This is a genomic window from Streptomyces sp. GbtcB6, from assembly GCF_019091475.1.
Taxonomy (GTDB): Bacteria; Actinomycetota; Actinomycetes; order Streptomycetales; family Streptomycetaceae; genus Streptomyces; species Streptomyces hyaluromycini.
The window spans coordinates 81179-137858 of sequence record NZ_JAGXJL010000004.1; the positions used below are offsets into that span (position 1 = coordinate 81179).

Annotated in this window: 49 protein-coding genes (2 of these 49 cut by a window edge); 17 read left to right on the forward strand and 32 right to left on the reverse strand. The window is 71.3% G+C overall.

What is annotated here, in order from left to right; all coding sequences use genetic code 11:
• Nucleotides 1–617, forward strand: the final stretch of a protein-coding gene (locus tag KVT45_RS08265) for a SpoIIE family protein phosphatase (RefSeq protein WP_217545863.1). The gene continues 1495 nt to the left of window position 1, outside the view; only the last 617 of its 2112 coding nucleotides appear in the window; its start codon lies off the left edge, out of view; the stop codon is at nt 615–617.
• On the opposite strand, the gene KVT45_RS08270 is transcribed toward KVT45_RS08265, so the two are convergent.
• The 4 genes from KVT45_RS08270 to KVT45_RS08285 form a co-directional block, all read right to left on the reverse strand.
• Nucleotides 614–1672, reverse strand: coding sequence for an AI-2E family transporter (locus tag KVT45_RS08270; protein ID WP_217545864.1), 1059 nt, complete (start codon nt 1670–1672; stop codon nt 614–616). The two genes, KVT45_RS08265 and KVT45_RS08270, sit on opposite strands and share 4 nt — an antisense overlap.
• A 339-nt stretch (nt 1673–2011) precedes the next feature.
• Nucleotides 2012–2989, reverse strand: a complete 978-nt coding sequence (locus KVT45_RS08275; protein ID WP_217545865.1) for a pirin family protein — start codon at nt 2987–2989, stop codon at nt 2012–2014.
• A 113-nt stretch (nt 2990–3102) separates the two neighbouring features.
• The gene (locus tag KVT45_RS08280) at nt 3103–5049 is read right to left on the reverse strand and encodes an Ig-like domain repeat protein (RefSeq protein ID WP_217545866.1); all 1947 of its coding nucleotides are present in this window, start codon (nt 5047–5049) and stop codon (nt 3103–3105) included.
• 224 nt (nt 5050–5273) lie between these two features.
• On the reverse strand, nt 5274–5756 hold the full coding sequence (locus KVT45_RS08285) for an SseB family protein (RefSeq protein WP_217545867.1): 483 nt from the start codon (nt 5754–5756) through the stop codon (nt 5274–5276).
• A gap of 175 nt (nt 5757–5931) precedes the next feature.
• On the opposite strand from KVT45_RS08285, the gene KVT45_RS08290 reads away from it, so the two are divergent.
• The 4 genes from KVT45_RS08290 (at nt 5932) to KVT45_RS08305 (ending at nt 10671) form a co-directional block, all read left to right on the forward strand.
• The gene (locus tag KVT45_RS08290; RefSeq protein WP_217545868.1) at nt 5932–7758 is read left to right on the forward strand and encodes an acyl-CoA dehydrogenase; all 1827 of its coding nucleotides are present in this window, start codon (nt 5932–5934) and stop codon (nt 7756–7758) included.
• An 83-nt stretch (nt 7759–7841) separates the two neighbouring features.
• Entirely contained in the window at nt 7842–9140 is a 1299-nt protein-coding gene (locus KVT45_RS08295; protein ID WP_217545869.1) for a M18 family aminopeptidase, read from the forward strand.
• A 210-nt stretch (nt 9141–9350) separates the two neighbouring features.
• Nucleotides 9351–10442 (forward strand): glycosyltransferase family 2 protein, encoded by a 1092-nt coding sequence (locus KVT45_RS08300; protein WP_217545870.1) that lies wholly within the window; start codon nt 9351–9353, stop codon nt 10440–10442.
• 70 nt (nt 10443–10512) lie between these two features.
• Nucleotides 10513–10671: a hypothetical protein gene (locus KVT45_RS08305; RefSeq protein WP_167449897.1), complete on the forward strand. Its 159-nt coding sequence runs from the start codon at nt 10513–10515 to the stop codon at nt 10669–10671.
• A gap of 99 nt (nt 10672–10770) precedes the next feature.
• On the opposite strand, the gene KVT45_RS08310 is transcribed toward KVT45_RS08305, so the two are convergent.
• The 3 genes from KVT45_RS08310 to KVT45_RS08320 form a co-directional block, all read right to left on the reverse strand.
• The gene (locus KVT45_RS08310; protein ID WP_217545871.1) at nt 10771–12594 is read right to left on the reverse strand and encodes an NHL domain-containing thioredoxin family protein; all 1824 of its coding nucleotides are present in this window, start codon (nt 12592–12594) and stop codon (nt 10771–10773) included.
• A gap of 104 nt (nt 12595–12698) precedes the next feature.
• The gene (locus tag KVT45_RS08315; protein WP_217545872.1) at nt 12699–13556 is read right to left on the reverse strand and encodes a calcium-binding protein; all 858 of its coding nucleotides are present in this window, start codon (nt 13554–13556) and stop codon (nt 12699–12701) included.
• Nucleotides 13557–13701: 145 nt separating this feature from the next.
• Nucleotides 13702–14094, reverse strand: coding sequence for a cupin domain-containing protein (locus KVT45_RS08320; protein WP_217545873.1), 393 nt, complete (start codon nt 14092–14094; stop codon nt 13702–13704).
• Between the two features lie 53 nt (nt 14095–14147).
• On the opposite strand from KVT45_RS08320, the gene KVT45_RS08325 reads away from it, so the two are divergent.
• Together KVT45_RS08325 and KVT45_RS08330 are read left to right on the forward strand one after the other, a co-directional pair.
• Entirely contained in the window at nt 14148–15146 is a 999-nt protein-coding gene (locus KVT45_RS08325) for a GlxA family transcriptional regulator (RefSeq protein ID WP_217545874.1), read from the forward strand.
• A complete protein-coding gene (locus KVT45_RS08330; RefSeq protein ID WP_217545875.1) occupies nt 15143–15637 on the forward strand; it encodes an LURP-one-related/scramblase family protein in 495 nt (164 codons plus the stop codon). Before KVT45_RS08325 ends, KVT45_RS08330 begins: the two co-directional genes overlap by 4 nt.
• A gap of 10 nt (nt 15638–15647) precedes the next feature.
• Here the strand turns inward: KVT45_RS08330 and KVT45_RS08335 are convergent, their stop codons facing one another.
• Nucleotides 15648–16445 carry a carbon-nitrogen family hydrolase gene (locus KVT45_RS08335; RefSeq protein WP_217545876.1) on the reverse strand — a complete coding sequence of 266 codons (798 nt, stop codon included), beginning with the start codon at nt 16443–16445 and terminating at the stop codon, nt 15648–15650.
• Nucleotides 16446–16627: 182 nt separating this feature from the next.
• Between KVT45_RS08335 and KVT45_RS08340 the strand changes: the two genes are divergently transcribed.
• Nucleotides 16628–17452, forward strand: a complete 825-nt coding sequence (locus KVT45_RS08340; RefSeq protein WP_217545877.1) for a maleylpyruvate isomerase family mycothiol-dependent enzyme — start codon at nt 16628–16630, stop codon at nt 17450–17452.
• Between the two features lie 94 nt (nt 17453–17546).
• Complete coding sequence (locus tag KVT45_RS08345) at nt 17547–18311, forward strand: cyclopropane-fatty-acyl-phospholipid synthase family protein (RefSeq protein WP_217545878.1); 765 nt, start codon at nt 17547–17549, stop codon at nt 18309–18311.
• A gap of 252 nt (nt 18312–18563) precedes the next feature.
• On the opposite strand, the gene KVT45_RS08350 is transcribed toward KVT45_RS08345, so the two are convergent.
• The gene (locus tag KVT45_RS08350) at nt 18564–19865 is read right to left on the reverse strand and encodes a nitrate/nitrite transporter (RefSeq protein WP_217545879.1); all 1302 of its coding nucleotides are present in this window, start codon (nt 19863–19865) and stop codon (nt 18564–18566) included.
• Nucleotides 19862–20512, reverse strand: coding sequence for a GntR family transcriptional regulator (locus KVT45_RS08355; RefSeq protein ID WP_217545880.1), 651 nt, complete (start codon nt 20510–20512; stop codon nt 19862–19864). The genes KVT45_RS08350 and KVT45_RS08355 overlap by 4 nt, the downstream gene beginning before the upstream one ends.
• Before the next feature lie 197 nt (nt 20513–20709).
• On the opposite strand from KVT45_RS08355, the gene KVT45_RS08360 reads away from it, so the two are divergent.
• Together KVT45_RS08360 and KVT45_RS08365 are read left to right on the forward strand one after the other, a co-directional pair.
• Entirely contained in the window at nt 20710–21609 is a 900-nt protein-coding gene (locus tag KVT45_RS08360; RefSeq protein WP_217545881.1) for a D-alanyl-D-alanine carboxypeptidase family protein, read from the forward strand.
• 178 nt (nt 21610–21787) lie between these two features.
• Complete coding sequence (locus KVT45_RS08365; protein WP_217545882.1) at nt 21788–22741, forward strand: Bro-N domain-containing protein; 954 nt, start codon at nt 21788–21790, stop codon at nt 22739–22741.
• A 69-nt stretch (nt 22742–22810) separates the two neighbouring features.
• Here KVT45_RS08365 and KVT45_RS08370 read toward each other — a convergent pair whose 3' ends face one another.
• Genes KVT45_RS08370 through pdhA (KVT45_RS08380) form a run of 3 tightly spaced genes read right to left on the reverse strand, consistent with a single transcriptional unit; the run spans nt 22811 to nt 26518 of the window.
• Nucleotides 22811–24277 (reverse strand): dihydrolipoamide acetyltransferase family protein, encoded by a 1467-nt coding sequence (locus tag KVT45_RS08370; protein WP_217545883.1) that lies wholly within the window; start codon nt 24275–24277, stop codon nt 22811–22813.
• Between the two features lie 10 nt (nt 24278–24287).
• Nucleotides 24288–25268, reverse strand: a complete 981-nt coding sequence (locus tag KVT45_RS08375) for an alpha-ketoacid dehydrogenase subunit beta (RefSeq protein WP_217545884.1) — start codon at nt 25266–25268, stop codon at nt 24288–24290.
• 2 nt (nt 25269–25270) lie between these two features.
• Nucleotides 25271–26518 carry a pyruvate dehydrogenase (acetyl-transferring) E1 component subunit alpha gene (pdhA, locus tag KVT45_RS08380; protein ID WP_217545885.1) on the reverse strand — a complete coding sequence of 416 codons (1248 nt, stop codon included), beginning with the start codon at nt 26516–26518 and terminating at the stop codon, nt 25271–25273.
• A 545-nt stretch (nt 26519–27063) separates the two neighbouring features.
• Between pdhA (KVT45_RS08380) and KVT45_RS08385 the strand changes: the two genes are divergently transcribed.
• Nucleotides 27064–28080, forward strand: a complete 1017-nt coding sequence (locus KVT45_RS08385) for a phosphotransferase (protein WP_217545886.1) — start codon at nt 27064–27066, stop codon at nt 28078–28080.
• A 66-nt stretch (nt 28081–28146) separates the two neighbouring features.
• On the opposite strand, the gene KVT45_RS08390 is transcribed toward KVT45_RS08385, so the two are convergent.
• Nucleotides 28147–29733 carry a protein kinase gene (locus KVT45_RS08390; RefSeq protein WP_217545887.1) on the reverse strand — a complete coding sequence of 529 codons (1587 nt, stop codon included), beginning with the start codon at nt 29731–29733 and terminating at the stop codon, nt 28147–28149.
• 318 nt (nt 29734–30051) lie between these two features.
• On the opposite strand from KVT45_RS08390, the gene KVT45_RS08395 reads away from it, so the two are divergent.
• Complete coding sequence (locus tag KVT45_RS08395; protein ID WP_217545888.1) at nt 30052–31716, forward strand: protein kinase; 1665 nt, start codon at nt 30052–30054, stop codon at nt 31714–31716.
• Nucleotides 31717–31806: 90 nt separating this feature from the next.
• Here the strand turns inward: KVT45_RS08395 and KVT45_RS08400 are convergent, their stop codons facing one another.
• Nucleotides 31807–32346, reverse strand: a complete 540-nt coding sequence (locus KVT45_RS08400; RefSeq protein ID WP_181808180.1) for a bacterial proteasome activator family protein — start codon at nt 32344–32346, stop codon at nt 31807–31809.
• Nucleotides 32347–32467: 121 nt separating this feature from the next.
• Between KVT45_RS08400 and KVT45_RS08405 the strand changes: the two genes are divergently transcribed.
• Nucleotides 32468–33136 carry a hypothetical protein gene (locus tag KVT45_RS08405; protein ID WP_254646479.1) on the forward strand — a complete coding sequence of 223 codons (669 nt, stop codon included), beginning with the start codon at nt 32468–32470 and terminating at the stop codon, nt 33134–33136.
• A 15-nt stretch (nt 33137–33151) separates the two neighbouring features.
• Here KVT45_RS08405 and KVT45_RS08410 read toward each other — a convergent pair whose 3' ends face one another.
• The 7 genes from KVT45_RS08410 to pdhA (KVT45_RS08440) all read right to left on the reverse strand — a co-directional run bounded on the left by KVT45_RS08410 (nt 33152) and on the right by pdhA (KVT45_RS08440) (nt 41359).
• Nucleotides 33152–34132: an NAD(P)H-quinone oxidoreductase gene (locus tag KVT45_RS08410; protein ID WP_217545889.1), complete on the reverse strand. Its 981-nt coding sequence runs from the start codon at nt 34130–34132 to the stop codon at nt 33152–33154.
• A gap of 63 nt (nt 34133–34195) precedes the next feature.
• Nucleotides 34196–35293, reverse strand: coding sequence for a TrkA family potassium uptake protein (locus KVT45_RS08415; protein ID WP_217545890.1), 1098 nt, complete (start codon nt 35291–35293; stop codon nt 34196–34198).
• Nucleotides 35290–36681, reverse strand: a complete 1392-nt coding sequence (locus KVT45_RS08420; protein WP_217545891.1) for a molybdopterin molybdotransferase MoeA — start codon at nt 36679–36681, stop codon at nt 35290–35292. The genes KVT45_RS08415 and KVT45_RS08420 overlap by 4 nt, the downstream gene beginning before the upstream one ends.
• Nucleotides 36678–37679 carry an NTP transferase domain-containing protein gene (locus KVT45_RS08425; RefSeq protein ID WP_217545892.1) on the reverse strand — a complete coding sequence of 334 codons (1002 nt, stop codon included), beginning with the start codon at nt 37677–37679 and terminating at the stop codon, nt 36678–36680. The genes KVT45_RS08420 and KVT45_RS08425 overlap by 4 nt, the downstream gene beginning before the upstream one ends.
• 193 nt (nt 37680–37872) lie before the next feature.
• On the reverse strand, nt 37873–39213 hold the full coding sequence (locus tag KVT45_RS08430) for a dihydrolipoamide acetyltransferase family protein (RefSeq protein ID WP_217545893.1): 1341 nt from the start codon (nt 39211–39213) through the stop codon (nt 37873–37875).
• Nucleotides 39213–40217 (reverse strand): alpha-ketoacid dehydrogenase subunit beta, encoded by a 1005-nt coding sequence (locus KVT45_RS08435; RefSeq protein ID WP_217545894.1) that lies wholly within the window; start codon nt 40215–40217, stop codon nt 39213–39215. Before KVT45_RS08435 ends, KVT45_RS08430 begins: the two co-directional genes overlap by 1 nt.
• Nucleotides 40214–41359, reverse strand: a complete 1146-nt coding sequence (pdhA, locus tag KVT45_RS08440) for a pyruvate dehydrogenase (acetyl-transferring) E1 component subunit alpha (protein WP_217545895.1) — start codon at nt 41357–41359, stop codon at nt 40214–40216. Before pdhA (KVT45_RS08440) ends, KVT45_RS08435 begins: the two co-directional genes overlap by 4 nt.
• A gap of 190 nt (nt 41360–41549) precedes the next feature.
• Between pdhA (KVT45_RS08440) and KVT45_RS08445 the strand changes: the two genes are divergently transcribed.
• A complete protein-coding gene (locus tag KVT45_RS08445) occupies nt 41550–42035 on the forward strand; it encodes an Lrp/AsnC family transcriptional regulator (protein ID WP_089100396.1) in 486 nt (161 codons plus the stop codon).
• Nucleotides 42036–42037: 2 nt separating this feature from the next.
• Here KVT45_RS08445 and KVT45_RS08450 read toward each other — a convergent pair whose 3' ends face one another.
• The gene (locus tag KVT45_RS08450; protein ID WP_217545896.1) at nt 42038–42625 is read right to left on the reverse strand and encodes a TetR/AcrR family transcriptional regulator; all 588 of its coding nucleotides are present in this window, start codon (nt 42623–42625) and stop codon (nt 42038–42040) included.
• Entirely contained in the window at nt 42622–44136 is a 1515-nt protein-coding gene (locus KVT45_RS08455; RefSeq protein WP_217545897.1) for a 3-hydroxyacyl-CoA dehydrogenase, read from the reverse strand. Before KVT45_RS08455 ends, KVT45_RS08450 begins: the two co-directional genes overlap by 4 nt.
• Before the next feature lie 148 nt (nt 44137–44284).
• Here KVT45_RS08455 and paaN point away from each other — a divergent pair, with 148 nt between their 5' ends.
• Complete coding sequence (gene paaN / locus KVT45_RS08460) at nt 44285–45976, forward strand: phenylacetic acid degradation protein PaaN (RefSeq protein WP_217545898.1); 1692 nt, start codon at nt 44285–44287, stop codon at nt 45974–45976.
• A 253-nt stretch (nt 45977–46229) separates the two neighbouring features.
• On the opposite strand, the gene KVT45_RS08465 is transcribed toward paaN, so the two are convergent.
• The 4 genes from KVT45_RS08465 to pepN all read right to left on the reverse strand — a co-directional run bounded on the left by KVT45_RS08465 (nt 46230) and on the right by pepN (nt 51810).
• Nucleotides 46230–46964: an RNA methyltransferase gene (locus tag KVT45_RS08465; RefSeq protein WP_217545899.1), complete on the reverse strand. Its 735-nt coding sequence runs from the start codon at nt 46962–46964 to the stop codon at nt 46230–46232.
• Nucleotides 46961–48172: an HTTM domain-containing protein gene (locus KVT45_RS08470; RefSeq protein WP_217545900.1), complete on the reverse strand. Its 1212-nt coding sequence runs from the start codon at nt 48170–48172 to the stop codon at nt 46961–46963. Before KVT45_RS08470 ends, KVT45_RS08465 begins: the two co-directional genes overlap by 4 nt.
• Complete coding sequence (locus tag KVT45_RS08475) at nt 48169–48933, reverse strand: DUF5819 family protein (protein WP_217545901.1); 765 nt, start codon at nt 48931–48933, stop codon at nt 48169–48171. The genes KVT45_RS08470 and KVT45_RS08475 overlap by 4 nt, the downstream gene beginning before the upstream one ends.
• Before the next feature lie 441 nt (nt 48934–49374).
• Nucleotides 49375–51810, reverse strand: coding sequence for an aminopeptidase N (gene pepN, locus KVT45_RS08480; RefSeq protein WP_217545902.1), 2436 nt, complete (start codon nt 51808–51810; stop codon nt 49375–49377).
• A 161-nt stretch (nt 51811–51971) separates the two neighbouring features.
• On the opposite strand from pepN, the gene KVT45_RS08485 reads away from it, so the two are divergent.
• Nucleotides 51972–53105 carry an acyl-CoA dehydrogenase family protein gene (locus KVT45_RS08485; RefSeq protein WP_217545903.1) on the forward strand — a complete coding sequence of 378 codons (1134 nt, stop codon included), beginning with the start codon at nt 51972–51974 and terminating at the stop codon, nt 53103–53105.
• A gap of 168 nt (nt 53106–53273) precedes the next feature.
• Here the strand turns inward: KVT45_RS08485 and KVT45_RS08490 are convergent, their stop codons facing one another.
• The 4 genes from KVT45_RS08490 to KVT45_RS08505 all read right to left on the reverse strand — a co-directional run.
• Nucleotides 53274–53603 carry a rhodanese-like domain-containing protein gene (locus KVT45_RS08490; protein WP_217546178.1) on the reverse strand — a complete coding sequence of 110 codons (330 nt, stop codon included), beginning with the start codon at nt 53601–53603 and terminating at the stop codon, nt 53274–53276.
• Nucleotides 53604–53652: 49 nt separating this feature from the next.
• On the reverse strand, nt 53653–54465 hold the full coding sequence (locus tag KVT45_RS08495; protein WP_217545904.1) for a hypothetical protein: 813 nt from the start codon (nt 54463–54465) through the stop codon (nt 53653–53655).
• 111 nt (nt 54466–54576) lie between these two features.
• Nucleotides 54577–56046 carry a DUF2252 domain-containing protein gene (locus tag KVT45_RS08500; RefSeq protein ID WP_217545905.1) on the reverse strand — a complete coding sequence of 490 codons (1470 nt, stop codon included), beginning with the start codon at nt 56044–56046 and terminating at the stop codon, nt 54577–54579.
• Nucleotides 56047–56304: 258 nt separating this feature from the next.
• Nucleotides 56305–56680: the 3' portion of a response regulator transcription factor gene (locus KVT45_RS08505; RefSeq protein WP_217545906.1), read on the reverse strand. It continues 284 nt past the right edge of the window; only the last 376 of its 660 coding nucleotides appear in the window; the start codon falls outside the window, past its right edge; its stop codon occupies nt 56305–56307.

Below are 56680 nucleotides of genomic sequence, written 5' to 3' on the forward strand. Positions count from 1 at the left end.
ACATCGAGAGCGGCTGGCAGCGGATCCGGGCGATCATGGAGGAGCACGACGACGGCGACCTGGAGAAACTGGCCGACGGCCTCGTCCAGGCCGTGCACGGCCCCTCCTCCCACTACACCACCGGGCCGCTGGCCGACCGTCGTGAGGACGACATAGCGATGCTGCTGCTGTCCCGGCCGGGCGGCGGCCGCGGCGACGAGCCGCCGGCCGTACGGCCGCGGATCCGCCGCACCCTGCTGTCGGTGGCCCAGGACGAGCCCGAGCGGATCTCCGAGGCCCGCCAGCACCTGCGCGAGCTGCTGCACGACTGGGGGCCGCCCGACCAGGTCGACTCGGCGGTCCTGCTGGTCTCCGAGATGCTCACGAACGTCCTCGTCCACACCGACGCGGACGCGCTGCTGCTCGCCGAGGTCTCCGGCCAGGCCCCCGAACGCCGTCTGCGGGTCGAGGTCACGGACGCCGGCGACGACCTCCCGCACAAGCGCCGCCCCGGCGAACTGGCATCCTCCGGCCGCGGCCTGGTCCTGATCGAGGTCCTGGCGGACGCCTGGGGCGTCGATCCGCGCGGACAGGGCAAGAGCATCTGGTTCGAGCTGTACGAGAACGACAAGCCCTAGCCGGTGGCGTCAGCCGGTGGCGCCTCGCCGGTGGTGTACCGGGCGCGCAGCTCGTGTACGACCCCGAAGGCGGCCGCGGTGAGCGGTACGGCCAGCAGCATGCCCAGGATCCCGGCGACGGAGGCGCCGCCCGTGATGGCCAGCATCACCACCGCCGGGTGCATCTGCATGGTGCGGCTCTGGATCATGGGCTGCAGCACATGCCCCTCCAGCACCTGCACGGCGAGCACGACGCCCAGCGCCCACAGCGCGATGACGAAGCCGCGGTCGGCGAGGGCGACCAGGACGGCGACGGCACCGGAGAGGAAGGCGCCGAGGTAGGGGATGTACGCGCCGACGAGGACGAGCGCGCCGAGTCCGACGGCCCCCGGCACCCTCAGGACCAGCAGGCCGACGGTGATGCAGACGGCGTCGATGAACGCGATGACGGTGGTGCCGCGCATGAACCCCTCGATGCCCTCGAAGGCGCGGCGGGCCATGGCCTCGACCATGTCGGCGCTGGAGCCGGGAGCGACGGCCCGGATGGTGGAGACGACCCGGTCCGAGTCGCGCAGGAAGAAGAAGACGAGCAGTAGCGCGAGTACGGCCATGGCGATGCCCTCGCCGACGACGCTCACCCCGCTGATGACGTTGGAGGCGGCGGTCCCGCCGAACTTGGCGAGCAGCTCCTTCGCGCTGCCGGCCAGGTCGCCGACCGAGGTCCCGGCGGCCCCGAAGTGCCGGGCAAGCGACTTCGCCGCGTCCTTGAGCGAGGCGACGATCTCGTCGCCGGTGTCGACGAGCGCGGCGACGACGATGTAGACGGCACCGCCGACGACGGCGACGACGGCGACGCAGGTGAGTCCGGCGGCGAGGGAGCGGTGCACGCCGACCTGCACGAGCCGTCGGTACAGCGGGCCGAGCAGGGCGGTGCCGAGCAGGGCGAGCAGTACCGGGGTCACCGCGGTGCGGAACTCCGAGCAGAGCCGGACACCGACGTACCCCACCCCGGCGGCCAGCAGCAGCACCGCACACCACGCGGCGAAACGGCGCACGGGCTCGGGCAACAGCTGCACAGGTCCTAGCGGACCATGCGAGGCCGACGAATGCCCCGCCGTACACCTCCCACCGAGTGAACGCCCCCCGGCCGCCGTACCAGGGGGCTCCGCCCCCTGGACCCCCGAAACCTGTGCCCACCCACCACCCGACTCGGTCGATGAAGAGGCGAGGTCGAGAGAAGAGGGGAGGCGACTCGGTCGGTGAAGAGGCGAGGTCGAGAGAAGAGGGGAGGCGACTCGGTCGGTGAAGAGCCGAGGTCGAGAGAAGAGGGGAGGCGACTCGGTCGGTGAAGAGGCGAGGTGAAGGCAGGAGGCCTGGCGCTTGGTTGCGTCAGGCCTCCTGGACGGCTCCGTTGCTTACGCCTGCGGGCCGCTCTCCGTCATGCCGTGTACCGCCGGGATCGTGCCCAGGCGGCCCTTCTGGAAGTCCTCGAAGGCTTGCTGGAGCTCTGCCTGGGTGTTCATGACGAACGGGCCGTAGTGGGCCATCGGCTCACGGATCGGCTGTCCGCCGAGGAGCACGACCTCCAGGTCCGGGGTGTGCGAGTCCTGCTTCTCGTCCGCGCGGACGGTGAGGGAGGAGCCGCTGCCGAAGACGGCGGTCTGGCCCAGGTGGATCGGGCGGCGCTCGGCGCCCACCGAGCCCTTGCCGGCCAGCACGTAGGCGAGGCCGTTGAAGTCCTCGCGCCAGGGCAGCGTGACCTCGGCGCCGGGAGCGAGCGTCGCGTGGATCATGGTGATCGGGGTGTGGGTGATGCCGGGGCCGGCGTGGCCGTCCAGCTCGCCCGCGATGACGCGCAGCAGCGCACCGCCGTCGGGGGAGGCCAGCAGCTGCACCTGGCCGCCGCGGATGTCCTGGTACCGCGGCGCCATCATCTTGTCCTTGGCCGGGAGGTTCACCCACAGCTGGAGGCCGTGGAAGAGACCGCCGGACACGACGAGGGACTCCGGCGGGGCCTCGATGTGGAGGAGACCGGCACCGGCCGTCATCCACTGGGTGTCACCGTTGGTGATGGTGCCACCGCCGCCGTTGCTGTCCTGGTGGTCGAAGATGCCGTCGATGATGTAGGTGACGGTCTCGAAGCCGCGGTGCGGGTGCCAGGGGGTGCCCTTGGGCTCGCCCGGCGCGTACTCCACCTCACCCATCTGGTCCATCATGATGAACGGGTCGAGGTGGCGGTAGTTGATCCCCGCGAACGCCCGGCGCACCGGGAAACCCTCGCCCTCGAAACCGCTCGGCGCGGTCGTGACGGCGAGCACGGGGCGGGCCACGGCGTCGGCCGGTGCGGCCACCCGGGGCAGGGTCAGCGGGTTCTCGACGGTCACTGCAGGCATGTTGGCTCCTCCTTGTGCGCCCACTTTAGTTGAGCGTTGAACTTTCTGCTACCCCTAACGGAGAAGGCCCGGAGGACATTCCCTCCGGGCCCGGTCATCCCCCGATCGGTGGATCAGTTGCTGAAGTAGAGGTACTTCCACGCGCCGTACGTCGTGGAGTTCACGGAGTCGCCGGACGAGCCGTTGACGTACACCGACCGCACCCGCGCCCGGATCCCGGACTCACCCGGCGCCCCGAGCTGCACGGCCGACTTGCCGTTCGAGGAGACCGGGAAGTACTCGGAGTCCGTCGAGTACCACGTCCCCTGGTAGTAGACCTGCAGGTCGAAGCGCTGCTGGCGGCCCGGGTAGTAGGTCATCGTCGTGGTGATGACCGGGTCGGTGTTCTTGTGGAACCAGTAGTACGACGTCGAGCCGATCTTCGCCGTCTTGTAGTGCTTGGAGACGGCGGTGGAGATCTTGACCCGGGCGTACGCCGTGACCTTCGCGGTCTTGGGCGCGTAGCGGGCGTCCCCGTCGAAGACCGCGGAGACGGCCGTGTCGCGGGTCATGTCCACCCAGGCGGCGATGTTCCCGTGGGAGTCCACCTTGCCGGTCTTGATCAGCTTCTTCGGCTTGTCGCCGCCGAAGGGGTCCGCGTAGATCTTCACCGAGCGGTTCTTGTACGTCGTCCCCAGGTGCGCGGTGAACTTCACGTCGGCGCTGTAGTTGTACAGCTTGCCGTTGTTGTTCAGGCTCAGGCCGGTGGCCGCGCGGGAGACCGTGACCTTGTCGGAGGCGGTGGCCGTGGTGTGGTCGGCGTCGCCCGCGTAGTCCACCTTGTAGGTGACCGTGCCGCCGGCCGGCGGGGTGTCGGTGAAGGAGTACGTGCCGTCCGCCTTGACCGTGACGGCGGCGAGCTTCTTGCCGCTCGGGCTCTCCAGGTCGGTACGGGTGACGGCCAGCTGGGTGCCCGCCGCGAACGGCACAGTGGCCGTGATCTTTCCGGTGACCGTGAGCTTCTTGGCGCGTGGCGCGGACGCCGGCGCGTTGACGGTGAGGGCCGGGACGCTGCGCGCGGGGTCGGTGAGCACCCTGAGCTGGTAGCCGGCGGACGAGGACACCAGGGCGAAGAGCCGGGAGGAGTCCGGGGCCCACGCGGCGTCGGCCGTGTACCCGGCGTAGCTGCGCACCGGAACGGTCGTGTTCGGCCGGTAGACCGCCAGCTGCTCCTCGCCGAACTGGGCGACCAGGCCGTTCGGGGCGATGTCGGCGCCCCGCCCGGAGGGGTAGGCCCCGGCGGGGCTGAACCTGCCGTCCGCGTAGGAGTGCCGTTCGGTACCGTCCACCAGGACCTGTGCGGCACCCGGGACCAGGTCGACGTCGTTGACGTAGTTCAGGGAGTAGCTGCCGTCGTGCCACGCGGTCAGCCGCGGTGCGGCGCCGGAGACGTCGAGGACGGCCATCAGGTCCTTGGACGAGTCGTTGAAGTCGGTCGTGGCGACGGCCAGCACCCCGGGTGAGGACGGGTCGGTGTCGAGATAGGCCGCACCGCCGACCACCTGATGGTCCTGGTCCTGCGGGAAGAGGCCGAGCGTCATCGGATCGGCGCCGCTCGCCGGGTCCACCGCCGGGTCGATCGAGCCCAGGTTTCCCTTCGACTGGTCGTCCTCGTAGGTGAACCAGACCTTCCCGGCGGAGACCGCGACATACAGCGGCCCGATGCCCGTGGCGACCGGATAGCGGGCCTTGACGTCCAGAGTGGCCGCGTCGAGGGCGACGATCTCGTGGCTGACCCGTGCGGTCGCGTACAGGGTGGCACCGTCGTCGGACAGCGCCAGGTCGAAGATGCCGTCGATACCGCTCACCGAGTCGACGCGGTTGCCGTTGTAGTCGGCGGCCACGATGGTGTCGTTCGTGTCGTTGCCGACGAACACCCGCCCCAGGGCGGCGTCCACGACGATGCCCCCGGGAGAACCGACGCTGACGGGGACCGCCGACGCCGAACCGGCCGCCGCGACACTCAGCGCGACGGAGCTGAAAAGGACCGCGAGCGCCGTCGCGGCGGAAGTGCTGCGCATACGCACAGTGCTGAAACCCCCCACAGGAATCCCGGTGGCACCGGGAGGACGTGAGCGCCGCGCGACGCCCGGACAAGGCCATCGGGAGACCGATGACACCCGGGGCGCGGCTGCCGACGGTCAGCCTATGGCATGCCTGTGACAACCAGGGGGGAATTTTCGTCCCGTCAGGGGCAGCGTGAGGGAGATGTCCGGCCGGACGTCAACCGGACGTCAGCCGGACGTCAGCCGTACATCCGCCGCATCGCGAACTCCACCATCTGCTCGACCGCCTTCGCGTCGAAGACCATCCGGTGCTCGCCCTCCATGTCCAGGACGAAGCCGTAGCCGGTCGGGAGGAGGTCGATGACCTCCGCGCCGGTGATCACGAAGTACTTGGACTCCTTGCCCGCGTACCGGCGCAGCTCCTTCAGCGAGGTGAACATGGGGATCACCGGCTGCTGGGTGTTGTGCAGGGCCAGGAACCCGGGATTGTCGCCGCGCGGGCAGTACACCTTGGACGTGGCGAAGACCTGCTGGAAGTCCTCGGCGGTCACCTGGCCCGTGGTGAAGGCGCGTACCGCGTCCGCGAGCGAGGGCGGGGACGGCTCGGGGTAGAGCGGCGGCTGCTGGCCGTACCCGCCGAGCCCGCCGGCCATCTGCTGCTGCGACGAGGCGTACTGCTGCTGAGCAGCCCCACCGTCCATGGGCTGGCCGTATCCGTACATGGCGGCAAGCCTACCGAGACACGCGGCGTCTGCGAGAAGGTAGACCCTTCTCACACTTCATCGGATAGGGGTTGCGTCTTATTACCGGCGGGTAGCATCATCGGAGCTACTCGTTGGTATGTGAAAGCTTGCGCGAGGATTCAGTGCCTCGCCGATCCGGATACGGAGCGTCACCATGGGGCACTACAAGTCCAACCTCCGCGACATCGAATTCAACCTGTTCGAAGTGCTCGGGCGCGACAAGCTGTACGGCACCGGCCCGTTCGCCGAGATGGACACCGACACCGCGAAGAGCGTCCTGGAGGAGCTGACCCGGCTCGCCGAGAACGAGCTGGCGGAGTCCTTCGCCGACGCCGACCGCAACCCCCCGGTCTTCGACCCGGAGACCAACACCGCCCCGGTCCCGGCGTCCTTCAAGAAGAGCTACAAGGCCTTCATGGACTCCGAGTACTGGCGCCTGGGCCTCCCCGAGGAGATCGGCGGCACCACCGCCCCGCCGTCGCTCATCTGGTCGTACGCGGAGCTGGTCCTCGGCGCCAACCCGGCCGTGTGGATGTACTCCTCCGGCCCGGCGTTCGCCCGCATCCTCTTCGAGGAGGGCACCGAGGAGCAGAAGAAGTGGGCGCAGCTCGCCGTGGACCGGACCTGGGGTTCGACCATGGTGCTCACCGAGCCCGACGCGGGTTCGGACGTCGGCGCCGGCCGCACCAAGGCGGTCCAGCAGGAGGACGGCTCCTGGCACATCGAGGGCGTGAAGCGCTTCATCACCTCCGGTGAGCACGACATGGAGGAGAACATCCTTCACTACGTGCTGGCCCGCCCCGAGGGTGCCGGCCCGGGTACGAAGGGGCTCTCCCTCTTCCTCGTCCCGAAGTTCCTGTTCGACTTCGAGACCGGCGAGCTGGGCGAGCGCAACGGCGTCTACGCGACCAACGTCGAGCACAAGATGGGCCTGAAGGCCTCCAACACCTGCGAGATGACCTTCGGCGACCGCCACCCGGCCAAGGGCTGGCTGATCGGCGACAAGCACGAGGGCATCCGCCAGATGTTCCGGATCATCGAGTTCGCCCGGATGATGGTCGGCACGAAGGCCATCTCGACGCTGTCCACCGGCTACCTGAACGCCCTGGAGTACGCCAAGGAGCGCGTCCAGGGTCCGGACCTCGCGAACTTCATGGACAAGACCGCGCCCAAGGTCACCATCACCCACCACCCCGACGTCCGCCGCTCGCTGATCACGCAGAAGGCGTACGCCGAGGGCATGCGCGCCCTCGTCCTCTACACCGCCTCGATCCAGGACGCCATCGCCGTCAAGGAGGCGAACGGCGAGGACCCGAAGACCGAGCACGCGCTCAACGACCTGCTCCTGCCGATCGTCAAGGGCTACGGCTCCGAGAAGGGCTACGAGCAGCTCGCCCAGTCGCTGCAGACCTTCGGCGGCTCCGGCTTCCTGCAGGAGTACCCGATCGAGCAGTACATCCGCGACGCCAAGATCGACACCCTCTACGAGGGCACCACCGCCATCCAGGGCCAGGACTTCTTCTTCCGGAAGATCGTCCGCAACCAGGGCGCGGCGCTGAACTCCCTCGCCGAGGACATCAAGAAGTTCCTGGCGCTCGGCACCGGCGGCGAGGAGCTGGCGGGCGCCCGCGAGCACCTCGCGAAGGCGGCCGTCGAGCTGGAGGCGATCGTCGGCCTGATGCTGACCGACCTCGCGGCCACCGAGCAGGACGTCAAGAACATCTACAAGGTGGGCCTGAACACCTCCCGCCTGCTGCTCGCCTCCGGCGACGTGATCGTCGGCTACCTGCTGCTCAAGGGCGCCGCGATCGCCGCCGAGAAGCTGGAGACGGCGTCCAGCAAGGACAAGCCCTTCTACACCGGCAAGATCGCGGCTGCGAAGTTCTTCGCGGCCAACGTGCTGCCGGGCGTCACCCTGGCCCGCAAGATCGCGGCCGGCGTCGACCTCGACCTGATGGAGCTGGACGAGGCGGCTTTCTGATCGTCCCGGCCGACCGCTTCAACCGACGGTGGCCCACTCCCTTTCCGGGGAGCGGGCCACCATACGTCGTTAAGGTGAAGAACATGAGCGAACCCTCCCGCTTCGATCGCGGCCACACCGACGACCTGATGTCCTTCCTCGCGGCCGGCCCCACGCCGTACCACGCCGTGGCGAACGCCGGCGAACGGCTGGAGAAGGCCGGTTTCCGGCAGGTCGCCGAGACGGACGCCTGGGACGGCACCTCCGGCGGCAAGTACGTGCTGCGCGGCGGCGCGATCATCGCCTGGTACGTCCCGGAGGGCGCCGCGCCCCACACGCCGTTCCGGATCGTCGGCGCCCACACCGACTCCCCGAACCTGCGGGTCAAGCCCCGCCCGGACACCGGGGCGCACGGCTTCCGCCAGGTCGCCGTGGAGATCTACGGCGGACCGCTCATGAACTCCTGGCTCGACCGGGACCTGGGCCTGGCCGGCCGGCTCAGCCTGCGCGACGGCTCCACCCGCCTCGTCGACGTGAACCGGCCGCTGCTGCGGGTGCCCCAGCTCGCCATCCACCTGGACCGTGCGGTCAGCAGCGAGGGGCTCAAGCTGGACAAGCAGCGCCATCTGCAGCCGATCTGGGGCCTCGGCGACGACATCCGCGACGGCGACCTGATCGCCTTCCTGGAGCAGGAGGCGGGGCTGCCGGCCGGCTCGGTCACCGGCTGGGACCTGATGACGTACGCCATCGAACCGCCGGCCTACCTGGGCCGCGACCAGGAGCTGCTGGCCGGCCCCCGGATGGACAACCTGCTGTCCGTGCACGCCGGTACGGCGGCCCTCGCAGCCGTGGCGACGGGCGGCGCGGCGCTCCCCTGCATCCCGGTGCTCGCCGCCTTCGACCATGAGGAGACCGGCTCCCAGTCGGACACCGGCGCGGACGGCCCGCTGCTCGGCAGCGTGCTGGAGCGCTCGGTGCTGGCCCGCGGCGGGTCGTACGAGGACCGGGCCCGGGCCCTCGCCGCCACCATCTGTCTCTCCTCCGACATGGGCCACGCCGTCCACCCCAACTACGCCGAACGCCACGACCCGACGCACCACCCGCGCCCCAACGGCGGCCCCATCCTCAAGGTCAACGTCAACAACCGCTACGCGACGGACGGTTCGGGCCGCGCGGTCTTCGCCGCCGCCTGCGAGAAGGCGGGGGTCCCCTTCCAGACCTTCGTCTCCAACAACTCCATGCCCTGCGGCACGACCATCGGCCCGATCACCGCGGCCCGCCACGGCATCCGGACCGTCGACATCGGCGCGGCCGCCCTCTCCATGCACAGCGCCCGCGAACTGTGCGGCGCCGACGACCCGTTCCTGCTGGCGAACGCACTGGTGGCGTTCCTGGAAGGGTAGTTGCACACGGCGGCGGGTACGGCGCGTAACGGACACAGCGGCACTCACAGGGTCATCACAGGCAACCGTGAGCAATCCGTTACAGCGTTCAACTATCGGAGTTGTACGGATTTCGTGAAGACTGTGGATCACTGACGGGTCCGGAATATCGACTTCCGGATCCACCGCGGTCTTCACGACAGGGGGTACCGAGCCGTGCGCCGTCACGCCATGCGCCGTGCCCACGCCGCCCCCGAAGAACCCGGCAACAGACCCAGACTCGCCGTGCTGATCCCGGCCCACAACGAGCAGGAACGTATCTCCGACGCGATCGACGGCCTCTGGGAACAGACCCGGCGCCCCGACCTGATCGTCGTCGTCGCCGACAACTGCACCGACGACACGGCCGACGTCGCCGCCGCCCACGGCGCCCAGGTCTTCCCCACCCAGGGCAACACCCACAAGAAGGCCGGTGCCCTCAACCAGGCCATCGCCTGGGTGCTGCCGCACCTGGACGACCGCGACCTGCTCCTCGTGCAGGACGCCGACACCGTCCTCAACCCCTGGTTCGTCGAGACCGCGCTCGCCACCTTCAACCGCAAGGTCGGCGCGGTCGGCGGGGTCTTCTACGGCGAGGACGGCGGCGGCTTCCTCGGCCTGCTGCAGCGCATGGAGTTCCACCGCTACGCCTGGGAACTGGAGCGCACCGGCGGCAGGGCCCAGGTCCTCACCGGCACCGGCACCATGTTCCGCGCCCGCGTGCTGCGCGAGGTCCGCGCCGCCCGCCGCGCCGGCGAACTCGGCGGCGGCACCGGCTACTACAGCCTCGCCTCGCTCACCGAGGACGACGAGATGACCAAGGCGGTCAAGACCCTCGGCTACCGGGCCATGTCCCCGGCGGGCTGCGAGGTCACCACCGAGGTCATGCCCACCCTGCCCAAGCTGTGGCACCAACGGCTGCGGTGGCAGCGCGGCGCGCTGGAGAACCTCCGGGACTACGGCTGGACCCGGGTCACCGCCCGCTACTTCATGCAGCAGTTCCTGATGGGCTTCGGCGCGCTCTCCTTCCTGATCTACCTGACCTTCATGGCCACGTACACCTCGCTGTACGGCTGGCCGGGCCTGTCGCCGTTCTGGACGGCGATCGGCCTCGTCTTCGTCGTCGAGAAGACCGTCTCCGTACGGCGCGCGGGACCGAGGGCCGTCCTGGTCGCCGCGCTGATGATCCCGGAGATGCTCTACGACCTCTTCCAGCACGCCGTCTACTTCACCTCGCTGTGGGGGCTGGTACGCCGCAGCGAGGAGAAGTGGGTCGCGACGTGAGCCGGTGCCCGTTGCCGGGCATCCCCACCGACCCCGCCCCCCACATGGCAACCCTCATAGGAGAAGCACGATGTACGGACGAGTGATCGGCGCGGGCACGACGGGCGCGGGCGGTGCGACCCTGGCCGCCACGGGGCTCTGGCTCAACAGCATGGCGATGGTGGTGGCGGCCACGACGCTGGTGGCGGCCGGGGTGGCGCTGTTCAAGTTGGCTCCGCGGAGGCGGTAGCCGGTTGTGTTTTTACTGCCGGTGCGTGGGGGCTGAGCGCGCCCACGCGGCGGCAGCCGCAAATCGACACAGCCCCGCGCCCCTTACGGGGCGCTGTTCCTAGGCGTCTTGATCCATCCCGGCCAGGACGAGTGGAAGCCGGTTCGCCCCGCCCTCCGTGATCCGCACCGGTACGCCCCAGTCCTGCTGGTGCACATGGCAGGCCGGGTACTCGTTCGCCGCGTCGTCGTCGCAGGACGCCGCCATCGCCGAGACGTGCAGGACGCCCTCCTCGATCGCCGGGTTCAGGTCCAGCTCTCTCGACAGGTCGGTGTCGGCGCCCTCGCCCTTGAGCAGCAGCTCCGGCGGGGTCGACGACACCAGCAGGCGGGTGGACGGGCCGTACCGGGTGTCCAGCTTCTGGCCCGCCGGGGCCTGGAAGATCACGTCCAGCCGGAGCCTGCCCGGGGCCACCTCGGTCGCCGCGCGCTGGGTGCGGTGGGCGACCGACTCCACCCGGACCGCCTCCTCGGGGAGCCGCAGCCGGGTCAGCCGGTGGCGGGCCGACTCGACCACCACGATGTCCTCGCCGGCCAGCACCGCGTCGCTCGGCTCTCTCAGGTCCGTCGCCAGCGTGGTGACCTCGCCGGTCGCCGGGTCGTAGCGGCGCAGCGCGTGGTTGTAGGTGTCGGACACCGCGACCGAGCCGTCGGGCAGGGCCGTCACGCCCAGCGGGTGCTGGAGCAGGGCCTGGCCGGCCGCGCCGTCCCGGTGTCCGAAGTCGAAGAGGCCGGTGCCGACGGCCGTGTGGACGTGCCCGTCCAGGTCGACCCAGCGCAGGGCGCTCGTCTCGGAGTCGGCGAGCCAGAGCCGCTCCGCGGTGGCCGCGAGGCCGGACGGCTGCGCGAACCAGGCCTCGGCGGCGGGGCCGTCCACCAGCCCCTCGTTGGTGGTACCCGCGGCGACGGCGACCTCGCCGCTCTCCGGGTCGTACGCCCACAGCTGGTGCACGCCCGCCATGGCGATCCACACCTTGCCGCCGAAGACCGCCACGTCCCAGGGGGAGGACAGGTCGATCTCGCGGGCCGGACCGGAGGTCGGGGAGCCCTGCCACCACTGCCGTCCGGTGCCGGCGAGGGTGCTCACCTCGCCGGTGGCCGGGTCGAGGCGGCGCAGGGCGTGGTTGACGGTGTCGGCGACGGCCACCGAGCCGTCGCCGAGGAGCGCGAGGCCCTGCGGTTCGTTGAAGGAGGCGGTGTCCGCCGTACCGTCGGTGAAACCGCGCGTGCCGGAGCCGAGCCGCCGTACGACCGTCTCCGCGTCCTCGGCCAGCTCCACCAGCTGGTGCCGGGTGGTGTCGCTGACCAGGAAGTTCCCCGAGGGCAGCAGCAGGGCCTTGCCGGGGAAGCGCAGAGCGGTCGGCTCGGGCTCCGGCGGCACGTACGGGCCGTCGCCGCGCCGCAGGGTGCCCTTCGCCTCGTGCTCCGCCTCCAGCTCCTCGACCAGCCGCGCGATCGCGTGCGCGTGGCCCTCGCCGGCGTGCTGGGCGACGACGTACCCCTCGGGGTCGATGACGACCAGCGTCGGCCATGCCCGGACCGCGTACTGCTTCCAGGTGGCGATCTCCGGGTCGTCCAGCACCGGGTGCGCCACGCCGTACCGCTCCACGGCGTCCACGACCGCCTGGTGCTCCGCCTCGTGCACGAACTTCGGCGAGTGCACCCCGATGATCACCACCGTGTCCCGGTGCTGCTCCTCCAGCTCCCGCAGCTCGTCCAGGACGTGCAGGCAGTTCACGCAACAAAATGTCCAGAAATCAACAATTACGATGCGCCCGCGGAGCTCCGCGAGGCTGAGCTGCTTGTCACCTGTGTTGATCCAGCCGCCCTTGCCGATCAGCTCGGGGGCACGGACTCGTACGCGTCGGGGTGCGGAGTGGGTCATGGCTCCAAGGGTGCCATCTGTCTCCGACAGCCGTTCAGACGCCTGTGGACGAGCCCGACCAGGCGCCTGTGGACGAGCCGGCCAGGCGCCTGTGACGAGCGGTCTCAGTCCTGGTGGACGACGTCCGTGCCGGGGCCGCCGGACAGGGTGTCCTTGCCGGCACCGCCGTACAGCTTGTCGTTGCCGCTGTTGCCGTACAGCGCGTCGTTCCCGCTGTTGCCGTACAGGACGTCGTTGCCCTTGCCGCCGTACAGGGTGTCGGCGCCGGCTCCGCCGGTGATGGTGTCATTGCCGTCGTCGCCGGACAGGTACTGGGCCCCGGCGCCGCCGTGCAGCACGTCGTTGCCCTTGCCGCCCTGCACGATGTTGTCGCCGCCGCTCGCGTTGACCGTGTCGTTGCCGTCGCCGCCCCAGGCGAGACCTTCCTTGCCCACGGTGATGGTGTCGTTGCCCGTGTCGCCGGAGACGTAGGCGCCGTCGAGGCGGCCGTAGTCGGCCGCCCGGTCGTTGCCGGGGCCCAGGGAGATCTCGGCGTAGAAGTAGATCTGATCGGTGGAGTTCTTGTACGCGACCATGTCGTTGCCGTCGCCGAGGTTCACGACGAGGGCGGCGTAAGGGTCCTGGGAGTCGATCAAGGTGACCGTGCAGGAGACTCGCGTGCGGTCCGTGCTGTCGGGGTAGACGCAGCCCTGGCCCGCGTCGATCGGGACGACGTCGTCGATCACGTAGGTGATGCCTGTCTTGTCCGCGGTGAGGGTCCCCGTGACGGTGGCCTTGTTGGTCTGGCCGGGGGCGGCCTTGTAGGTGAGCTGCCAGTCGTGGTTGACCACGGCGGTGGCCGGTGTCGTCGCGGCGTCGGCGGTGCCGGCCGTGGTGAGTGCCGCGGCCATGGCCGCACCGAGAGCCAGTGTCATCGCCGGGACGGCGCGTATGACCCGGCGGCGGACGGAACGAGCGTGCATGGAGACCTCCGAGAGGACCGTGCGCAATTGCGCGAACTACGCACTGTCGGACTCGGAGCCCGCCTCATTGGTTGGGCAGCTTCCGCACACGCACGGGGAGTTCAACTCCCGGACATCCAGTGGACCGGGGGAATCCGCGGCCCGGTCAGGTGAGGACGTGTCCGGTCGTCGCGTCCACGTGCCCGGGAACCTCGTCGTGCCGATCCCCCACCGTGAGGGTTCCGGTGGGCTCGAGGAGCAGGATCTCGGTGGGCACGGGCGCGTGCGGCTTGTGTTCGGTGCCGCGGGGCACCGTGAAGACGGAGCCCTTGGGGAGAACGACCGTGCGCTCGCCGGCCTGTTCCCTCAGGGCGATGTGCAGTTCGCCCTCCAGGACCAGGAAGAACTCGTCGGTGTGGTCGTGGACGTGCCAGAGGTGCTCGCCCTCGACCTTGGCGACGCGGACGTCGTAGTCGTTGACGGCGGTGACGATACGCGGGCTCCACCGGTCCTCGAAGGAGGCGAGGGCGTGGGCGAGGGAGATGGGTTCACTGGTCATGGCGGTCATCCTGGGCCGTGGCCAGGCATCGGCGTGAGTGCTAGAAATCGCATATGGCGCAAGGATCCTCTCAGTCGACCCACCGGGTGGCCGTGATCGTCGACGCGGGCACCAATCCGTTCGAGGTCGGGGTCGCCACCGAGCTGTTCGGGCTGCCGCGGCCCGAGCTGGGGCTGCGCGTGCCGCCGTACGAGGTGACGGTGTGCGCGCCCACGCGCGAGGTGCGCATGAACCACGGCTTCTTCACCCTGAGCGGGGTGGCGGGACTGGCGGCCGTGGACGAGGCGGACACGGTCGTCGTACCGGGGCGGCCGGACAACGTCGTACCGCGCGGCGCCGACGTCATCGACGCGATCCGGCGCGCGCACGCGCGCGGGGTGCGGGTGGTGAGCTTCTGCACCGGGACCTTCGCGCTCGCCGAGGCCGGGCTGCTGGACGGCCGGCCCGCCACCACGCACTGGCGCTGGGCGGACGCGTTCCGGGAACTGCATCCCCGGGTGCTGCTCCGGCCCGACGTGCTCTTCGTCGACGACGGCGACCTGCTCACCGCCTCCGGCAGCGCGGCCGCGCTGGACCTGGGGCTGCACATCTGGCGGCAGGACCACGGTGCCGAGATCGCCAACGCGGTCTCCCGGCGGCTGGTGTTCGCCTCGCACCGGGACGGCGGGCAGCGGCAGTTCGTGGAGCGGCCGGTGCCCGAGGTGCCGGACGAGTCACTGGGACCGCTCCTGGCCTGGGCCCAGGAGCGGCTGGGCGAACCGCTGACGGTGGCGGACCTGGCCGCGCGGGCGGCCGTCTCCCCCGCCACCCTGCACCGCCGGTTCCGCGCCCAGCTGGGCACCACCCCGCTGGCCTGGCTGACCGGGGAGCGGGTGGCGCTCGCCTGCCGGCTGATCGAGCGCGGGGAGGAGCGGCTCGACGTCGTAGCGGCGCGCAGCGGGCTCGGTACGGCGGCGAACCTGCGCGCACGGCTGCGGCGCGAGACCGGGCTCAGCCCCTCGGACTACCGGCGGCGTTTCGGGCCGGTGGTGCGGGAAGGGGTACAGGCATGAGATTCCTGGTACGCGACCGGCTCCTCGGCTTCGGCGAGGACTACTGGATCGAGGACGAGCACGGCGACAAGGTGTTCCTCGTCGACGGCAAGGCCATGCGGGTGCGCGACACGTTCGAGCTGAAGGACCGGCACGGGCGGGTGCTCGTCGACATCCACCAGAAGATGTTCGCCCTGCGCGACACCATGGTGATCGAACGCGAGGGCGAGCCCCTGGCGACCATCAGACGCAAGCGGCTCTCACTCCTGCGCAACCACTACCGGGTCCACCTGGTCGACGGCACCGAACTCGACGTCAGCGGCAAGATCCTCGACCGGGAGTTCGCCGTCGAGTACGACGGCGAACTGCTGGCCGTGATCTCCCGGCGCTGGCTGCACGTGCGGGAGACCTACGGCGTCGACGTCGTACGCGACGACGCGGACCCGGCGCTGCTGATCGCGGTGGCGGTGTGCGTGATCCACCTCGCCGACAAGGAGCGGGACGGGGACTAGGGAGAAGGGTCTAGCGGTGGCGCGGGGGGTCCAGGCCCAGCAGGCGGTCCTTGAGGGCCGGGAACTGTTCGCGGGTCGCGGCGACCTTGGCCGGGTCGAGGTCGACGGTGAGGATCTCCTCGCCGGAGCCCGCCTCGGCCAGCACCTCGCCCCACGGATCGACCACGATCGAGTGACCCGCCTGCGGAACTCCGGCATGCGTCCCGGCCGTTCCACACGCGAGCACGAACGCCTGGTTCTCGACCGCCCGCGCCTGGGCCAGCAGCGTCCAGTGCGCGCGTCGCCGCTCGGGCCAGCCCGCCGAGAGCACCAGCGTCTCGGCGCCGGCGTCGACGAGTCCGCGGAAGAGTTCGGGGAAACGGAGGTCGTAGCAGGTGGCCACGCCCAGTGTGGTCTCGGGCAGCCGGACCGTCACCAGCTCCCGTCCCGCGCCCATCAGCACCGCCTCGCCCTTGTCGAAGCCGAAGCGGTGGATCTTGCGGTAGGCCGCGGCCAGCTCACCGGAGGGGGAGAAGACGAGAGCCGTGTTGTAGAGGGGCCCCTCGGGGTCCCGCTCGGGGATCGAGCCGGCGTGCAGCCAGACGCCCGCGTCGCTCGCCGCCTTCGCCATCGCCTCGTACGTCGGCCCTTCGAGCGGCTCGGCCTCCGTCGCGAACTCCTCGTAGGCGAACGCGCCGGTCGTCCACAGCTCGGGCAGTACGACGAGATCGGCATCCGCCTGCTCGCGCACCAGTGCGGTCACGCGCTGCCGACGAGATTCGACCGATTCGCCCTCGTTTACGTCGATCTGGATGAGCGAGGCGCGCACACTACCACCGTCCTGACATTCGAGCCGTCCACACGGGCCTACGATCGTCACACGAAAGCACTGCCGGGGTGCCTCACAGCAGCGTAACTTAGCGTCTCAAGACACCCGCCGACAGCAGCCACCTCCCACTGGCAGCGCCGCCACCACCTGCCCGAGTACCGACCGCCGAGGGGTCCCGTTCCGTGAGTCTGCATCCCACCCTCCAGCCCTACGCCGACGCGTGGACCCACTCCATCGAAGCGATATCCGAGCTGGTGACGCCGCTTGTCGAGGGCGAGTGGAACCGGCGGACACCGTGCCCGGGCTGGTCGGTGCGGGACGTGGTCTCCCACGTCATCGGCCTGGACTGCGAGATGCTCGGCGACCCGCGCCCCATCCACACCCTGCCGCGCGACCTCTACCACGTCACCAACGAGGCCCAGCGCTACATGGAGATGCAGGTCGACGTACGACGCCACCACACGGCGCCGGAGATGACCTCGGAGCTGGAGTACACGGTCATCCGCCGCAACCGCCAGCTGCGCAACGAGTCGCGGGAGCCGGGGCACCTCGTGCGCGGGCCGATGAGCAAGGAGATCACCCTCGAAAAGGCCATGCGCAACCACGCGTTCAACGTGTGGGTGCACGAGCAGGACCTGCGGGCGGCGCTGGGACGGCCGGGCAACCTCGACTCGCCCGGCGCGCAGATCGCCCGGGACGTGCTGCTCGGCGAGCTGCCCCGGGTGGTCGCCAAGGACGCCGACGCGCCGCGCAGTTCGGCCGTCATCTTCGACGTGCACGGGCCGATCGAGTTCCTGCGCACGATCCGCATCGACATCCAGGGCCGCGGCACCCTGGAGGCCACCCCGGCGCTCGGCCCCGCCGCCATCTTCACCCTCGACTGGGAGACCTACGTCCGCCTGGCCTGCGGCCGCACCACCCCGGACGCGGTCGCGGACCGGGTGAAGGCGGAGGGCGACCAGGAACTGACGACGGCGATCCTGCGCAATTTCGCGGTCACGCAGTAAGAAGTGGGATAGAGATACCCCGGTGGCCGGGATGAGGCTGCGCCGGTAATAATTCGGTGCCCTGCGGCGGCCGTCGCGACCTATCTTTCCCGGCATGACCACAGCCACCACACCGCAGGACGGCCTCCCGCCCCGCCTCGCCCGGCTCACCTTCCACGGCCCGCTCTCCGAGCCCCGCGCCGCCGCGATGGTGGGCCGCCTCGCCGCGCCCCTTCCTGCCACCGTGCTCGACATCGGCTGCGGCTGGGGCGAGCTGATGCTCCGGCTGCTGGCAGCCGTGCCGCGGGCGCACGGCGTCGGGGTGGACGTGAACGCGGCGGACCTGGAGCGGGGGCGGCGTGCCGCCGGGGCGCGGGGGCTGGCCGACCGGGTGGAGTTCGCCGAGGAGTCGGCGGTGGGCACCGGCCGGGGCCCGGCCGACGTGGTGCTGTGCCTCGGGGCGAGCCAGGCGCTGAGCGACGACCTCGTGCCTGCCCTGCGGGAGCTGCGGCGGCTGGTGGCCGACGGCGGGCGCGTCCTGCTCGGCGAGGGCTTCTGGCAGCGCACCCCGACCGAGGCGGAGCTGGCCGGGATGTGGCCGGGCGCCTCGGCCGCCGACCACCACGACCTGGCCACCCTGGTCGACCTGACGGTGTCCGCCGGCTTCCGTCCGGAGTGGATCGAGACGGCGAACCTCGACGAGTGGGAGGAGTTCGAGTCGGCGTATCAGGCGGACAAGGAACTGTGGCTGGCGTCCAACCCCGACCACCCCCTGGCAGCGGAGACCCGCGAACACCTCGACTCCCACCGCGCGTCCTGGCTGACATACCGGGGCACCCTGGGCCTGGCCTACCTGACCCTCGTCCCGACAGCACGCTGACCGCCCCACTCGATCCGCCGCCCGACTGACCGCTGCAATCGCTGCGCCGACCGCTGCACCGACGGCCCGCTGACCCGCTACACCAACCACCAACCGACCGCTGAACCGCTGCGCCAACGACCGACCGACCGCTGCACCGGCGGCCGACTGACCGCGTCGCACGCTCGGAAAGCCGCCGACGGCGATCGCCCCCACAGGTCGCCCGGCCTCTCTGCCGACGGTGAACGGGTGGTGCGCAGGTGGGCAAACAATTCACGCAGGCACGTGCACCGTCTCCACCCGGCTCGCCACCAACCGCTCCCGCTCCCGCCGAACCGCCCGCCCCCGCAACCGCAGAATCTGGCTCACCCCCACCGCCTGCAGCACGAACACGCACGAGAAGGCCACCGTGTAGTTGTCGCCGGTGGCGTCCAGCAGCACACCCACCACGAACAACGTCGTCATCGAGGCCGTGAAACCACCCATGTTGGTGATCCCGGACGCGGTCCCCTGCCGCTCGGGCGGGTTCGCGGGACGCGCGAAGTCGAAGCCGATCATCGATGCCGGCCCGCACGCCCCCAGCACCGCGCACAGCACCACCAGCAGCCACATCGGCGCATGGTCGGCCGGATACACCAGCGTCGCCGCCCACACCACGGCCGTCGCCCCGACCGTGCCCAGCGCCAGCGGCAGCCGCGCCGTGTGGTGCCGGGCGACGATCTGGCCGTAGACGAGGCCGACCACCATGTTGCAGAGGACGACCAGGGTCAGCAGCTCACCGGCCGTGGCGCGGGACAGCCCCTGCGCCTGGACAAGGAACGGCAGCCCCCACAGCAGCAGGAACACCATCGCCGGGAACTGGGTGGTGAAGTGCACCCACAGACCCAGCCGGGTCCCCGGCTCCCGCCAGGACGCGGCGATCTGCTTCCGTACGTACGCCGCTCCCTGGTGCGGGAAGGGCTCGGGCTCGTAGCCCTCGGGGTGGTCCTGCAGGAAGAACAGGACGAGGACCAGGACGACCGCACCGGCCAGGGCGCTGCCCGCGAACGCCGGGGTCCAGCCGATGCCGTGCAGCAGCCGGGCCAGGACCAGCGTGGAGACGAGGTTGCCGGCCATGCCGGCCAGACCGGCGAGCTGGGCGACGAGCGGGCTGCGCCGGGCCGGGAACCAGCGGGTGCCGAGCCGCAGCACGCTGATGAACGTCATCGCGTCACCGCAGCCGAGCAGCGCACGCGAGGCGAGCGCGGTGCCGTACGACGGGGAGAAGGCGAAGCCCACCTGTCCGGCGGTGAACAGCACCGCGCCGATGGACAGCATCTTCTTCGTGCCGAGGCGGTCGACCAGCAGGCCGACGGGTATCTGCATGCCGGCGTAGACCAGCAGCTGGAGGATCGAGAACGTGGACAGGGCCGAGGCACCCACGTGGAAGCGGTCGGCGGCGTCGAGACCGGCGACCCCCAGGGACGTACGGAAGATGACGGCGACGAAGTAGACCGAGACGCCTATGCACCAGACGGCGACGGCCCGGCGGCCGCCCGGCGGATCACCGGGCAGCGACGCGCTGCCGCGGCTCATCGGACCTCACCCCGCGCCAGGTGCGCGAACCAGTCCACGTGCCGGTGCACAAGGTCGACCGCGCGATCAGCATCCCCCGCGCGCAGCGCGTCCAGGATCTCCTCGTGCTCGGTCAGCGACTTGGCGATGCGGTCGGGGTGCGCGTGCATGATGGCGACGCCCATCCGCAGCTGGCGGTCGCGCAGCTGGTCGTAGAGGCGGGAGAGAATCTCGTTGCCGCCGTCGCGGACGATCGCGGCGTGGAAGCAGCGGTCCGTGACGGCCGCGGCGGCCAGGTCACCGGCGGCGGCCTCGGCCTTCTGCCGGTCGAGCAGTTCCTGAAGCCGGGTCACGAGCGCCGCCGACGCCGGTACGGCCTTGCGCACCGCGTGCTCCTCCACCAGCATCCGGGTCTCCACCACGTCCGCGATCTCCTGCGCGGAGACGGGCAGCACCATGGCGCCCTTCTTCGGGTAGAGCTTGATCAGGCCTTCGGCCTCCAGGCGCAGCAGCGCCTCGCGGACGGGGGTGCGGGAGACCCCGACGGCCTCGGCCAGCTCGCCCTCGGTGAGAAGCGTGCCGCCTTCGTAATGACGGTCCAGGACGCCTTGCTTGACATGGGAGTACACACGGTCGGCGGCGGGGGGCTGCTTGACGGCCAGGCTCATGCCCACAGCTTAGATACAACACGTACGCAAGGAGCCCGTTCGTCCACCATCCGGACGTGATGTAAATCGCCCTCAGCAACCGCACAACCATCTGTGCTACTTACGTGTCACACACGTGCGGCCCCACCCGCTTTGGCACCCCCAACTCGGCCGCATGCCAGGGGCATTACGACTCGACTCGACTCGGGGTATTTCAGTTGATTACCGGTATTAAGGGCACCAGCTTCCGCAGGGCCGTCGCCGTCGCCGTCACGTCCGGCGCGATGCTCGCGACCGGCGCCCTCACCGCGGCTCCCGCGCAGGCCGTCACCGCGCCCACGATCGTGGCCAAGGGCGGCTACGTCATGAACAACGCGAACGCCAAGACGCTGTACACGAAGAAGGCGGACACCGAGCTGTCCACCGGCTCCACCACGAAGATCATGACCGCGAAGGTCGTGCTCGCGCAGTCGAACCTGAACCTCGACAAGAAGGTCACGATCCAGAAGGTGTACAGCGACTACGTCGTCGCCAACAACGCCTCCCAGGCGCACCTGATCGTCGGCGACAAGGTCACCGTCCGCCAGCTGATGTACGGGCTGATGCTGCCCTCCGGCTGCGACGCCGCCTACGCGCTCGCGGACACGTACGGCACCGGCACCACCCGCGCCAAGCGGGTCGCCAACTTCATCGCCAAGATGAACACCGCCGCGAAGAACCTGGGTCTGACGCACACCCACTTCGACTCCTTCGACGGCATCGGCAACGGCAACAACTACTCGACGCCGCGCGACCTGACGAAGATCGCCAGCAGCGCGATGAAGAACGCCACGTTCCGCACGGTCGTCAAGACGAAGAGCTACACGGCGAAGACGATCACCAAGACCGGTTCCACCCGCACCATGGGTGCCTGGACCAACACCAACACGCTGCTCAGCAGCTACAGCGGCGCCATCGGCATCAAGACCGGCTCCGGCCCCGAGGCCAAGTACTGCCTGGTCTTCGCCGCGACCCGCAACGGCAAGACGGTCATCGGCACCGTCCTCGCCTCCTCCTCGATCACCCAGCGCGCGACGGACGCGACGAAGCTCCTGAACTACGGCTTCTCGACGATCTGACCCGACTCGCACTGAGCCGACGAAGGCCCGCCGCACCCCATGCGGTGGGCCTTTTGCCATACCCGAACGACCTCACGCAGCAGAACTCCCGCCCTTCCCTCGCAATCGTGAACATCAAGGTATTTGACTGGCATATTCGATTTTCTCCGCCCTAGGTTCCGCAGCGGAGGTGGTTCACATGAATGAACCCGGAAAACGCCAGCCCGACGACCGGCACGACGCCATCAGCATCGACGATTTGGTGTACGCGGCCACAGGGGCGCGCGTTCCTCGGTTGACCATGCCCGACGGAATCCACTGGTTCCCGGCAGTGGCTGTCTGCAAGGAGTTGGGGCTCAGCAACACGCACAAGGCCCTTGCAGATCACGTGCCCAACCAGCGCCGAGGCACTCTCGAGAGCGTCAGCAGCGCTTACGGTCTCAGCGTTCCCGCAGGTAGAAGGTGGCGCCGGGACCTACAACTCATCGATCTCCGGGGCTTGCTCATCCTCGTCCTCGCCTGCACCAAGCCCGCCGCAGCCCCCTTCAAACAGTGGGCCGCCGAGATCATCGCGAAGGTTCACGAGGCAGGTTCCTACACACTCGAAGCGGCCGAGGTGCAGCCGACCGACCCGGGCACAACCGTCGCGTATGCCGTGCCGCAGCCGGTGACGGAGGCCATCGTCCGGCTTGAGGCCCACAGCCTTGACGCCGGCGGGAAGTTGGCGGACAGCTGGTGTGAATCGCTCGCGCGGCAGAAGGAGATGCTGGATCTACAGCGGGAGATGCTGGCCACGCAAGAGGACCTGGCGCAGTTGATGGAGCGCATCACCGACCAGTTTGATGGCCTGGTCTCCGACGCTCTGGTACCCGGCGGTAGCCACCATGTTCAGCCCACCGTTGGATCCGTGCTGGCCACGTGGAGGCAACGTGTGCCCGAGATCGGTGACGTCTGGCCCGTGGCCGTCGTCATCATCCCAGTCCTCGTCGAGAAGGGCGAGCTGCGCGAGCCCGTCGAATCGATCGCGGCCCGAACCGGCCTGACCGCGCACCGGGTCGGCGAGTGCCTCCGGTTGCTGCGCCAGTACGCCTGTATCCGCCCGCGAGGCGGTCCGCAGGGCGAGGCACCGGTCTACGTGCTCAACCAGGCCTGAGACTCGATGAGAAGAGTGGGCGGTCGCAATCCGAAGTTGCGGCCGCCCACTCTCTCAACCTATCCGACCTCAGCCCCAGGTAATCAGCCGCTTCGGCTGTTCCAGGACCGCCGCGATGTCCGCCAGGACCTTCGAGCCCAGCTCGCCGTCCACCAGACGGTGGTCGAAGCTCAGCGCCAGCGTGGTGACCTGACGCGGCTTCACCTTGCCCTTGTGGACCCACGGCTGGAGCTTGATCGCGCCGACCGCCAGGATCGCCGCCTCGCCCGGGTTGAGGATCGGCGTGCCCGTGTCGATGCCGAAGACGCCGACGTTGGTGATGGTCACCGTGCCGCCCTGCATCGCGGCGGGTGACGTCTTGCCGTCCCTGGCCGTGCCGACCAGCTCACCGAGCGCCTCCGCCAGTTGCGGAAGCGTCTTCGCGTGGGCGTCCTTGATGTTCGGCACGATCAGGCCGCGCGGGGTGGCCGCGGCGATGCCCAGGTTGACGTAGTGCTTGAGCACGATCTCCTGGTTCGCCTCGTCCCAGGACGCGTTGATGTCCGGGTTGCGCCTGATCGCGACCAGCAGGGCCTTGGCGATGAGGAGGAGCGGGTTGACCCGGAGGCCCTGCAGGTCCTTGTCCTGCTTCAGCTCCTCCACCAGCTTCATCGTGCGCGTCACGTCCACCGTCACGAACTCCGTGACATGCGGCGCCGTGAACGCCGAACCCACCATCGCCGCCGCCGTCGCCTTGCGGACACCCTTGATGGGGACACGCGTCTCGCGGGCGGTGTCGTAGGAGGCGGCAGGGGCCGCGGGGGTCACGGCGGTCGCGGGGGCCGCCGGCTGCGGCGCCGCCGCCGTTGGTACGGCCGTCGCCGCCGTCACCGCCGCGTGCACGTCCTCGCGCGTGATGACGCCGTCCGGGCCGGACGGGGTCACCGTGGCCAGGTCGACGCCCAGGTCCTTCGCCAGCTTGCGCACCGGCGGCTTCGCCAGCGGGCGGGGGCGATCCTCCGCGGCCGGGGCGGGGGCCGGAGCGGGAACGGGAACGGGAGCGGGGGTGGAAACCGGAGCAGGACCGTGGCCGTTCAGCTCCTGCTGGACGGCGGACCGGACCGTCGCCTCGGCGACCGTGGCCTCCGGGCCCTTGCGCGGGCGGCGCTTGGTGGAGGAGGCCGCCACGCCGTAGCCGACGAGGACCGGCTGGCGGCCCTGCGGCTTCTCCTCCGGCTCCGGAGCCGGCGCGGACTCCTCCACGGCAGCCGCGGGAGCCGCGGCAGCGGCCGCCCCGCCCGCCACGTCCACCGCGATGATCGCCGTGCCCACATCCACCGTGGTGCCCTCGGCGAAGCGCAGCTCGCGGACCACGCCGTCGTAGGGGATGGGAAGTTCGACGGCCGCCTTCGCCGTCTCGACCTCGCACACCACCTGGCCGTCGGTGACCGTGTCGCCGGGCTGGACGTACCACTTGAGGATCTCGGCCTCGGTGAGCCCCTCGCCCACGTCCGGCATCTTGAACTCGCGTACGGACGCTTCCGTCATCGTCGTCACGACCCTCTCCTCAGTACGCCAGGGCACGGTCGACGGCGTCGAGCACCCGGTCAAGGCCCGGAAGGTACTCCTCCTCCAGGCGGGCCGGCGGGTAGGGGGCGTGGTAGCCGCCGACCCTGAGGACCGGGGCCTCCAGGTGGTAGAAGCAGCGCTCGGTGATGCGCGCGGCGATCTCCGCGCCCGAACCGAAGAACACCGGCGCCTCGTGGACCACGACCAGCCGGCGGGTCTTCTCCACCGAGGCCTGGATCGAGTCGAAGTCCATCGGGGAGACGGACCGCAGGTCCAGGACCTCCAGCGACTTGCCCTCCTCGGCGGCCGCGTCGGCGGCCTCCTGGCAGAGCTTCACCATCGGGCCGTAGGCGACGAGGGTCAGGTCGGTGCCCTCGCGGACCACGCGGGCCTTGTGGAGCGGGCCGGGGATGGCCTCGGTGTTGACCTCGCCCTTGTCCCAGTAGCGGCGCTTGGGCTCGAAGAAGATCACCGGGTCGTCGCTCTGGATGGCCTGCTGCATCATCCAGTACGCGTCCGAGGAGTTGGAGGGGGAGACGATCTTCAGGCCCGCCACGTGCGCGAACAGCGCCTCCGGGGACTCGGAGTGGTGCTCGACCGCGCCGATGCCGCCGCCGTAGGGGATGCGGACGACGACCGGCATCTTGACCTTGCCCAGCGAGCGGGCGTGCATCTTGGCGAGCTGGGTGACGATCTGGTCGTACGCCGGGAAGACGAAGCCGTCGAACTGGATCTCCACCACCGGGCGGTAGCCGCGCAGCGCGAGGCCGATCGCGGTGCCGACGATGCCGGACTCCGCGAGGGGGGTGTCGATGACGCGGCTCTCGCCGAAGTCCTTCTGCAGGCCGTCGGTGACCCGGAAGACGCCGCCGAGCTTGCCGACGTCCTCGCCCATGATGAGGACCTTGGGGTCCGAATCCAGCGCGCGGCGCAGCGACTCGTTGATCGCCTTGGCCAGAGCCATCTTTTCCGCTGCCATGGTCAGACCCCCTCTACGTCCGCGAACGACGCCTGGTAGGCGGCGAACTGGGCTCGCTCCTCGTCGACGAGCGCATGCCCGTCCGCGTACACGTTCTCGAAGACGGCGAAGTTGTCCGGGTCCGGCATGGCCCGTACCGCTTCGCGCACTCGCCTGCCCAACGCCTCGGACTCGGCTTCGAGTTCCGCGAAAAATCCCTCGTCCGCGTGGTTTGAGGCCTCCAGGTACCGGCGAAGGCGCAGGATCGGGTCCTTCGCCTCCCAGGCCTCGCGCTCCTCGTCGGCCCGGTACTTGGTCGGGTCGTCGGAGGTGGTGTGGGCGCCCATCCGGTAGGTGTACGCCTCGACGAGCGTCGGGCCCTCGCCGCTGCGGGCACGCTCCAGCGCCCACTTGGTGACCGCGAGGCAGGCCAGCACGTCGTTGCCGTCGACCCGGACGCCGGGGAAGCCGAAGCCCTGGGCGCGCTGGTAGAGCGGGACGCGGGTCTGCTTCTCGGTGGGTTCGGAGATCGCCCACTGGTTGTTCTGGCAGAAGAACACGACCGGGGCGTTGTAGACCGCGGAGAAGGTGAACGATTCGGCGACGTCGCCCTGGCTGGAGGCGCCGTCGCCGAAGTAGGCGATCACCGCGCTGTCCGCGCCGTCCTTGGCGATGCCCATCGCGTAGCCGGTGGCGTGCAGCGTCTGGGAGCCGATGACGATCGTGTAGAGGTGGAAGTTGTTGCTGTTGGGGTCCCAGCCGCCGTGGTTGACGCCGCGGAACATGCCCAGCAGGTTGGTCGGGTCGACCCCGCGGCACCAGGCGACGCCGTGCTCGCGGTAGGTCGGGAAGACGTAGTCGTCCTCGCGGGTGGCGCGCCCGGAGCCGATCTGGGCGGCCTCCTGGCCGAGCAGGGACGCCCACAGGCCCAGCTCGCCCTGGCGCTGCAGGGCGGTGGCCTCGGCGTCGAAGCGGCGGGTGAGCACCATGTCGCGGTACAGGCCGCGCAGCTCCTCGGGGGTGATCCCGGCGACGTACGCGTCGTACTCGGCGTTCTTGACCCGCTTGCCCTCGGGGGTCAGCAGCTGGACGAGTTCGGGATCGGTGCTCTTCTTCGTGGTGCTGCGTGTGGTGGTGCGAGAGGCGGTGCTGGTGGTGGTGCGACTGGTGGTGCGAGTGGTGCGCTTGGTGCCGGCCTTGCTGCCGGTGGTACCGGCTTTGCCTGCGGCGCTGCGTCGCGGTTCGCTCGCGGCACTGCTGTCCACGGTCACGTGTGCTCCTCCGTCGGTCCGGCCCCCGGGGTTGCCGGGTGAACCAGTGCGGCTCACCTGCTTCCGACACCCGTGGCACGGGGTGTGTGCCACTCGGCCGGGAACAGGCGTGACAGGTGCCCCGGCGAGCGCCCTGCAACAAGCACGTTACCCAGTGCTCCACATTTCTGTGAAACCCCTCCTGACCTGCGTTTTTGCTTGGAAATCCAAGTACTTTTTGCTTGGGTTTCCTAGTAAATCGACGCGGGCCGGAAGGTCGCTGGTCAGAGCCTTGCAGGAGGCCGGAGCAACGGCACGTTATCCCGCCGCCCAGGGCCACGGGAAGACATCGAGGCGCCCGATCCGCTCGCCGGGCACCGAGCGCGGCGCCGTGACCCTACGCCTCGCGGCACACCCCCGGGGCGCATCTTTCGCACTTGCATTCGCCACGGTTCACCACGTGACCGAAAGCGACCATTGACGACTGCCTGTGATAACGCCCAGCTCACAGGGCTGACGCTTGCCCTAGCATCTGGCGCGTGCCGCGCTCATGTGTACCACCCCTCGTGCCCCACGCGCCCCCTCTGGGCCCCCTGCTCCGGCTGTACGCCGCCGGTTCCGCGCTCGCCTGCGAGCCTGTCGAACAGGGCCTGCTCAACCGCGGCTACCGCCTCTGCACCACCCGCGGCCGCTACTTCCTGAAGCACCACTTCGACCCGGACACCGCCGACCCGGCCGCCATCGAGCGACGTCATCTGGCCACCCTGCGACTGGCGGCCCTCGGCGTCCCGGTCGCCCCGCCCCTGGCCCACCGCGACGGCCGTACGGTCGCCGTCGTGGGCGGCCACGCCTACGCGCTGCACCCCTGGATCGACGGCCGGCACCGGCACGGCGGACAGCTCACACGCGGGGAGTGCGCGCGGCTCGGCGCGCTCCTCGGCGCCGTGCACGCCTGCCTGGAGTGTGTGATGCCGCCCACGGGGCGCACCCGCCCGGCCACCAGCCCGCATCCGGTCGAGAGCGCCGACCCCGCCGACACCTTCGCGCTCATCGACGACCTGCTCGCCCACGTCAGCCGGCACCGCCCCGCCGACGCCTTCGACGAACTCGCCCGCCACCGGCTGCTCGAACGCCGTGCGCTTCTGGAGCAGCACGCCGGCCGGCGCCCCCCGCGCGGCGCCTCGGTGGGCTGGGTGCACGGCGACTTCCACCCGTTCAACCTGCTCTACAAGGACGACGCGCCCGCCGCGATCGTCGACTGGGACCGGCTCGGGGTGCAGCCCCGCGCGGAGGAGGCCGTACGCGCGGCCGTGATCTTCTTCGTCCGCTCGGCGGGAGCGCTCGACCTGCGGAAGGTGCGGGCGTACGCGCGCGCGTACCGGCGCGCGGCCGGGGCCACGCCCTCGGAGCTCGCGGCGGCCGTGCACCGCGTGTGGTGGGAGCGGCTCAACGACTTCTGGATGCTGCGCTGGCACTACGAGCGCGGCGACACCCGCGCGGACCCCCAGTTCCCGGCCGCCTCGGCGCTCGCCGTGTGGTGGACCCGGGAGTACGACGCGGTGTGCGACGCCTTCGTCCAGTAGCCGGTAGCCGGTAGCCAGTGACCGGTAGCCGGTAGCGGCTGGTCAGCCGAAGGGCGTCGCTGTCCTTCAACCGCCGCCCAGGCCGGTGCCCTCGATGGTGTTGCCGCCGTCGCCGCTGCCGCCGTCCGTACCCGTCGTGTCGGAGGGCTGTCCCTCCGGCGAGCTCGCGGTGTCGGTCGGCTGCGAGGCGCTCGCCGTGTCACTCGGCTCGTCGCTCGGCTCGCTGCTCTGCGTCTCGGACGGGGTGTACGACGGGGTCGACGACGGCGTGTAGCCGGAGTTGTCGTCGCTGCCCGTGCCGCTGGTGTCGGTCTCCGTGTCCGTGGCGGTGTCGCTGGCCTCGTCGGACGGGCTCGCGCTGGCGGTCTCGTCCTTGGTGGTCTGCGAGGTGGTCGGCGACTGCGTCGTACCGGTGCCGCCGTCGCCGCCGCCACCGCCCTTGTTCAGCGCCAGGGCGACACCCGCCGCGATGGCGATCACCGCGAGGACGGCCAGGATCCAGAGCTTGCCGCGGCCGCTGCCCTGGTTGCCGTGCCCCTCGAAACCGCCGTCGTCGCCGCCTCCGTAGCCGCCCGGCAGGATCGGCTGCGGGATCTGGGTGGTCCCGGCGGCGGCCGTCGGGTGCGGCATCACGGTCGTACCGGCGAAACCGGCCGCCGGGGTGTGCCGGCCGTCGTGCACGGATACCGGGCCGGTGTTCCAGGTGCCGGTGTGGCTGCCCTGGTCGTACAGCATCTGCAGGCCGTACTGGACCAGGCCGCGCATCTCCTCGGCGGTCTGGAAGCGGTCGTCGGGCTCCTTGGCGAGCGAGCGCATGACCAGGCCGTCCAGCTCCGGCGGGGCGGCGCCCTCGGAGCTCTGGGACGGCGGCACCGGGATGTCCTGGACGTGCTGGTAGACCACGGCCAGCGGAGTCTCGCCGATGAACGGGGGCCGCAGGGCGAGGAGTTCGTAGAGCAGGCAGCCGGTGGCGTACAGGTCGGAGCGGTGGTCGACGGCCTTGCCGAGCGCCTGCTCCGGGGAGAGGTACTGGGGCGTGCCCATGACCATGCCGGTCTGCGTCATCGTCGTGGACGCGCCGTGCAGGGCGCGGGCGATGCCGAAGTCCATCACCTTGACGGCGCCGTTGTGCGTGATGATCACGTTGGCGGGCTTGATGTCGCGGTGCACGATGCCGTGCTGGTGCGAGTAGGCCAGCGCCTCAAGGACCCCGGAGACGATGATCAGGGCCTGCTCGGGTCCCGGCGCCTGGGCGTCGATCAGCAGCTCACGGATGGTCCGGCCCTCGACCAGCTCCATCACGATGTACGGCACGGACTGGCCGCCGACGACGTCCTCGCCGGAGTCGTACACCGCCACGATCGCATGGTGGTTGAGCCCGGCGACCGACTGGGCCTCGCGCGTGAAACGGGCCTTGGAGACCGGGTCCTCGGCGAGGTCGGCGCGGAGCAGCTTCACGGCCACGGTGCGGCCGAGCCGTACGTCCTCGGCCGCGAACACCTCGGCCATGCCGCCCCGGCCGAGGCGGTGGGTCAGCCGGTAGCGGCCGTCGCCGACCAGACCTCCGTTGCCCCACAGCTCAGGCGAGTCAGACATACCGCCGCCAGTCGCCTCGGGGTCGGACGGGCCCTGGGCGCTGTGCGTCTGTGCCATCGGTCCTCGCCGTCGTTTCTGCCCGCGGTGCGCGCGGTGTTGTCACGGTCTCCGTCGGCCACGCTACAGCCTCCGCGCAACCCGTCGGTCCGGGATCCGGCCCGTGGACGGACCGGCCATCAAACCCGTACCACGCACTCTCGTGCAAATTCTGTGTACCGGACGTACGGCCGCTGTAACGCTTCCGCGACTCTTCCTTCGCGTACGGTCACGGAACGGGCACCGTGCTTGACGTGTCAGTGCCCTCCGGCAGACTTGGCCGGGAATGGGACATTCGATCAACAAGGGTGCCTGAGTGCCGGGCGGGGGACGGGGAAAATGAGCCAGGACGGCGCACGCGGCCGTTATACGGGGTGGGCTCTGGCCGGTGGCCGCTACCAGCTGCGCGACCTGCTCGGCGAGGGCGGCATGGCCTCCGTGCACCTGGCGTACGACGCGGTCCTGGACCGCCAGGTCGCGATCAAGACCCTGCACACCGAACTCGGCCGGGAACAGGCCTTCCGCGAGCGCTTCCGCCGCGAGGCCCAGGCAGTGGCCAAGCTCACGCACACCAACATCGTCTCCGTCTTCGACACCGGCGAGGACGAGTTGGACGGCTCGACGATGCCGTACATCGTCATGGAGTACGTCGAGGGCCGCCCGCTCGGCTCGGTGCTGGAGGAAGACGTACGGCAGCACGGCGCGATGCCCGCCGACAAGGCGCTGAGGATCACCGCCGACGTGCTGGCCGCGCTGGAGATCAGCCACGAGATGGGGCTGGTCCACCGCGACATCAAGCCCGGCAACGTGATGACGACCAAGCGCGGGGTCGTCAAGGTGATGGACTTCGGCATCGCCCGCGCCATGCAGTCCGGGGTCACCTCGATGACCCAGACCGGCATGGTCGTCGGCACCCCGCAGTACCTCTCCCCGGAGCAGGCACTGGGCCGGGGCGTGGACGCCCGCTCCGACCTCTACTCGGTCGGCATCATGCTGTTCCAGCTGGTCACCGGGCGGCTGCCGTTCGACGCGGACTCGCCGCTGGCCATCGCCTACGCGCACGTCCAGGAGGAGCCGGTCGCTCCCTCCTCGATCAACCGTGCCCTTCCGCCGGCCGTGGACGCGCTGGTCGCCCGCGCGCTGAAGAAGAACCCGAACGAGCGCTTCCCGACCGCCGAGTCCATGCGCGACGAGTGCCTGCGGGTCGCCGCCTCGCTCCAGCCGGCCGCGCCGAGCATCGTCCCGGGCATCCCGCCGACGCAGAGCGGCGCCGGAGTCGGCTCCGCCGTGTTCCCGCCGGTCGGCCAGGCCACGCCGGCGCCTCCCGGGCCGCTGCAGACGCCGTACCAGCCGACACCGGCCCCGGCCCCGGCTCCGCACCCGTACGGCACTCCGGCCCCGGCGTACGGCTATCCGCAGCAGGCGGGGTACCGGACTCCGGCCGGGTACGCCCAGCCGGCGCCGTCGACGCCGCCCCCGTACAACATCACGCCCCAGGCGCCTTCCGGAGGTGCCGGTGGTGGCGCGGGTGGTGGTGGCGGGAAGAGCAACCGGCCGGTGGTCATCGGGTCGATCGCGGTGTCCCTGGTCGCGGTGATCGGCCTGATCGTCGCGCTGGCGCTGAACACCGGCGGCGATGGCGACACCGGCGGCAGCGATGGCAGTGGTGGCAGCACCGCGAGCACCTCGGCCTCGCACGCGTCGGGCTACCGCGGTCCCGACACCTCGAAGACCATCGAGAAGACCGAGTGCACCGAACCGCAGGAGTCCTACGACGACCCGGACAAGATCCAGGTCCCGGACTTCAAGTTCAAGTACATCAAGTCGGTCAAGGAGTGCTTCCAGGCCGCCGGATGGCAGATGAAGATCGTCTCCGTGGACGAGAACACGTACGGCGACGGCACGATCATGGAGCAGTTCCCGTCCTCCGGCACGGACGTCGCCCCGAAGGACATGCCGACCATCGAGCTCAAGGTGTCGACCGGCAACCCGGCGACCGGCTGACGCGAGGCGCAGCAGAACGCGAGGCGCAGTAGAAAGGGCCCGGCTGGTCGTACGCCGGGCCCTTCGCCGTCTCGGAAGTCTCAGGGGTGTCTAGAGATACGGCCCGCCGGAGCGGCCGGCCGGGCCGTGCTCCTCGCCCTCGTGGCCGACGCCCGGCGGCAGCGCGCGCCGCATCTGCTCCAGCTGGGCCCGGGCGGCCATCTGCTGGGCGAACAGAGTGGTCTGGATCCCGTGGAACAGTCCCTCCAGCCAGCCCACCAACTGAGCCTGCGCGATACGCAGTTCCGCGTCGGAGGGAGTCGAGTTCTCGGTGAACGGCAGGGACAGCCGCTCCAGCTCCTCCACCAGCTCCGGTGCCAGGCCGTCCTCCAGCTCCTTCACGGAGCTGGCGTGGATCTCCTTGAGCCGGACCCGGCTGGCCTCGTCGAGGGGAGCCGCGCGCACCTCCTCCAGGAGCTGCTTGATCATGCTGCCGATCCGCATGACCTTGGCAGGCTGCTCCACCATCTCCGTCACCGGGATCTCGCGGGAGTCCTCGTCCCCGTTGCCGCCGCCGAGTGCCATCCCGTCCTGGCCCACGACCAGGATCTGCGGATTCTCGGGCGACCGTTCGTTCCTCGGCATCTCCATGCCGCCATTCTCTCGCACCCGTACACCTCACCACCGTGGTGCCCCCCATGGGGGCTGATCCACCTTTCGGATCCGGCCCGGACCGGCCGTAGCCCCATCGGTCGAATCAGAAATGCCGGGTTTGCCATCGAATGTGAGGCTGGTGTGCGTCGGCCTGACGACGACTGTGCTCCAGGAGGTCACCGACGTGACTCCAAGGCTGCGACTCCCCCGCGCCGGTACCCGGCCGCCCGCGGCGCGCGAACGGTCCCTCGGCGGCGGACGGCTCGTGCCCGGCCGTCTGCTCCCCGGCCGTCTGCCGCCCCTCCGTCTGCTGCCCGTCCGTCTCCTGCTCGTCCTCGCGGCGGTCCTGCTGCCGTGCGACACCGCTGTCGCGTACGACCCCGAGCCACTGCCCTCGGACTCCGCCAGCGCCTCGGCCACCCCCGAGCCCTCGCTGGCCGGCACGCTGGCCGGTGAGGGCCGGATGCGACCGGGGCGGCCCCAGGGACCGGCGACGAAGGTCGAGAGCCAGGACGCCGACGACCCCGACGACGAGGGGACGGCGACAGAGCCTGCGTTCAGCGGAGCCGAAAGCCCAGCGGGGACCTCCACACAGCCGCCCCGGGAGGCCGTCCTGGCCCCCACCGCGGCCCAGACCCAGCCGCACCCCGCCGGCCAGGCCATGGGCACCGGTCAGGACGACGACACCGAGCCCATGCTGCACATCCTTCCCCTCGGCAGCGGCCTGGTCCTGATCGGCCTCGGGCTCGGCCTCGCCTTCCTCGGCCTGCGGATACGGCGGGGATAGCCCGGGGACGGGGCGTTACCGGGTGACCAGCAGAACCTTGCCGATGTGCTCGCTGGCCTCGACCACCCGCTGGGCCTGTGCCGCGTCCGCCATCGGCAGTTCCCGGTCGACGACCGGGCGGACATGGCCCTGGGCGATCAACGGCCACACATGCTCCTGCACCGCCGCGACGATGGTCGTCTTCTCGGCGAGCGGCCGGGCGCGCAGCGAGGCCGCGGTGATCGCGGCCCGCTTGCTGAGCAGCGCACCGATGTTCAGCTCACCCTTGACACCGCCCTGCATACCGATGATCGCGAGCCGCCCGTTGACCGCGAGCGCCCGCACGTTCCGGTCCAGGTACTTGGCGCCCATGTTGTCGAGGATGACGTCGGCCCCCGCGCCGTCGGTGGCCTGCTTCACCTCGGCGACGAAGTCCTGCTCGCGGTAGTTGACGAGGATGTCCGCGCCCAGCTCGGCGCAGAAGTCCAGCTTCTCCTTCGTACCCGCGGTGACCGCGACCCTGGCGCCGATCGCCTTGCCCAGCTGGATCGCCATGGTGCCGATGCCGCTGGAGCCGCCGTGCACGAGAAGGTTCTCGCCGGGGCGCAGGTGGGCGATCATGAAAACGTTCGACCAGACCGTGCAGGCCACCTCGGGCAGCGCGGCGGCCTGCTTCAGGTCCACGCCCTCGGGCACCGGCAGCAGCTGCCCGGCCGGCACGGCGACCTTCTCGGCGTAGCCACCGCCCGCGAGCAGTGCGCACACCTCGTCGCCGACCGACCAGCCGGAGACGCCGGGGCCGAGCGCGGCGATCCGCCCGGAGCACTCCAGACCGGGGTACGGGGAGGCGCCCGGCGGCGGGCTGTAGTTGCCCTGCCGCTGCAGGATGTCGGCACGGTTGACGGCGCTGGCCACCACCTCGACCAGCACTTCGCCCTCACCGGGCACCGGATCGGGAACCTCGTCCCACACCAGCGCCTCGGGCCCACCGGGTTCGGGAATCGTGATCGCATACATGCGGCCGACGCTACTCCCCGCCCGTCCGGACCCCGCTGGTGACGCCCCCGGCTGCTCGCCCGGTCAGGCGCGGGGCAGCGGTCGTACGTCCGGCGCGATCCGGGTGCCCGGCGAGGCCCGCACGATCGTGATCAGCCGGTCCGCCGGCTCGATCGTGCCGACGGCCGGATCGTCGTACCCGAGCATCCGGTGTCCGCGTACGACGCTCACCACCAGGTCGGCCGTCTCGCGAGGGGTCTTGCCGACCTCGGCCTTGACCGCCGGACGTTCCACGAGGTCCAGGCCGCTGCCCTGCTGGATGAGGTCCTCCATGACCATGCCGGCGGCCGGGCTGAGCACGGACAGCCCGAGGAGCCGCCCGGCGGCGCTGGCGCTGGTGATGACGGCATCGGCGCCGGACTGTTTGAGCAGCGGCGCGTTCTCCTCCTCGCGGACCGCGGCCACGATCTTCGCGGCCTTGTTGAGCTGCCGGGCAGTCAGGGTCACCAGCACAGCCGTGTCATCACGCTGGGTCGCGATGATGATCTGCCGGGCCCGCTGCACCTCGGCCCGCTTCAGCACATCGCTGCGGGTCGCGTCGCCCATGACCCCCGCGTATCCGTCGGCGGTGGCCGCCTCGATCACCTTGGAGCTCGGGTCGACCACGACCACCTGCTCCGCCTTCAGCCCGGTCGCACAGACGGTCTGGATCGCCGACCGCCCCTTCGTCCCGAACCCGACGACGACGGTGTGATCCCGCAAGGCGGACCTCCAGCGGTTCAGGCGCCATTCCTCCCGGGTGCGTTCGGTGAGGACTTCGAGCGTGGTGCCGACCAGGATGATCAGGAACAGCACGCGCAGGGGCGTGATGACGAAGATGTTGGTGAGCCGCGCACCGTCGCTGACGGGGGTGATGTCTCCGTAGCCGGTGGTGGAGAGGGTGACGGTCGCGTAGTAGAAGGCGTCGAGGAGGTCGACGGAGCCGTCGGAGTTGTCGGTGTAGCCGTCGCGGTCGGCGTAGACGATCAACGCGGTGGCGACCAGCACCAGCAGGGCCATGGACAGCCGTTTGGCGACCTGGCGGATCGGGCGCTCCACCACTTTCGTCGGGAGTTTCACCCGATGGGTCACCAGGTGTTCGTCCGCCTGGCGGGCGATGGCGTCCTGGCCCGGAAGTTTCACGTGAAACACACTCCGACGCCCGCGGCCGCCCACGGCAGGTCAAGGAGTTCCGTCTCCTCACCCTGCTGTGCTCCGCCCGGCGGCACGACCGCGAGCGCGTCGGCGGCGGCGATGCCACGGAGCATGGCCGGGCCGTTGTAGTGCAGCGGGATCGCGGTGTCGCCCCGCAGGACGACCGGGACGAGCCGAGTGTCGTACGGATGTCCGTGCGTCGCTTCTGCCAGCGGCACCGCATACGGCTCGGGGGCCGGGTGGGCGGCGAGGGTACGCAGGAGGGGTTCGGCGAGGGTGAGCAGGCCGGAGACGGCGGCGAGCGGGTTGCCGGGGAGGCCGACGAGGTGCTGGTTCTGCTTGATGCGGGCCAGCAGCATGGGGTGGCCGGGGCGCACCTTGACGCCGTCGACGAGGAGTTCGGCGCCGATGCGCTCCAGGGTGGGGTGGATGTGGTCGACCGGCCCGGAGGCGGTGCCGCCCGTGGTGACGACGAGATCGGCTGTCGAGGAGGTGATCGCCTTGTACAGGGCCTTGGCGTCGTCACCGAGCCGGCGTACGGCGGTGACCTCGGCGCCGAGCGCGCGCAGCCAGGGCGGCAGCATCGGGCCGAGCGCGTCCCGGATGAGCCCGTCGTGCGGGAGCCCCTCGGTCAGCAACTCGTCGCCCAGGATCAGGACTTCGACGCGGGGGCGGGGGACCGCGGTGACGGTGTCGTATCCGGCGGCGGCGGCGAGGCCGAGGACGGCCGGGGTGGCCAGGGTGCCGACGGGCAGCAACTGGTCGCCGCTACGGCACTCCTGACCGCGCGGGCGGATGTCCTGGCCGTGGACCATCTCACGGGTGGGGTGCAGTCGGCCCTGGGCGTCGAGACGGCCGTGCTCGCTGCGCAGCACCGCGGTGGTGTCCGCAGGGATCCGGGCGCCGGTGGCGATGCGGACCGCCTCGCCGTCGGTGAGCGGCTCGGGCTGCGCGTGCCCGGCCAGCACACCCTCCTCGCGTACGTCCCAGGGGCCGGGGCCGGCGACCGCCCAGCCGTCCATCGCGGAGGTGTCGAAGGAGGGCAGGTCGGTGAGCGCGTTCAGCGGGACGGCGAGGGTCAGTCCGAGGGCGTCGGCCAGCGGTACGGAGACGGGGACCCGGCGGGCGCCGGACCGGGCGGCGCGGGCGGCGGTCTCGCGGGCCTGGGGCCAGGGGGTGGCGCGGTGGCGGTGCGCCGACGGTCCGCCGTGGGCGTGCTCGCCCTGGGCGTGCGCGCCGCGGTGGGTGGGCGCGGCGGTCGCGTCCTGCCGGGGCTCCCTGGGCTCTCTCACGAGGGCGAGCGCCTCCTCGACGTCGAGATCGTCGTCGGTGTCCGCGGCGGCGGATGTGCCGGCCCGGGTACCGGGGGCGGTCACCGGCCGGGCCCGGGGGCAGGGCTGCCGGGGCCCGGCTTGTCGGAGCCCGGCCCGTCGGCGGCAGGCTTCTCGGCGGCGGGCTTCTCACCGACGGGCTTCTCGGCGGCAGGCTTCTCGCCAGCGGGCTTCTCGCCGGCGGTGTTCGCCTCTTCCGCCCAGCGCAGGGCGAGCGCGGCGGCCTTGTGGGCCGCCTCGGCGACCGCCTTGGGGCCGCCCTTGCCCTGTGCGGCCGCGTAGCCGACGAGGAAGGTGGTCAGCGGGGCGGCGGGACGGGCCACGCCGTGCGCGGCGTCCCGGGCCAGGTCGAGCAGGACGTGCGTGTCGACGTCCAGGTCGATGCCCAGCTCGTCCTTGACTGCGGAGATCCATTCATCCAACACGTGCCCATGCTCCCTGATGCGTGCCCTGGCGTCGGCGATGTCGTCCCAGGTGTCGCAGTCGAAGGACGCGAGGGGGTCCGGGACGCGGGTGAGGTCCAGTGCGGCGGTCAGGCGCCGCAGCGGGAGGCCGGTGAGGCCGTTGTCGCCGCCGTTGCCGTTGCCTTCGGCGAGGGCCGCGAGGGTGTGGCGGAGTGCGGTGGTGCGGTAGGCCGCGACGAGGGGCTGGTCCCTGCCGTCGGCGTCGGTGAGCAGCGCGGCATCCGCACCGGAGGCGCGGAGGGCCGACAACAGGCGCTCCACGGTTGCCTCTTCGAGGAACGGGAGGTCTGCCGACAGTACGACCGCGCAGTCGGCGGTGGTGTGACGCAGGCCGGCGTCGAGGGCGGCGACCGGGCCGCCGCCCGGGGGGTTCTCGCGGGTCCAGCGGACCGGGCGGGAAGTGGGGCGGGGGGCCGCCACGACGACGGTCCGCCGTGCGCCGGCGCAGGCCGCGAGGACGCGGTCGAGGAGGGGGCGGCCGCCTACCCGGACGGAGGGCTTGTCGGCCCCGCCGAGGCGCCTGGCGGCACCGCCGGCCAGCACGATCGCGTCGTAGGGCGGGGGGTCGGTGGCGGTCACCTTTCGAGTATGGGGGGCGTTCTGATCACGGGGAACCGATGGGAGGCGTGGGATCCGCAGGGTGTGGTTGCGGATGTGCGCCCAAGGGACGGGGGTGTGGCGGCCCTGCGCGAGTGCGGGTCGTGGGGTTGATCGCGTCCACGCGGCGGAGCCGCATATTGATACAGCCCCGCGCCCCTTCAGGCAGGGGCGCTCAGAGCGTCCTGAGAAGCACCGCCGGTTGCTCCACGCAGTCGGCCACGTACCTCAGGAAGCCGCCCGCCGTGCCGCCGTCGCACACCCGGTGGTCGAAGGTCAGGGACAGCTGGACGACCTGGCGGACCGCCAGCTCGCCCTCGTGGACCCAGGGCTTCGGGACGATGCGGCCCACGCCGAGCATCGCCGCCTCGGGGTGGTTGATGATCGGGGTGGAGCCGTCCACGCCGAAGACGCCGTAGTTGTTCAGGGTGAAGGTGCCGCCGGTGAGGTCCGTGGGGGTGAGCTTGCCGGCGTGGGCCGACTCGGTCAGGCGAGCGAACTCCGCCGTCAGGGACTCGGCGTCGCGGGCCTGGGCGTCGCGGACGACGGGGACGACCAGGCCGCGCTCCGTCTGGGCGGCGAAGCCCAGGTGGACGTGGTCGAGCTGGACGATCTCGCGGGCCTCGACGTCGACGTAGGAGTTCAGCTCGGGATGGCGGGCCAGGGCGGCCGTGCAGATCCGGGCGAGGAGTGCGAGGAGGGAGATCTTCGGGCCCGCCGCCGCGTTCATCGCGGTGCGGGCACGCATCAGCTCGGTCGCGTCGGCGTCCACCCAGCAGGTCGCGTCGGGGATCTCCCGGCGGCTGCGGGAGAGCTTGTCGGCGACCGCGCCGCGGATGCCCTTGAGGGGGGTGCGGGTGCCGGAGGGAGCCGTCGAGGGAGTGGGCGCGGTCCGGGGGGCGGCGGCGCGGGCCGCGCTGACCCGCAGGGCGTCCTCGACGTCGGCGCGCAGGATCAGGCCGTCGGGGCCCGAGCCGGACAGCCGGCGCAGGTCCAGGTCGTTGTCCCGGGCGAGGCGGCGGACCAGGGGGGAGATCACCGGGACGGGGCCCTCGGTGAGCGGAGAGGGCAGTGCGGGCACCTGCGCGTGGGGGGCCGCTTCCGCGACGGCGGCGTGCGGTGCCGGTTCCGGGGCGGCACCCCGGTCGGCTGTGCCGTTGGCCCGCTCCGGGGCGGTGTTGCGGATGCGTCGGCGGCGCGCCGGAGGCGTCCCCGTGCCGTATCCCACCAGGACGTTGCCGGAGCCCTCCGCCTCGGGGACCGTGGTGGCCTCGCCGACGGCGACCGTCAGGAGCGGGGCGCCGACGGGCAGTTCGGTGCCCTCCTCGCCGAAGCGGGCGGTGACCACACCGCCGTAGGGGCAGGGGACCTCGACCATCGCCTTGGCCGTCTCGACCTCGACGACCGGCTGGTCGATCGCGACGACCTCGCCCACCTGGACCAGCCAGGTGACGATCACCGCCTCGGTGAGCCCCTCCCCGAGGTCGGGCAGTTTGAACTCCAGCACCTGTGCCATCAGCCCTCGGCCTCCCACTGCAGACGCGCCACCGCGTCCAGGATGCGGTCGACGCCGGGCAGGTGGTGGCGCTCCAGCATCGGCGGCGGGTAGGGAATGTCGAACCCGGCCACGCGCAGCACCGGCGCCTCCAGATGGTGGAAGCAGCGCTCGGTCACGCGTGCCGCGATCTCCCCTCCCGGTCCGCCGAACCCGCCCGACTCGTGTACGACGACCGCGCGCCCGGTGCGCCGTACCGAGGCGCAGACCGTCTCGTCGTCGAACGGCACCAGGGAGCGCAGGTCGACGACTTCGAGGTCCCAGCCCTCCGCCTGGGCGGCCTCGGCGGCTTCGAGGCAGACCGGTACGGACGGGCCGTAGGTGATGAGCGAGGCGCTGCGTCCTGTGCGGCGCACCACCGCGCGGCCGATGGGTTCAACGTCCGTCGGGTGCTCGGGGTTCCAGGTGTCCTTGGACCAGTACAGGCGCTTGGGTTCGAGGAAGACGACCGGGTCGTCGGAGGCGATGGCCCGGCGCAGCAGGCCGTAGGCGTCGGCGACGGTGGCGGGGGTGACGACGTGCAGGCCGGGGGTGGCCATGTAGTAGGCCTCGGAGGAGTCACTGTGGTGCTCGACGCCGCCGATGCCGCCGCCGTAGGGGACGCGGACGGTGATCGGGAGGGGCATCCGGCCGCGGGTGCGGTTGCGCATCCGCGAGACATGGCTGATGAGTTGTTCGAAGGCGGGGTAGGCGAAGGCGTCGAACTGCATCTCCACGACCGGGCGCAGTCCGTACATGGCCATGCCGACGGCGGTGCCGAGGATGCCGGCCTCGGCGAGGGGGGTGTCGGTGCAGCGGGCCTCGCCGAACTCCTTGGCGAGGCCGTCGGTGACCCGGAAGACCCCGCCGAGGGTGCCGACGTCCTCGCCCATGACGTGCACGGCGGGGTCGGCGGCCATGGCGTCCCGCAGCCCGCGCGTGAGTGCCTGCGCCATGGTGGCGGGCTTGACGGCGACGGTCGTCATCGGTGGCCGCCTTCCTGGTCCTGCTGCTCGGCCTCCAGCTCGGCGCGGAGCAGGGCGCGCTGTTCGCGCAGTTGCGTGGTGGTCTCGGCGTACACCTGGTCGAAGAGGTGCATGGGGTCGAGTTCGGGGTCGCGGTTCATGCGTTCGCGCAGGTCGGCGGCCATTGTCTCGGCGTCCTCGCGGGCGCGCCGGACGGTGTCCTCGTCGAGCAGGCCACGGTCGGTCAACTCGCGCTCAAGCAGCAGGATCGGGTCGTGGTCGCGCCAGGTGTCTACCTCGGCGCCGCCGCGGTAGCGGGTGGCGTCGTCGGCGTTGGTGTGGGCGTCGATCCGGTAGGTGACCGCCTCGACCAGGGTCGGGCCGCCACCCTCGCGCGCATGCCGTACGGCACCGGCGAGGACCTCGTGCACGGCGGCCGCGTCGTTGCCGTCGACCAGGCGGCCCGGCATGCCGTATCCGACGGCCTTGTGGGCCAGGGAGGGGGCGGCGGTCTGCTTGGCGAGCGGGACGGAGATGGCGAAGCCGTTGTTCTGGACCAGGAAGACGACCGGGGCCTGCCAGACGGCGGCGAAGTTCAGGGCCTCGTGGAAGTCGCCCTCGCTGGTGCCGCCGTCGCCGACCATGGCGAGCGCGACCACGTCGTCGCCCTTGAGGCGGGCCGCGTGGGCGAGGCCGACGGCGTGCGGGAGCTGGGTGGCGAGGGGGGTGGAGAGGGGGGCCACGCGGTGGGCGTAGGGGTCGTAGCCGGTGTGCCAGTCGCCGCGCAGCAGGGTGAGCGCCTCGACGGGGTCCACGCCCCGGGCGATCACCGCGAGGGTGTCCCGGTAGCTGGGGAAGAGCCAGTCGCGCTCTTCGAGGGCGAGTGCGGCGGCGACCTCGCAGGCTTCCTGGCCGGTGCTGGAGGGGTAGACGGCGAGGCGGCCCTGTTTGGTGAGGGCGGTCGCCTGGGCGTTGTACCTGCGGCCGCGCACGAGCTGGGTGTACAGCCGGCGCAGCAGCTCCGGGTCGGCCTTGGCGGCCGACTCCGTCCCGAGGACGCGGTACGGGCGCTCGTCGGGCAGCAGCGGCGCGGGGTCCGTCCGGGGCTGCCAGGCGGGCGGCGGCGACGGGCGGTATGCGCCGCGCTGCTCCATGACCGTCATGACGGCACCTCCTCATGGGGGTGGCTACGGGAGACGGATCGCCTGTGACCCGTCCCACCTACCGATTGTTCGGTCGTCGGCACATTTTGGCTACAGGCGGCTCCAGGCTGTGGACAAACGGTTCTCCACAGCCTGGAATGAACGCAGTACGTCCATGGTAGGGAGGCGGGGGGACATGGCACCTGAACAAATGGCCGAGGGGCCGCAGGACCGTGCCGCGCTGCCGCCCGCGCGCCCGCTGGACGCCATCGATCAGGACATCCTGCAGATCCTCCAGGCGGACGGCCGGGCATCGATACGGTCGGTCGCCGAACGCGTCCATGTCTCGCGCGCCAACGCCTACGCGCGTATCAACCGGCTCATCGAGGACGGGGTGATCCGCGGTTTCGGCGCCCGCGTGGACCATGAGCGGGCCGGCCAGGGCACCTCGGCCTACATCACGCTGAAGATCGTCCAGAACAGCTGGCGCACGGTCCGCGAGCAGCTCCGACAGCTGCCCGGCGCCTCCCACATCGCCCTCGTGGGCGGGGACTTCGACGTACTGCTCCTCGTGCACACGCCCGACAACCGGGCGCTGCGCGAGCTGGTGCTCACCCGGCTCCAGGCCATCCCCGAGGTGCTCAGCAGCCGCACGCTGCTGGTGTTCGAGGAGGAGGACCTGGAGCCGCAGGGCTGAGGTCAGTGCGCGCGCAGTCCGGAGAAGGCGAGCCGGACGACCGCTTCGGAGACCTCGCGCTCGCTCATGCCGTGTCCGTTCGGGCGGTACCACTCCACGATCGAGTTGACCATGCCGAAGACCAGCCGGGTGGCGAGGCGCACCTCGACGTCACTGCGTATGTCCCCCTCGGCGGCGGCCGCCTTCAGCAGGTCGGCGACCCGGTGGTCGAAGTCCCGGCGCCGCTCCAGCGCCCACCGCTCGGTGTCGGTGTTGCCGCGCACCCGCAGCAGCAGCGTCACATACGGCAGTTCGGTGATCAGCACCTCGACCATGCGCCGTACGACATGCTCCAGGCGGTCGGCGGCGGGGCCCACGCACGCGTGCTCCTCGTCGAGGATCCCGAACAGGCCGTCCAGAGCCCGGCTGACCGCGCGGCGCAGCAGCTCCTCCTTGCCGGAGACGTGGTGGTAGATCGACGACTTGGAGATGCCCGCCGCCTTGGAGAGGTGCTCCATGGAGGTGCCGTCGTAGCCGCGCTCGTTGAAGACCTGGACGGCCACCGAGAGCAGGGTCTCGGGGGTGTAGGTGTCGCGCTTGGCGGTGGTCATGAGGCGCCCTCCCGCTTCTCGGTGGCGTAGGCGTGGCGGTAGAGCGCGAGGGAGGGCGCGTAGCGGCCGCTCGGATCGCGCAGGTGCAGGTCGTCGAGGAGGTCGTAGGCGAAGTCGCGGCCGAGGCGGCGGCTCCACTCGAAGGGGCCGAGCGGGTAGTTGACGCCCAGGCGCATCGCGGTGTCGATGTCCTCCTCGGTGGCGACGCCCTTGGCGACGGCGTCGTGCGCGAGGTCGACGATCCGGGCGACCGTGCGGGCGACGATCATGCCGGGGACGTCGCCGATGAGGCTGACCTGCTTGCCGAGCGCCTGGAAGAGACCGATGGCCTCGCTGATCGTCTGCGGCAGGGTGTCGTGTCCGGCGGACAGGGCGATGCGGGTGGCGCGGCGGTAGTCGAGGGCGAGGTCGAAGTAGACGACGTCCCGGAACTCCACCGAGGTCTGGCCGTCGGCGAGGACCAGCTGGCCGCCGCTGGGCAGCACCAGGCGGGTGCCGTGGTCCTCGTCCTCCTCACGGACCTGGATGCCCGCCTCGCGGATCATCGCGAGCACTTCGGCGGCGGGGCCCAGGTCACCCTCGGCGACGACGTAGGCGGGCCGGTCGGCGGGCTCGGCGGTGTGCGGCTCGACGGGCTCGGCGTCGTCCGCGTAGTCGTACCAGCCGTGCCCGGTCTTGCGGCCGAGACGGCCGGACTCGACCAGCCGGCGCTGGGACAGGGAGGGCGTGAAGCGGACGTCCTGGAAGAAGGCCTGCCACACGGAGTGCGTGACGGACTCGTTGACGTCCTGGCCGATCAGGTCGGTCAGTTCGAAGGCGCCCATCCGGAAGCCGCCGCTCTCGCGCAGCACCGCGTCGATGGTCGCCGGGTCGGCGGCCTGCGCCTCGTGGACCGCGAAGGCCTCGGCGTAGAAGGGCCGCGCGATGCGGTTGACGATGAAGCCGGGGGTGTCCGCGCAGGCGACCGGCGTCTTGCCCCAGGAGCGTGCGGTCTCGTACGCGCGCGTGGCCGACGTGACGTCGGTGGCGAACCCGGAGACGACCTCCACCAGCGGCAGCAGCGGGGCCGGGTTGAAGAAGTGCAGGCCGACCAGGCGGGAGGCGCTGCGCAGGGCGCCGCCGATGGCCGTCACCGACAGGGACGAGGTGTTGGTGGCGAGCAGACAGTCCTCGCCGACGATGTCCTCCAGGGCCCGGAAGAGCTCCTGCTTGGCCTCCAGCCGCTCCAGGACGGCCTCCACGACCAGCGTGCAGTCGGCGAACTCGGTGAGCTCGCCGGCGGGCAGCAGCCGGGCGAGGGCGGCGTCCCGGGCGGCGGCCGTCATCCGGTCCTTCTCGACGAGCCGGTCGAGGCGGGCGCCGATCGCCGCGGCCGCCTCCCCGGCCCGCCCGGGGACCGTGTCGTACAGCCGGACGGGATGGCCCGCGACGAGTGCGACCTGGGCGATGCCCTGGCCCATGGTGCCGGTGCCGACGACTCCCACGGTGCTGCTGAGGTCGAGTGCTGTCATGTGCGCGATCCTCCCGCACGGGGTTTTCCACAGATGCGGCAGGCCCCCTTGTCCCGACCGATCGTTCGGTTACTCTAACTCTGTCCGGCCGTTTCCGCCCAGGTCATGAGCTTCGAGGGGAGCTCATCAGACGAGGAGTTGGTCCCGCATGACCGCCGAACTCACCGCGCACGAGCTGATCGCCAAGCACCGGCCCACGCTTGACCAGGCGCTGGAGGCGATCCGCACACGCGCGTACTGGTCCCCCCATCCCGAGCACCCCAAGGCCTACGGCGAGCACGGCAGCCTGGACGCGGCGGCGGGCAAGGCCGCCTTCGACGCCCTCCTCGGCAACCGCATCGACCTCGGCCAGCCCGGCACCGACGACTGGACCGGCGGCGAGGTCTCCCCGTACGGCATCGAGCTGGGCGTGACCTACCCGCATGCGGACGTCGACACACTGCTGCCGGCGATGCAGGCCGGACAGCGCGCGTGGCGCGACGCCGGCGCGGAGGCGCGCGCGGTGGTGTGTCTGGAGATCCTCAAGCGGATCAGCGACCGGACGCACGAGTTCGCGCACGCGGTCATGCACACCAGCGGCCAGGCCTTCATGATGGCGTTCCAGGCGGGCGGCCCGCACGCCCAGGACCGCGGCCTGGAGGCGGTGGCCTACGCCTACGCGGAGCAGGCCCGCACCCCCGACGCGGCCGAGTGGAGCAAGCCGCAGGGCAAGCGCGACCCGCTCGCGCTGACGAAGACGTTCAAGCCGGTCCCGCGCGGCATCGCGCTGGTCATCGGCTGCAACACGTTCCCGACGTGGAACGGCTACCCGGGCCTGTTCGCCTCCCTCGCCACCGGCAACGCGGTCCTCGTGAAGCCGCACCCCCGCGCGGTGCTGCCGCTGGCCCTCACCGTGCAGGTCGCCCGCCAGGTGCTCGCCGAGGCCGGCTTCGATCCGAACCTGGTGGCGCTGACGACGGAACACCCCGGCGAGGGCATCGCCAAGACACTCGCGACCCGCCCGGAAATCAGGATCATCGACTACACCGGTTCGACCGCCTTCGGCGACTGGCTGGAGGCCAACGCCCGCCAGGCACAGGTGTACACGGAGAAGGCCGGCGTCAACACGGTGCTGGTGGAGTCGACCGACAACTACAAGGGGATGCTCTCCAACCTGGCCTTCTCGCTCTCCCTGTACAGCGGCCAGATGTGCACGACCCCGCAGAACCTGCTGATCCCCCGCGACGGCATCCGCACCGACGAGGGCCCGAAGACGTACGACGAGGTGGCCGCCGACATCGCCCGCGCGGTCGACGGCCTGCTCGGCGACGACGCCCGGGCGAACGCGCTGCTCGGCGCCATCGTCAACCCCGACGTCAAGGCCCGCCTGGAGGCCGCCGCCGGGCTCGGCGAGGTCGCCCTCGCCTCCCGTGAGATCGCCAACCCGGAGTTCCCGGACGCGGTCGTCCGGACGCCGGTGATCGTAAAGCTGGACGGGGCCAAGCCGGACGACGAGGCCGCCTACATGAGCGAGTGCTTCGGCCCGGTGTCCTTCGCCGTCGCCGTCGACTCGGCCACCGACGCGGTGGAGCTGCTGCGGCGGACGGTCCGCGACAAGGGCGCGATGACGGTCGGGGCGTACACGGTCGACGCCGACGTGGAGCGCGCGGTGGAGGAGGTCTGCCTGGAGGAGGCGGCCCAGCTGTCGCTGAACCTGGTGGGCGGGGTGTACGTGAACCAGACGGCCGCCTTCTCCGACTTCCACGGCTCGGGCGGCAACCCGGCGGCGAACGCGGCGCTGTGCGACGGGGCGTTCGTGGCGAGCCGGTTCCGGGTGATCGAGGTGAGGCGGGAGGCGTAACGCGCGGGACGCGCGACCGGCCGACGTCAGCGGCAGGCGCCGTTCCTGGCTGTCGCCGCCACCCTTTGGGCCGCCGCAACGGCGCTCCGCCACGACGGCGTTGATCGGCGGTGCCGAGCTGGGCGGTGCCGCCGTTGTGGCGGACGGTTGCATGGCCGGTGCGGCGCCGTCGGGGCTGGTCGCGCCCACGCGGCGGCAGCCGCATCTCCAGAACAGCCCCGCGCCCCTGACGGGGCGCCTCGGCCCATCCCCCTTACGGGGCGCTCCAGTGGAACAGGGTCATGGCAACACTGGTGGCCAGGTTGTAGCTGCTCACCTGAGGGCGCATCGGCAGCCGCAGCAAGTTGTCGGCTCGCGCACGCAGGTCGGCCGAGAGTCCCGTCCGTTCCGAGCCGAAGGCGAGGATCGCGTCGTCGGGGAGCTTCACCGCCCTGATGTCCTCGCCCTCCGGGTCCAGGGCGAACAGCGGGCCCTGGGGCAGCTCCGCCACCGTCAGCCGCTCCACCGCCGTGGCGAAGTGGAGGCCCGCGCCGCCGCGGACGACCGTCGGATGCCAGGGGTCGAGGGTTCCGGTCGTGATGACTCCGGTCGTTCCGAAGCCCGCGGCCAGGCGGATCACCGCGCCCGCGTTGCCCAGGTTGCGCGGCTCGTCGAGGACCACGATCGGGGCGGTGCGCGGGACACGGCCCAGCTCACGCAGGTTGGCCTCGCGGGACGGCCGTACGGCCAGGGCGGCCACCGCCGTGGGGTGCGGGCGCGGGACGAGGGACGCGTACGTCTGCGACGGCACCTCCGTCAGCAGTGCGGCCAGCGCCTCCCGTACGTCCGGCGCCAGCTCGTCCGCCAGGGCCAGCGCCGCCGCCCGGTCCGTCGTGACCGCCACCGGCACCTCCGCGCCGAAGCGCAGTGCGTGCTTGAGGGCGTGGAAGCCGTCGAGGAGGACGGCCGAGCCGGCCAGCCGCGCCCAGTGGTCCAGGGGGTCGGTCATGCCCCGAAGCCTACGCGGGGCTGTTCGTCGGCCTCCGGGAAGCGCTGCACGGGCAGCTCGGGGTCGGTCCGGCGGAAGACTCGGTCACGCGCGCGTGCCGCCCAGCCGCCGAGCCGGTGCAGGAAGGATGCCGGCAGGAAGACGGAGTCCGCCGCGATCATGGCCAGCGAGAAGAAGGGCAGGCCGAGCACGACCGCGATCACCGCGTGCTCGGTCATCATCGCGGCCAGCAGCACGTTCTTGACCCGCCGGTTGAACAGCGTGAACGGGAAGGCGACCTGCACGATGACCGTCCCGTAGGTCACCAGCATCACCAGCGTGCCGTTGGCGGACAGCAGGTCGGCGAGGGCCGGCCAGGGCGAGAAGTAGTCCAGGTGGAGCGGGTAGTAGACGGCGGTGCCGTCCTGCCAGCGGGAGCCCTGGATCTTGTACCAGCCGGCGGTGGCGTAGATCAGGCAGGCCTCGGCCATGATCACGAACAGGGCGCCGTTGTGCAGGATGTTGGCGATGACGTCGAGCAGTATCCGGGGCTCGGGCGTGCGCGCCCAGCGGCCGGCCGCCCACCACAGGGCGGCGCCCGCCCAGGTCGCCCACAGGACGGCCGGGACCAGCCAGCCGCCGCCGGTGCGGCCGGTGAGGGCCGCCACGAGCAGCACGAGACCCGACACCGCCCACAGGGCGGGGCCCGCCCGGTCGGGGGCCACTCGCTCGCCACGCGCGCGTGCGGCGCTCGCGTGGGCCGCCCTGCGCGCATCCAGCGACCACACCTGGCCGCAGCGCGTGAACACCAGGTAGAAGGACATCAGGTGCAGCACGTTGTCGCCGCCGTCGCCCACGAAGACGCTGCGGTTCTGCAGGGACAGCACGCCGATCATGAACAGCAGGGACGTGGCGCGGGTGTGCCAGCCCACCAGCAGCAGGGCGCCGGCTACGACGGCGAGGAAGTAGAAGACCTCGAAGAAGGCCTGGCTGTCGGAGGCCAGCAACGCCGTGAAGGCGTGGTTGTCGGCGGTCAGCTGCTGGGCGAGGTCGAAGCTCCAGGGGCCGTCGGGGCCGTACAGCTCCTGGCGGTGCGGGTACTCGCGCAGCAGGAACAGCAGCCAGGTGGCGGCGAAGCCGATGCGGACGACGGCCGTCTGGTAGGGGCCGAGCGCCGCCTCGGTGACCCGGGCGATGGCACGGGACAGGCACAGGGCGAGACGGTTCACCGCACACCGCCGTTCGCTTCGTCCGCCGTGACCGTCCACCACGGGAGCACCCGGTAGACGGGCGTGTCGGAGACCTTCTCGCCGCTCCAGTCAGGCGGCGGCACGTTGGTGGTGCTGGAGCGCACCTGGACACGCTCGATGGTGCCCTTCTGGCTCGTGGCGTCCCCCGCGTACATACGCATCACGACGATCCGGCGCAGGTACTGCTCGGACAGGGAGCCGCGCAGGCCGATCGGGCGGTTGTCGGTGCCGTGCGTGGTCGTGAAGAAGTCCCAGGCCCGGCGCAGCTCGTTCTGCACGGTGTGGCTGGGCAGCAGGCTGCCGTCGATGGCCCTGCCGTCCTGTGCCGACAGGTCGTTCCAGCCGGTGGTGGTCGTGGTGCCGTCCTGCATCAGGACGGCGGCACGCACCTGAACGGCGATGTTCTGCTGCAGCGGGTTCGGCGCGAAGAGCTTCCAGTTCTGTTCGAACTCCGGGTACACCCACTCCTCGATCGCCTTGCCGTGCTGCTTGGTCACCGTGTTCGCCGGCGCCACGCTCAGGAACACCATCCCGAGGTGCACGCAGGCGGCGACGGCCACCAGGGCGAGGGCGAAGGCCGCGCCGACCTGGTAGCGGGGGGAGAGGGCGGCGACGCCGGAACGGGGGAGGGGCGGCCTGCCCGGTGGCGCCGGTGGGGCGGACTCCGGCTCCGGACGCCTCCCGCTCGGGCCGTCCGGCCCGAGCGGGGCGTCCGCGCCCTCGTCGTACGCGTCGTCCATGCCGCCCCGTTCCCCGATCCCGCCACGTCGTCCGGGCGGCCGATCCGGGACCGCCAGGTGTGCCGCTGCCCGGCACTCGCACGGAACGGTACTCAGCACCGGCCGCCGGGCGCAGCCCCGGGGACGAGGCCGACGGCGTGGCCATCGCCACTCCGGGCGGGGCCGCCGGCCCTCCCGGCCCGGGGCACCGGGGCTCCGCGCCGGAGGTCGCCGCAGGTCATACGACGTCCGGGCTCGCTCACCGGCCACGCTCCCGCGAGTTTTCCACAGACCGTGGCAGACGTTTTCCACAGGGGTTGATCGCTCGTGCGGGCCCGGCGACCATGGGAATGGCCGAAACCGAACGATCGGACGGGACGGCGTCCACGACGGAATCCGAGGAGGGATCCGAGAGGGGATCTGAGGGGGGTGGGACACCGGTCGGGCTTCCCCGCCCGGGGGTCAGGCGTTCACGGCCCGGGCGCGGAGCATGCGGCGGACGGCGTCCGAGCGCTCCAGGAGGGTGTTGCGGACCACGGGGGCCGCTTCCTGCGTCGCCTGCCGGGCCTTCTCGATGTACGCGGGATCGATGGCGTACGGCGGGAAGAGGTGGGAGGTGTAGGTCATCGCCGGGATCATGCCGCCCTGGTGCAGCTCGGGGATCGCGGCCAGGTAGTGCTCGGCGTAGGGGGCGAGCTGGGCGTCCTGGCCGGGACGCCAGAAGGCGGCCGCCACCGGGGAGACCGCCTGGACGGGCACCTCGCGGTCCACGGCCAGCCGCCGCCAGACCTCGGCCTTCGCGGCCGGGTCGGGGAGGGCGGCCCGGACGGTGAGGGCGCGGACCCAGGCGTCGGGGTCGGTGTCGCGTTCCAGCAGGGCGGCGGACTCGGCGGTGACGTCGCCGCCGAGTTCGGCCTCGCGGACGAGGGCGCGCCAGTGCAGGTCGACGTCGGCGCCGGCCTGCTCCCGGAGCCAGGCCAGGTCCTCGGCGCCGGTCGCGGTGCGGGCGAGGCCGCGCAGGGCGACCTGGCGGCGGCCCGGGTCGGCGGCGAGCCGTCGGCAGGCCGCGGCCACGGCCTCCGTCAGCGCGGGGCGTTCGGCGGGCGGGGCCCAGAGTTCGGCGATGTTGGTGACGAGCGTGAGGTAGGGCTCGATCACGGCGTCGGACGTCTCGGCCGCGAGCAGCGCGGTGAGGCAGCGTCCGGCCTCGGCCGCCGTGGCCTCGCCGGCCGTGAGCATGTCCCAGACGGTGGCGGCGGCCGCGCCCCGGGAGATGGCAGTGGGCAGCTGGGCCGCCGCGCCGAAGAGGGTGTCGCGGGTGGTGGGGTCCGGGCGGGTGGTGGCGAAGGTGAGGTCGTCGTCGTTGATCAGGAGGAGGTCGGACGTGGCAGGAAGACCGGTGACGGGGGTACGGGCCTCGGTCACCTCGACGCGGACGAGCGCGGTGCGTTCCAGGGCGTCGCCGGCGCGGTCGTACGCGCCGACCGCCAGGACCTGGGGGCGCGGGTTGCCGTCGGCGACCAGGGTGACGGTGTCGCCGACGTGCTCCAGGGTGAAGCGGTCGGTGCCCGCGGTCTCCAGCCAGGCCTTGCGCCAGGCGGTCAGGTCGCGGCCGCTGGCCTCGGCGAGGGCGTCGATCAGGTCCTGGAGGGTGGTGGTGCCCCAGGCGTGACGGGCGAAGTAGGCGGCCATGCCGGTGCGGAAGTGGTCCTCACCGACGTAGGTCATCAGCTGGTGGAGGACGGAGGCACCCTTGGGGTAGGTGATGTTGTCGAAGATCGACGCGGCCTGGGCGACGTCCTGGATGGGCTGGTGGATCGGGTGCGAGACTGGGCCCTGGTCGGAGAGGTACGCCTTGAGCTTGTCGCCGACGAGGTGGCCCGCCCAGGCGTCGGTGTAGCGGGTGGCGCCCTCGGCGGCCCAGTGGCAGGCGAACTCGGCGAAGGCCTCGTTCAGCCAGAGGTCGTCCCACCAGCGCATGGTGACGATGTTGCCGAACCACATGTGCGCCATCTCGTGCAGCAGCACCACCGCGAGCAGCTCGCGCTCGGCGGGCGTCGGCGTGGCCCGCCGCAGAAAGGCGTCCGACCAGGTCACGCAGCCGTAGTTCTCCATCGCGCCGCCGAACTCGGGCATGAAGACCTGGTCGTACTTGCGCTGCGGGAACGGCATCGCGAAGGCCTCGGCGAAGAAGGCGAGGCCCTGGGCGGTGAGGGTGAAGACGTCGTCGGCGTCGCGTTCCAGGACCTCGGCGAGCGAGCGGCGCGCGTAGATGCCGAGGTCGTGGCCGTCGGCCTGGCGGCGGATCTCGTGGAAGGGGCCGGCGTTGACGACGGTGTTGTACACGGACAGCGGCGGGGTGTCCGGGAAGCTCCAGCGGCGGGCCGCGCCCTGCTCCTCGATCCGCGGGTCACCGGAGTTGCTGAGGACGGTCCAGGCGGCCGGGGCCGTGACGGTGAAGGCGTGCGGGGCCTTGAGGTCGGGCTGGTCGAAGCAGGCCCAGACGAAGCGCGCCTCATCGGGTTCGAAGCTCGTCCAGACGTACACCTCGCCGTCGGCGGGGTCGACGGCCTTGTGCACGCCCTCGCCGGCGGTGGTGTCGGCCTGGACGCTCTCGACGCGCAGCACGTTGTGCGCGGCCAGGGCGGGCAGCGGGATCCGGCCGTCGTCGGAGGGGGTGAGGGGGGTGCCGTTCAGGGTGGCGGCGCGGACCTCGGCCGCGCAGTCGACGAAGGTCTCCGCGCCCGGCTCGGAACAGGTGAAGGTCACCGTGGAGACGCAGCGGATCTCCGGTCCGTCGGGCAGGGCGGTGAGGTCGATGTCGATGTCGTACCGCTCGACCGCGATCAGTGCGGCCCGGCGTTCGGCCTCGGTACGGGTCAGGCTTCGGATCCCCATGTGTCCTCCCTCGTGTGCCCGTCCCCCATCGGCGGACAGCGGCCGTCAGCCTACGACGGGAAGAGCGGGTGATCGCAGCTGTTTTAGGTTCCCTTCTTCTAGAACCTGTTCTATCTTGACGGACCGTCAGATCAGCGGAGACCCGCCGGGAGGACAGGACCGTGGACTTCACCTTCACCGAGGAGCAGTTGGCGGCGGCCGAGGCGGCGCGCGGGGTGTTCGCCGGGGTGGCGCCGGACGCGGTGCCGAGCCCGGCGCTGACCACCGGTGCCGTGGCCGAGGGCTTCGACCGGGAACTGTGGGACAGGCTGGCGGGCGCGGATCTGCTGAGTCTGCTGCTGGGCGAGGAGTACGGCGGGGCAGGTCTGGACGCCATCGCGCTGTGCCTGGTGCTGCGGGAGTCGGCGAAGGTGCTGGCCAGGGTGCCGTTGCTGGAGCACAGCGCGGCTCTGTCGGCCGTACAGACGTATGGGGCGGCGGAGTTGAGGGATCGGCTGGCGGCGCGGGCGGGACGGGGCGAGCTGGTGCTGACCGTCGCCGCGAGCGGGCGCACCGGGCACGACCCGGCGGAGCTGGCGGTGACCGCGCGGCGGGACGACGACAGCTGGGTGCTGGACGGGGTGCAGACGGCGGTGCCGTGGGTGTACGACGCCGACCTCGTCGTCGTACCGGCGCGGACGGAGGCGGACCGGAGCGTGCTGGCGCTGGTGGCGCCGGGAGGCGAGGGGATCGCTGTCGCCGAGCAGGTGTCGACCAGCGGGGAGCGGTTCGGGGAGCTGCGGCTGGAGTCGGCGCGGGTCGCGGGGCGGGATGTGGTGACGGCGGAGGGGGCCTGGGAGTGGCTGCGGGAGCTGCTCGCGACCGGGACGTGTGCGCTGGCGCTCGGGGTGGGTGAGCGGGTGCTGCGGCTGACCGCCGACTACGCGGGGAAGCGGGAGCAGTTCGGGTATCCGATCGCCACGTTCCAGGCGGTGGCCGTGCAGGCCGCCGACCGTTACATCGATCTGCGGGCCATGGAGGCGACGCTGTGGCAGGCGGCGTGGCGGATCGCGTCGGGGGCGGCCGGGGCGCTGCCGGCGGCCGGGGATGTGGCGGTGGCGAAGATCTGGGCGGCGGAGGGGGTGCGGCGGGTGGTGCAGACCGCGCAGCATCTGCACGGGGGGTTCGGGGCCGACACCGAGTATGTGCTGCACCGGTATCACGCGTGGGCGAAGCAGATCGAGCTGGCGCTCGGGGGGGCCGGGGTTTATGAGGAGGCGTTGGGGGATTTGCTGGCTGCGCATCCACTGGGGTAGCGGGAAGACAAAAAATGGGGACAAGAAAAAAGGGGGGCGCTCGGTGGTGCGGAATCTGCGGGCCGGTGGGGGGCTGGTCGCGCAGTTCCCCGCGCCCCTTACAGGGCGCTCCAGTGCGGGGCGCCTCGATGCGGGGCGCTCCGGCGGCTGGGCTCCTGACTCGTCCCGTCAGATGACGAAGCCCGGGGCGCCCTCGTCCGTGAGGACCTCGCGGCCCGCTGCCTGCCACACCTGCATGCCGCCGTCCACGTTCACCGCGTCGATGCCCTGCTGGACCAGGTACATCGTGACCTGGGCCGAGCGGCCGCCGGAGCGGCAGATGACGTGGACGCGGCCGTCCTGGGGGGCCGCCTCGGTGAGCTCGCCGTAGCGGGCCACGAACTCGCTGATCGGGATGTGCAGGGCGCCGACGGCGTGGCCCGCCTGCCACTCGTCGTCCTCGCGGACGTCCAGCAGGAAGTCGCCGTCCTTGAGGTCCCCGACCTCGACCGTGGGCACACGCGCTGCGAAGTTCATGTCCCCGACGCTACCCGACCGGAGCGGGGCGCTACTCCTGGGTCAGCAGGGCCGCCAGTTCCGCCTCGCGTTCGGCCACGTCCTTCTGGAGCCGATCGGCGATCTCCTCAAGGAGGCCGTCGGGGTCGTCCGGGGCCAGCCGGAGCAGGCCGGCGATGGGGCCGTTCTCCAGCTCCTTGGCGACCAGGGCGAGCAGTTCCTTGCGCTCGGAGAGCCATTCGAGGCGGGCGTAGAGCTCCTCGGCCCGGCTCGGCCTGCGCTCCGGCGGGACCGGACCGGCCGCCCATTCCTCGGCCAGCTCCCGCAGCAGGGCCTCGTCGCCGCGGGCGTAGGCCGCGTTGACCCGGCTGAGGAACTCCTCGCGCCGCTCCTGCTCGGCCTCGTCCTGCACCAGGTCGGGGTGGGCCTTGCGGGCCAGCTCGCGGTAGAGCCGACGGGCCTCCTCGCTGGGGCGGACCCGCTGCGGAGGCCGGACCTCCTGCTCGGTGAGCATCGCGACGGCCTCCGGGAACAGGCCGTCGCCGTCCATCCAGCCGTGCAGCAGTTCCTCGACGCCGGGGATGGGCAGGACCCGGGCCCTGGCCTCCTCGGCGGCGCGGATGTCCTCGGGGTCGCCGGTGCGGGCGGCCTTGGCCTCGGCGATCCGCGCGTCCAGCTCCTCGATGCGGAGGTAGAGCGGGCCGAGTTTCTGTTCGTGCAGGCGGGAGAAGTTCTCGACCTCGACGCGGAAGGTCTCCACCGCGATCTCGTACTCGATCAATGCCTGCTCGGCGGCCCGCACGGCCCGCTCCAGCCGCTCCTCGGGCCGCGGTGCCTGGGACTGCTCAGCTTCCGGGGTCGTCACCCGACCAGCCTAGGGCCTGTCGCCGTCGGCGGTGGCCGGGACCCACTCGGCGACCAGATCGGTGCAGGCCACGACGGGGGTGTCACAGGCGCCCGGAAGGGATCACTCGGATCACACCCCGAGCTCCGCCGCTATCCGCCCCGCCCGCACCGCGGTCACCAGTTCCTCGTGGTCCGCCTCCGTGCGGTCGGCGTAGGTCACCGCGAACGCGGCGATCGCCTCGTCCAGCTCCTCGTTCTTGCCGCAGTAGCCGGCGATCAGGCGCGGGTCGGCGCTGTGCGAGTGGGCGCGGGCCAGCAGGGCGCCGGTCATCCGGCCGTAGTCGTCGATCTGGTCGGGGGACAGGGCGGCCGGGTCGACGCTGCCCTTGCGGTTGCGGAACTGGCGGACCTGGAAGGGGCGGCCGTCCACCGTGGTCCAGCCGAGCAGGATGTCGCTGACCACCTGCATCCGCTTCTGGCCGACGACCACCCGGCGGCCCTCGTGGTCGACGGCCGGCGTCTCGAAGCCGGCCGTGGCGAGATGGGGAACGAGCGCGGACGGACGGGCCTCCTTGACCTGGAGGATCAGCGGCTCGCCCCGGTGGTCGAGGAGGAGGACGACGTAGGACCGGGTGCCGACGCTGCCGGTACCGACGATCCGGAAGGCGACGTCGTGCGGGGTGTGCCGGGCGAGCAGTGGGTGGCGGTCCTCGGAAAGCGTGGTCACGTAGTGCTCCAGGGCCGCGGTGACCACCTCCGCCTCCGCGTCCGGGACCCGGCGCAGCACCGGCACGGCGTCGACGAAGCGACGGCCGCCGTCCTCGGTGGGCTCGGTGGAGCGGGCCGCGAACCGGCCGCTGGTGTTGGCGCGGGCCTTCTCCGAGACCTTGCGCAGGGTGCCGAGCATGTCGTGGGCGTCGGAGTGGGAGACCAGTTCCTCGTCCGCGATGGCGTTCCACGCGTCCAGCACCGGGAGCTTGGCCAGCAGACGCATGGTGCGGCGGTAGGCGCCGGCCGCGTCGCCCGCGGCCTTGCGGCAGGTGTCCTCGTCGGCGCCCGCCTCCCGGCCGGCCAGCACCAGGGAGGCGGCGAGCCGCTTGAGGTCCCACTCCCAGGGGCCGAGCACCGTCTCGTCGAAGTCGTTCAGGTCGATGACGAGGTCACCGCGCGGGTCGCCGTACAGGCCGAAGTTGGCCGCGTGGGCGTCACCGCAGATCTGGGTGGCGATCCTGGTCATCGGGGTGCGGGCCAGGTCGTGCGCCATCAGGCCGGCCGAGCCGCGCAGGAACGCGAAGGGACTGGCCGCCATTCTCCCGACCCTTATCGGGACCAGCCCGGGGATGCGGTCCCGGTTGGACTCCTCGACCGCGCTCACCGCGTCGGGACGGGAGCCGTCCAGGTCCAGGGCGTCGTGGCTGCGGCGCGGAACCGCCGAACGCAGCGCCTTGCCCTCCTCCTTGGGGGAGCCCTTCGGGGGCCACTGCGCAAAGCCCTTCGGCGCGGGCAGCTTGCGCCCACCGGCCGTCGTCAGCTCTTCCGGTCCGGTCACGTCGACCGCCTCCCCCGTACTCCGCACACGCACACGCACACGCACGAACATCAACTCGTGGAGACGGTACAGGCGGGGGCCGAAACACGTCAGACCCTGTGGATAACTTCGGGGCGGTTTGGGGAGGGTGGGTCACCGTCGTCGTATATCTGCCGCCCGGTGGGGGTTGTTCGCGCCCCTGTCGAGGTGGGACCAGTGGACCCACCTTTTTGGGGGCGCGGGGAACTGCGCGAACAACCACGACGCACCCGCAGCCGAACACATCCCGCAACGCCCCAAGACAAAGTCACAGCACCCGAAACAAAAGGGTCACGCCCGCAGATAGGCCAGCACAGCCAGCACCCGCCGATGCGAGTCCTCCGCCGGCGGCAGGTCCAGCTTCGTCAGGATCCCCCCGATGTGCTTCCCCACCACCGCTTCCGAGACCACCAGCTCTCTCGCGATCGCCCCGTTCGACTTCCCCTCGGCGACCAGCGCCAGCACCTCCCGCTCGCGCGGGGACAGCCGCTCCAGCGGATCCCGGCGCCGGCGCAGCAGTTGCCGTACGACCTCGGGGTCGACCACCGTCCCTCCGTCGGCCACCTCCCCCAACGCCGCGACGAACTCCGCCACCTGCCCCACCCGGTCCTTGAGCAGGTACCCGACGCCCGACCCGTCGCCGGAGTCGAGGAGTTCGGCGACGTAA

Excerpts from the sequence above, each read along its gene's own strand:
- KVT45_RS08345 (WP_217545878.1), top strand. The coding sequence starts at position 17,547 with ATGACCACAGCCACCACACCGCAGGACGGCCTCCCGCCCCGCCTCGCC.
- KVT45_RS08475 (WP_217545901.1), bottom strand. The coding sequence starts at position 48,933 with ATGGACGACGCGTACGACGAGGGCGCGGACGCCCCGCTCGGGCCGGAC.
- pdhA (WP_217545895.1), bottom strand. The coding sequence starts at position 41,359 with ATGACGGTCATGGAGCAGCGCGGCGCATACCGCCCGTCGCCGCCGCCC.
- KVT45_RS08295 (WP_217545869.1), top strand. The coding sequence starts at position 7,842 with ATGAGCGAACCCTCCCGCTTCGATCGCGGCCACACCGACGACCTGATG.
- KVT45_RS08310 (WP_217545871.1), bottom strand. The coding sequence starts at position 12,594 with ATGACCCACTCCGCACCCCGACGCGTACGAGTCCGTGCCCCCGAGCTG.
- KVT45_RS08355 (WP_217545880.1), bottom strand. The coding sequence starts at position 20,512 with ATGAGCCTGGCCGTCAAGCAGCCCCCCGCCGCCGACCGTGTGTACTCC.
- KVT45_RS08285 (WP_217545867.1), bottom strand. The coding sequence starts at position 5,756 with ATGTACGGATACGGCCAGCCCATGGACGGTGGGGCTGCTCAGCAGCAG.
- KVT45_RS08290 (WP_217545868.1), top strand. The coding sequence starts at position 5,932 with ATGGGGCACTACAAGTCCAACCTCCGCGACATCGAATTCAACCTGTTC.
- KVT45_RS08430 (WP_217545893.1), bottom strand. The coding sequence starts at position 39,213 with ATGGCACAGGTGCTGGAGTTCAAACTGCCCGACCTCGGGGAGGGGCTC.
- KVT45_RS08400 (WP_181808180.1), bottom strand. The coding sequence starts at position 32,346 with ATGGAGATGCCGAGGAACGAACGGTCGCCCGAGAATCCGCAGATCCTG.
- KVT45_RS08445 (WP_089100396.1), top strand. The coding sequence starts at position 41,550 with ATGGCCGAGGGGCCGCAGGACCGTGCCGCGCTGCCGCCCGCGCGCCCG.
- KVT45_RS08375 (WP_217545884.1), bottom strand. The coding sequence starts at position 25,268 with ATGGCAGCGGAAAAGATGGCTCTGGCCAAGGCGATCAACGAGTCGCTG.
- KVT45_RS08450 (WP_217545896.1), bottom strand. The coding sequence starts at position 42,625 with ATGACCACCGCCAAGCGCGACACCTACACCCCCGAGACCCTGCTCTCG.
- KVT45_RS08320 (WP_217545873.1), bottom strand. The coding sequence starts at position 14,094 with ATGACCAGTGAACCCATCTCCCTCGCCCACGCCCTCGCCTCCTTCGAG.
- KVT45_RS08325 (WP_217545874.1), top strand. The coding sequence starts at position 14,148 with ATGGCGCAAGGATCCTCTCAGTCGACCCACCGGGTGGCCGTGATCGTC.
- KVT45_RS08275 (WP_217545865.1), bottom strand. The coding sequence starts at position 2,989 with ATGCCTGCAGTGACCGTCGAGAACCCGCTGACCCTGCCCCGGGTGGCC.
- pepN (WP_217545902.1), bottom strand. The coding sequence starts at position 51,810 with ATGGGGATCCGAAGCCTGACCCGTACCGAGGCCGAACGCCGGGCCGCA.
- KVT45_RS08455 (WP_217545897.1), bottom strand. The coding sequence starts at position 44,136 with ATGACAGCACTCGACCTCAGCAGCACCGTGGGAGTCGTCGGCACCGGC.
- KVT45_RS08390 (WP_217545887.1), bottom strand. The coding sequence starts at position 29,733 with ATGGCACAGACGCACAGCGCCCAGGGCCCGTCCGACCCCGAGGCGACT.
- KVT45_RS08500 (WP_217545905.1), bottom strand. The coding sequence starts at position 56,046 with ATGTTCGTGCGTGTGCGTGTGCGTGTGCGGAGTACGGGGGAGGCGGTC.
- KVT45_RS08330 (WP_217545875.1), top strand. The coding sequence starts at position 15,143 with ATGAGATTCCTGGTACGCGACCGGCTCCTCGGCTTCGGCGAGGACTAC.
- KVT45_RS08410 (WP_217545889.1), bottom strand. The coding sequence starts at position 34,132 with ATGTATGCGATCACGATTCCCGAACCCGGTGGGCCCGAGGCGCTGGTG.
- KVT45_RS08305 (WP_167449897.1), top strand. The coding sequence starts at position 10,513 with ATGTACGGACGAGTGATCGGCGCGGGCACGACGGGCGCGGGCGGTGCG.
- KVT45_RS08280 (WP_217545866.1), bottom strand. The coding sequence starts at position 5,049 with ATGCGCAGCACTTCCGCCGCGACGGCGCTCGCGGTCCTTTTCAGCTCC.
- KVT45_RS08350 (WP_217545879.1), bottom strand. The coding sequence starts at position 19,865 with ATGAGCCGCGGCAGCGCGTCGCTGCCCGGTGATCCGCCGGGCGGCCGC.
- KVT45_RS08365 (WP_217545882.1), top strand. The coding sequence starts at position 21,788 with ATGAATGAACCCGGAAAACGCCAGCCCGACGACCGGCACGACGCCATC.
- KVT45_RS08315 (WP_217545872.1), bottom strand. The coding sequence starts at position 13,556 with ATGCACGCTCGTTCCGTCCGCCGCCGGGTCATACGCGCCGTCCCGGCG.
- paaN (WP_217545898.1), top strand. The coding sequence starts at position 44,285 with ATGACCGCCGAACTCACCGCGCACGAGCTGATCGCCAAGCACCGGCCC.
- KVT45_RS08435 (WP_217545894.1), bottom strand. The coding sequence starts at position 40,217 with ATGACGACCGTCGCCGTCAAGCCCGCCACCATGGCGCAGGCACTCACG.
- KVT45_RS08465 (WP_217545899.1), bottom strand. The coding sequence starts at position 46,964 with ATGACCGACCCCCTGGACCACTGGGCGCGGCTGGCCGGCTCGGCCGTC.
- KVT45_RS08300 (WP_217545870.1), top strand. The coding sequence starts at position 9,351 with ATGCGCCGTGCCCACGCCGCCCCCGAAGAACCCGGCAACAGACCCAGA.
- KVT45_RS08395 (WP_217545888.1), top strand. The coding sequence starts at position 30,052 with ATGAGCCAGGACGGCGCACGCGGCCGTTATACGGGGTGGGCTCTGGCC.